The 57,671-nt window shown below is 69.5% G+C and carries 50 protein-coding genes and 1 pseudogene (1 of these 51 running past the window's edge); 14 read left to right on the forward strand and 37 right to left on the reverse strand.

Features of this window, described 5'->3' with window-relative positions; translation table 11 throughout:
- Positions 1 to 1,575 (reverse strand): MFS transporter (locus ON34_RS15540; RefSeq protein ID WP_040780112.1); only part of this gene is annotated, 1,575 nt, incomplete at its 3' end.
- Between the two features lie 10 nt (positions 1,576 to 1,585).
- Positions 1,586 to 2,530, reverse strand: coding sequence for a DMT family transporter (locus tag ON34_RS15545; protein WP_040779991.1), 945 nt, complete (start codon positions 2,528 to 2,530; stop codon positions 1,586 to 1,588).
- Between the two features lie 413 nt (positions 2,531 to 2,943).
- Between ON34_RS15545 and ON34_RS15550 the strand changes: the two genes are divergently transcribed.
- On the forward strand, positions 2,944 to 3,726 hold the full coding sequence (locus ON34_RS15550) for an META domain-containing protein (protein ID WP_040779993.1): 783 nt from the start codon (positions 2,944 to 2,946) through the stop codon (positions 3,724 to 3,726).
- A gap of 57 nt (positions 3,727 to 3,783) precedes the next feature.
- On the opposite strand, the gene ON34_RS15555 is transcribed toward ON34_RS15550, so the two are convergent.
- From ON34_RS15555 to ON34_RS15600, 10 genes and pseudogenes are all read right to left on the reverse strand, one after another.
- Positions 3,784 to 4,203: a DUF6463 family protein gene (locus tag ON34_RS15555; protein ID WP_051022694.1), complete on the reverse strand. Its 420-nt coding sequence runs from the start codon at positions 4,201 to 4,203 to the stop codon at positions 3,784 to 3,786.
- A gap of 387 nt (positions 4,204 to 4,590) precedes the next feature.
- Entirely contained in the window at positions 4,591 to 5,376 is a 786-nt protein-coding gene (gene tpiA, locus ON34_RS15560; protein ID WP_040779995.1) for a triose-phosphate isomerase, read from the reverse strand.
- A gap of 2 nt (positions 5,377 to 5,378) precedes the next feature.
- Positions 5,379 to 6,593, reverse strand: coding sequence for a phosphoglycerate kinase (locus ON34_RS15565; protein WP_040779997.1), 1,215 nt, complete (start codon positions 6,591 to 6,593; stop codon positions 5,379 to 5,381).
- 5 nt (positions 6,594 to 6,598) lie between these two features.
- Positions 6,599 to 7,618, reverse strand: coding sequence for a type I glyceraldehyde-3-phosphate dehydrogenase (gene gap, locus ON34_RS15570; protein WP_040779999.1), 1,020 nt, complete (start codon positions 7,616 to 7,618; stop codon positions 6,599 to 6,601).
- Positions 7,619 to 7,797: 179 nt separating this feature from the next.
- A complete protein-coding gene (whiA, locus tag ON34_RS15575; protein WP_040780001.1) occupies positions 7,798 to 8,781 on the reverse strand; it encodes a DNA-binding protein WhiA in 984 nt (327 codons plus the stop codon).
- Positions 8,772 to 9,818 (reverse strand): gluconeogenesis factor YvcK family protein, encoded by a 1,047-nt coding sequence (locus tag ON34_RS15580; RefSeq protein ID WP_040780004.1) that lies wholly within the window; start codon positions 9,816 to 9,818, stop codon positions 8,772 to 8,774. The genes whiA and ON34_RS15580 overlap by 10 nt, the downstream gene beginning before the upstream one ends.
- A complete protein-coding gene (rapZ, locus tag ON34_RS15585; RefSeq protein ID WP_083889474.1) occupies positions 9,815 to 10,795 on the reverse strand; it encodes an RNase adapter RapZ in 981 nt (326 codons plus the stop codon). Before rapZ ends, ON34_RS15580 begins: the two co-directional genes overlap by 4 nt.
- A gap of 113 nt (positions 10,796 to 10,908) precedes the next feature.
- Entirely contained in the window at positions 10,909 to 12,918 is a 2,010-nt protein-coding gene (gene uvrC / locus ON34_RS15590) for an excinuclease ABC subunit UvrC (protein ID WP_040780006.1), read from the reverse strand.
- Between the two features lie 44 nt (positions 12,919 to 12,962).
- Complete coding sequence (locus ON34_RS15595; protein ID WP_040780008.1) at positions 12,963 to 13,382, reverse strand: hypothetical protein; 420 nt, start codon at positions 13,380 to 13,382, stop codon at positions 12,963 to 12,965.
- A 131-nt stretch (positions 13,383 to 13,513) separates the two neighbouring features.
- Positions 13,514 to 14,202 (reverse strand): annotated as a pseudogene (locus ON34_RS15600) (HAD family hydrolase).
- A 139-nt stretch (positions 14,203 to 14,341) separates the two neighbouring features.
- Here ON34_RS15600 and ON34_RS15605 point away from each other — a divergent pair.
- Positions 14,342 to 16,300, forward strand: coding sequence for a gamma-glutamyltransferase family protein (locus ON34_RS15605; protein ID WP_040780011.1), 1,959 nt, complete (start codon positions 14,342 to 14,344; stop codon positions 16,298 to 16,300).
- A gap of 83 nt (positions 16,301 to 16,383) precedes the next feature.
- Here the strand turns inward: ON34_RS15605 and ON34_RS15610 are convergent, their stop codons facing one another.
- From ON34_RS15610 to ON34_RS15630, 5 genes are all read right to left on the reverse strand, one after another.
- Positions 16,384 to 16,923, reverse strand: coding sequence for a GNAT family N-acetyltransferase (locus ON34_RS15610; RefSeq protein WP_040780013.1), 540 nt, complete (start codon positions 16,921 to 16,923; stop codon positions 16,384 to 16,386).
- 84 nt (positions 16,924 to 17,007) lie between these two features.
- Positions 17,008 to 17,508 carry a PH domain-containing protein gene (locus ON34_RS15615; protein ID WP_051022696.1) on the reverse strand — a complete coding sequence of 167 codons (501 nt, stop codon included), beginning with the start codon at positions 17,506 to 17,508 and terminating at the stop codon, positions 17,008 to 17,010.
- 2 nt (positions 17,509 to 17,510) lie between these two features.
- On the reverse strand, positions 17,511 to 17,990 hold the full coding sequence (gene ribH / locus ON34_RS15620) for a 6,7-dimethyl-8-ribityllumazine synthase (RefSeq protein ID WP_040780015.1): 480 nt from the start codon (positions 17,988 to 17,990) through the stop codon (positions 17,511 to 17,513).
- A 30-nt stretch (positions 17,991 to 18,020) separates the two neighbouring features.
- Positions 18,021 to 19,265: a bifunctional 3,4-dihydroxy-2-butanone-4-phosphate synthase/GTP cyclohydrolase II gene (locus ON34_RS15625; RefSeq protein WP_040780017.1), complete on the reverse strand. Its 1,245-nt coding sequence runs from the start codon at positions 19,263 to 19,265 to the stop codon at positions 18,021 to 18,023.
- A 466-nt stretch (positions 19,266 to 19,731) separates the two neighbouring features.
- Positions 19,732 to 20,355, reverse strand: a complete 624-nt coding sequence (locus ON34_RS15630; RefSeq protein ID WP_040780019.1) for a riboflavin synthase — start codon at positions 20,353 to 20,355, stop codon at positions 19,732 to 19,734.
- A 633-nt stretch (positions 20,356 to 20,988) separates the two neighbouring features.
- Here ON34_RS15630 and ON34_RS15635 point away from each other — a divergent pair.
- Positions 20,989 to 21,459 (forward strand): hypothetical protein, encoded by a 471-nt coding sequence (locus tag ON34_RS15635; protein WP_040780021.1) that lies wholly within the window; start codon positions 20,989 to 20,991, stop codon positions 21,457 to 21,459.
- Between the two features lie 6 nt (positions 21,460 to 21,465).
- Here the strand turns inward: ON34_RS15635 and rpe are convergent, their stop codons facing one another.
- Complete coding sequence (rpe, locus tag ON34_RS15640) at positions 21,466 to 22,122, reverse strand: ribulose-phosphate 3-epimerase (protein WP_040780023.1); 657 nt, start codon at positions 22,120 to 22,122, stop codon at positions 21,466 to 21,468.
- Between the two features lie 96 nt (positions 22,123 to 22,218).
- On the opposite strand from rpe, the gene ON34_RS15645 reads away from it, so the two are divergent.
- Together ON34_RS15645 and ON34_RS15650 are read left to right on the forward strand one after the other, a co-directional pair.
- Positions 22,219 to 22,641, forward strand: coding sequence for an ATP-binding protein (locus tag ON34_RS15645; protein WP_040780025.1), 423 nt, complete (start codon positions 22,219 to 22,221; stop codon positions 22,639 to 22,641).
- Positions 22,641 to 23,504 carry an RNA polymerase sigma factor SigF gene (locus ON34_RS15650; RefSeq protein WP_040780026.1) on the forward strand — a complete coding sequence of 288 codons (864 nt, stop codon included), beginning with the start codon at positions 22,641 to 22,643 and terminating at the stop codon, positions 23,502 to 23,504. Before ON34_RS15645 ends, ON34_RS15650 begins: the two co-directional genes overlap by 1 nt.
- Before the next feature lie 234 nt (positions 23,505 to 23,738).
- Here the strand turns inward: ON34_RS15650 and ON34_RS15655 are convergent, their stop codons facing one another.
- The 3 genes from ON34_RS15655 to def all read right to left on the reverse strand — a co-directional run bounded on the left by ON34_RS15655 (position 23,739) and on the right by def (position 26,913).
- A complete protein-coding gene (locus ON34_RS15655) occupies positions 23,739 to 25,067 on the reverse strand; it encodes an RsmB/NOP family class I SAM-dependent RNA methyltransferase (protein WP_040780116.1) in 1,329 nt (442 codons plus the stop codon).
- Between the two features lie 356 nt (positions 25,068 to 25,423).
- A complete protein-coding gene (gene fmt / locus ON34_RS15660; protein ID WP_040780027.1) occupies positions 25,424 to 26,347 on the reverse strand; it encodes a methionyl-tRNA formyltransferase in 924 nt (307 codons plus the stop codon).
- A complete protein-coding gene (def, locus tag ON34_RS15665; RefSeq protein ID WP_040780028.1) occupies positions 26,347 to 26,913 on the reverse strand; it encodes a peptide deformylase in 567 nt (188 codons plus the stop codon). The genes fmt and def overlap by 1 nt, the downstream gene beginning before the upstream one ends.
- Positions 26,914 to 27,267: 354 nt before the next feature.
- Between def and ON34_RS33605 the strand changes: the two genes are divergently transcribed.
- From ON34_RS33605 to ON34_RS15690, 5 genes are all read left to right on the forward strand, one after another.
- The gene (locus ON34_RS33605) at positions 27,268 to 28,323 is read left to right on the forward strand and encodes an alpha/beta fold hydrolase (protein WP_083889475.1); all 1,056 of its coding nucleotides are present in this window, start codon (positions 27,268 to 27,270) and stop codon (positions 28,321 to 28,323) included.
- A gap of 1,057 nt (positions 28,324 to 29,380) precedes the next feature.
- On the forward strand, positions 29,381 to 30,802 hold the full coding sequence (locus tag ON34_RS15675; protein ID WP_040780029.1) for a cytochrome ubiquinol oxidase subunit I: 1,422 nt from the start codon (positions 29,381 to 29,383) through the stop codon (positions 30,800 to 30,802).
- Positions 30,803 to 30,805: 3 nt separating this feature from the next.
- A complete protein-coding gene (locus tag ON34_RS15680) occupies positions 30,806 to 31,795 on the forward strand; it encodes a cytochrome d ubiquinol oxidase subunit II (protein ID WP_040780030.1) in 990 nt (329 codons plus the stop codon).
- Between the two features lie 83 nt (positions 31,796 to 31,878).
- Complete coding sequence (locus tag ON34_RS15685; protein WP_040780031.1) at positions 31,879 to 32,358, forward strand: hypothetical protein; 480 nt, start codon at positions 31,879 to 31,881, stop codon at positions 32,356 to 32,358.
- Between the two features lie 396 nt (positions 32,359 to 32,754).
- A complete protein-coding gene (locus tag ON34_RS15690; protein ID WP_040780032.1) occupies positions 32,755 to 33,225 on the forward strand; it encodes a DUF1360 domain-containing protein in 471 nt (156 codons plus the stop codon).
- 25 nt (positions 33,226 to 33,250) lie between these two features.
- Here ON34_RS15690 and ON34_RS15695 read toward each other — a convergent pair whose 3' ends face one another.
- On the reverse strand, positions 33,251 to 33,784 hold the full coding sequence (locus ON34_RS15695) for a DUF6098 family protein (protein ID WP_245548050.1): 534 nt from the start codon (positions 33,782 to 33,784) through the stop codon (positions 33,251 to 33,253).
- Positions 33,785 to 33,932: 148 nt separating this feature from the next.
- Here ON34_RS15695 and ON34_RS15700 point away from each other — a divergent pair, with 148 nt between their 5' ends.
- Positions 33,933 to 35,015, forward strand: a complete 1,083-nt coding sequence (locus ON34_RS15700; protein ID WP_245548051.1) for an NAD-dependent epimerase/dehydratase family protein — start codon at positions 33,933 to 33,935, stop codon at positions 35,013 to 35,015.
- Positions 35,016 to 35,042: 27 nt separating this feature from the next.
- Here ON34_RS15700 and ON34_RS15705 read toward each other — a convergent pair whose 3' ends face one another.
- On the reverse strand, positions 35,043 to 35,990 hold the full coding sequence (locus ON34_RS15705) for an NAD-dependent epimerase/dehydratase family protein (protein WP_040780034.1): 948 nt from the start codon (positions 35,988 to 35,990) through the stop codon (positions 35,043 to 35,045).
- 210 nt (positions 35,991 to 36,200) lie between these two features.
- Between ON34_RS15705 and ON34_RS15710 the strand changes: the two genes are divergently transcribed.
- Together ON34_RS15710 and ON34_RS15715 are read left to right on the forward strand one after the other, a co-directional pair.
- Complete coding sequence (locus ON34_RS15710) at positions 36,201 to 36,623, forward strand: hypothetical protein (RefSeq protein WP_157172314.1); 423 nt, start codon at positions 36,201 to 36,203, stop codon at positions 36,621 to 36,623.
- 27 nt (positions 36,624 to 36,650) lie between these two features.
- A complete protein-coding gene (locus ON34_RS15715; RefSeq protein WP_051022699.1) occupies positions 36,651 to 40,922 on the forward strand; it encodes a cation-translocating P-type ATPase in 4,272 nt (1,423 codons plus the stop codon).
- On the opposite strand, the gene ON34_RS15720 is transcribed toward ON34_RS15715, so the two are convergent.
- From ON34_RS15720 to ON34_RS15730, 3 genes are all read right to left on the reverse strand, one after another.
- Positions 40,903 to 41,910, reverse strand: coding sequence for an esterase/lipase family protein (locus ON34_RS15720; protein WP_051022701.1), 1,008 nt, complete (start codon positions 41,908 to 41,910; stop codon positions 40,903 to 40,905). The genes ON34_RS15715 and ON34_RS15720 overlap by 20 nt on opposite strands.
- A 60-nt stretch (positions 41,911 to 41,970) precedes the next feature.
- Entirely contained in the window at positions 41,971 to 42,624 is a 654-nt protein-coding gene (locus ON34_RS15725; RefSeq protein WP_040780036.1) for a PadR family transcriptional regulator, read from the reverse strand.
- A 231-nt stretch (positions 42,625 to 42,855) separates the two neighbouring features.
- Positions 42,856 to 43,437, reverse strand: a complete 582-nt coding sequence (locus tag ON34_RS15730; RefSeq protein WP_040780038.1) for a TetR/AcrR family transcriptional regulator — start codon at positions 43,435 to 43,437, stop codon at positions 42,856 to 42,858.
- A gap of 75 nt (positions 43,438 to 43,512) precedes the next feature.
- Between ON34_RS15730 and ON34_RS15735 the strand changes: the two genes are divergently transcribed.
- A complete protein-coding gene (locus tag ON34_RS15735) occupies positions 43,513 to 44,358 on the forward strand; it encodes an SDR family oxidoreductase (protein ID WP_040780039.1) in 846 nt (281 codons plus the stop codon).
- Positions 44,359 to 44,528: 170 nt separating this feature from the next.
- Here the strand turns inward: ON34_RS15735 and ON34_RS37605 are convergent, their stop codons facing one another.
- The 11 genes from ON34_RS37605 to ON34_RS15790 all read right to left on the reverse strand — a co-directional run.
- Positions 44,529 to 47,003: a primosomal protein N' gene (locus ON34_RS37605; protein WP_505848264.1), complete on the reverse strand. Its 2,475-nt coding sequence runs from the start codon at positions 47,001 to 47,003 to the stop codon at positions 44,529 to 44,531.
- Between the two features lie 15 nt (positions 47,004 to 47,018).
- The gene (gene metK, locus ON34_RS15745) at positions 47,019 to 48,230 is read right to left on the reverse strand and encodes a methionine adenosyltransferase (protein ID WP_040780040.1); all 1,212 of its coding nucleotides are present in this window, start codon (positions 48,228 to 48,230) and stop codon (positions 47,019 to 47,021) included.
- A gap of 232 nt (positions 48,231 to 48,462) precedes the next feature.
- Positions 48,463 to 49,686 (reverse strand): bifunctional phosphopantothenoylcysteine decarboxylase/phosphopantothenate--cysteine ligase CoaBC, encoded by a 1,224-nt coding sequence (gene coaBC, locus ON34_RS15750; protein WP_040780042.1) that lies wholly within the window; start codon positions 49,684 to 49,686, stop codon positions 48,463 to 48,465.
- A gap of 148 nt (positions 49,687 to 49,834) precedes the next feature.
- Positions 49,835 to 50,116 carry a DNA-directed RNA polymerase subunit omega gene (rpoZ, locus tag ON34_RS15755; protein WP_040780043.1) on the reverse strand — a complete coding sequence of 94 codons (282 nt, stop codon included), beginning with the start codon at positions 50,114 to 50,116 and terminating at the stop codon, positions 49,835 to 49,837.
- 105 nt (positions 50,117 to 50,221) lie between these two features.
- Positions 50,222 to 50,806 (reverse strand): guanylate kinase, encoded by a 585-nt coding sequence (gene gmk / locus ON34_RS15760; RefSeq protein WP_040780045.1) that lies wholly within the window; start codon positions 50,804 to 50,806, stop codon positions 50,222 to 50,224.
- 8 nt (positions 50,807 to 50,814) lie between these two features.
- Positions 50,815 to 51,135, reverse strand: a complete 321-nt coding sequence (gene mihF, locus ON34_RS15765; protein WP_028476708.1) for an integration host factor, actinobacterial type — start codon at positions 51,133 to 51,135, stop codon at positions 50,815 to 50,817.
- A gap of 568 nt (positions 51,136 to 51,703) precedes the next feature.
- Positions 51,704 to 52,528: an orotidine-5'-phosphate decarboxylase gene (gene pyrF, locus ON34_RS15770; protein ID WP_040780122.1), complete on the reverse strand. Its 825-nt coding sequence runs from the start codon at positions 52,526 to 52,528 to the stop codon at positions 51,704 to 51,706.
- 22 nt (positions 52,529 to 52,550) lie between these two features.
- Positions 52,551 to 55,859 carry a carbamoyl-phosphate synthase large subunit gene (gene carB / locus ON34_RS15775; protein WP_040780050.1) on the reverse strand — a complete coding sequence of 1,103 codons (3,309 nt, stop codon included), beginning with the start codon at positions 55,857 to 55,859 and terminating at the stop codon, positions 52,551 to 52,553.
- The gene (gene carA / locus ON34_RS15780) at positions 55,859 to 56,971 is read right to left on the reverse strand and encodes a glutamine-hydrolyzing carbamoyl-phosphate synthase small subunit (RefSeq protein ID WP_040780052.1); all 1,113 of its coding nucleotides are present in this window, start codon (positions 56,969 to 56,971) and stop codon (positions 55,859 to 55,861) included. Before carA ends, carB begins: the two co-directional genes overlap by 1 nt.
- The gene (locus tag ON34_RS15785; protein ID WP_040780054.1) at positions 56,968 to 57,489 is read right to left on the reverse strand and encodes a PH-like domain-containing protein; all 522 of its coding nucleotides are present in this window, start codon (positions 57,487 to 57,489) and stop codon (positions 56,968 to 56,970) included. The genes carA and ON34_RS15785 overlap by 4 nt, the downstream gene beginning before the upstream one ends.
- A gap of 116 nt (positions 57,490 to 57,605) precedes the next feature.
- A protein-coding gene (locus tag ON34_RS15790) for a dihydroorotase (protein WP_040780057.1) crosses the window boundary here: on the reverse strand, positions 57,606 to 57,671 show its 3' end. It continues 1,257 nt past the right edge of the window; the window shows 66 of its 1,323 coding nt (coding positions 1,258-1,323); the start codon falls outside the window, past its right edge — the gene reads right to left on this strand; its stop codon occupies positions 57,606 to 57,608.

A 57,671-nucleotide genomic window follows, 5' to 3' on the forward strand; every position in this document is an offset into this window, starting at 1 on the left:
ATGGGTGACCCGGTCGCCGTCGGCGGTGGTGAACTTCGCGACGGCCTGCTCGCGCAGCTGGTCCTGGGCGGTGAGGCGAACCTGGTGCTGGTGCATGTGCTCGGCCCAGGACCGCACGACGAATGCCTCGACGTAGCGGTCGATCACCCCGACATCGCGGTACAGCCGCCATTCCATGGCGCCGGTGCGCTGCCGGGACCGGCCGACGAAGGCCATGGCGGCGAGGAATTCCTCGACGTTCTCCAGTGGCACGTCGTAGTCGCGCAGGATCAGTACCGGGCCGTCGTCGGGATCGGGTTCGACCACCAGCTGGGGCTCGGGCCAGAACGCCGACGGAGTCAGGTCGATCTGTTCGGCGTCGTGCCGGATCGGCAGCCACAAGGTGCTCACCGCGCAGAACCCGAGCAGCACCGCCGCCCACAGCAGCGCGGGCACCGACCCGATGGCGTCGGCGACCAGACCCCAGACCAGCGAGCCGATCGCCTGGCCGCCCATGAACACCAGCAGGTACACCGACAGCCCGCGCGCCCGCACCCAGGCCGGTAGCAGCAGCTGCATGGTCGAGTTCATCGTGGACATCGCCAGCAGCCAGGCCAGGCCCGCGAAAACCAGGAGGGCAAGTATCACGGGCACGACGCGCAACAGCGCGGTGCCGACGGTCGCGAGTCCGAACAGGATCGCGGCCGTGCTCAGTCGCTGGGTAGGGTTCAGCAGTTGCCGCAGGCGCGACAACGCGGCGGCGCCGACCACGGCGCCGAGACCGAGTGCGCCGAGCATCAGACCGTATCCGGTGGACGACAGCCCGAGCCGATCGCGTGCGATCACCGGCAGCAACGCCCACAACGCGCTGGCGGGCGTGATGAACAAGATCGAGCGCAGCAGCACGCGACGGATCGCCGGTGCGGCCCGGATGAACCGAGTGCCCGCCTGCAACGCCGCCAGCGGACGCTCGGTGGGCAGCCGCCGGTCCATCGCCGGCCGACGCCACACCGTCAGCACCGTGACGATTCCGCCGAAGGACACCGCGTTCAGCGCGAACACCAACGTCGGCCCGGACAGCGAGACGAGCACACCCGCCAGCGCCGGACCGACCGCACGACCGACATTGATGTTCATGCTGCCCAACGCCGCGGCGGCGGGGATCTGCTCGCGCGAGACCAACTCCGGCTGAATGGCCTGCCAGGCGGGCGCGGTCAGCGCCTGCCCGCAGCCGAGCAGGAACAGCAGTGTCAACAGCACCGGAGGCGTAGTGTGCCCGGTCGCGGTCGACACGGCGAGAATCGCCGCGAGCACCGCCATGGTCGACTGCGCGCCGAGCAGCAGCCTGCGCCGATCCACCAGGTCGGCGAGCACGCCGGACGGAATGGCCAGCAGCATCACCGGCAACGTGATCGCGGTCTGCACGAACGAGACCAGAGCCGCGGCGTTGGGCAAGTCGACCAGAAGCCATTGCGCCCCGACGGTCTGCATCCAGGTGCCCAGATTGGACACGAGCTGCGCCACCCAGAGTGCGCGGTATATCGGGGAACGCAGCGGCGCCCACGTGGAGCCAGGGGTCGTCGCGGCAGCGGTCACGCGCCGAAGCTTAGTCCCGCGAACGGCAGCCGCCGGTCGTCATGTCCCGCCCTTCGACCCGGGAACGCTCGGGTGTCGCCGCGAGCAACAACGCCACAAGGAGCAACGCGGCGCCCAGCAGCCCGTGGGCGGTGAGGCGTTCCCCGAGCACTGCCGCGGCCAGCACCGCCCCGGTGAGCGGCTCGAGGAGCGCGAGTACCGCGGCGATCCCGGGACCGACATCGGAGAGCCCGCGAAAGTACAGGGTGTAGGCGACCGCGGTCGGCACCAGCCCGAGCAGCAGGACCAATGCGAGGCTGCCCACGGTCGGGTCGAACGCGAGACCGCTGGTGGCCGCTACCGGAACCAGCAGCAGGGCGCCGCCGGTGAACCCGAGGCCTGTGGTGGTCATCGCGTCCAGGCCGGGCACCGGCGCCGCGTTGATCACGGTGAGCGTCGCGAATGCCGCGGCGGCCGCCGACGCGAGCACCGCACCCGCCAGCAATCCGCCCGCGCTCGCATCGCCGGACGGTATTCCGACCAGCAGCGCCAGCCCGCACAGGGCGATGCCGATCGTCGCCGCCCGCCGCCGGTCCACCGAACGTCGTCCGGTGACGTGCTCCAGCACGGCGACGACCACCGGTGACATGCCGATGGTGATCAAGGTCGCGAGACTGACCGACGCGGCCGCGACGGCGCCGAAGTAGGCCGCCTGGAAGGTCGCCGCGAGCACGGCGACCGCGCCGATTCGGCGCCACGCCAAAGGATTTCGCGGCCAGGGTTGCCGTCTGGTGGCGAGCAGGGCCACCAGCAGCAGCCCACCGACGGCGAGCCGGCAGGTGGCAACCGAAACAGGGGGAAGACCCGTGGCTCGGTGCAGCAGCGTGCCGAGCAGACCGCCGGTGCCCCAAAGGAATCCGGCGCCGACGAGATAGGCCAGCCCAGAACGGCCGGCCGTGGACACAGACGTGGACATAGAAGATCGCGCTCCTGCGACTGAAAGGGATGGGGTCGCGGAAGCGAGGTGCACGGTGATGCCGAAAATGGCGCGCACACCGGTCGGTGGCACGCTGAATACCTACACCTCGCTCAGGAGGCGGGCGGCGGAGTGACGGGGAAGCATCGGTGCACGGCACAGATAGTAACGCACACCGAAGGAGTCATCCCATGTATCCAGATTCTCCGCTCGACCGGAATTCTTGTCGTGTTTGTCGGCGGTAGACCAGCACGGCAGGCGAGTCGGACATCCGGGCATGCCGACCGGGTGGTGGCTGCCCTGGAGGGTTCCCCACACGCTCGACGTCCAGGAAGAATCGCACCGCGAGCCCGGCAGGCCGTCACAACCCGCGAAATCCGGGCCGCCGAGCGCCTCGTCGGTAGCATCGCCGCATGGCGGCACACTTCGCGCGACTAGCCCTCGCTGTCCTGATCGCTCCCTGCGCGATCGCGGCGTGCTCCAGCAACCGTCCGGAGCAGACCTCGGACGGGCCGAGCCCGGTGGGCCGCACCTTCCTCTCGACCGGCGTCGAGGGAACGCCGATTCCCGGCGGCGGGCCGCTGACGGTCAGCTTCCCCGACGGCCGTATCACCGCGGACGCGGGATGCAACAAGTTCACCGGCACGGTCACCCTGGACGACCACGTCGTGCGCGTCTCCGGTCTGTCCACGACCCTGATGGCCTGCCCGGACGATCGCAGCGGCGCCGATGAATGGCTCAGCGGACTGCTGAACTCCGAGCCCAGCTGGCGACTCGATGACACGCGACTCACGCTGCACAGCGACAACCGGACCGTGACCCTGCTCGACAAGGAGGTCGCTCAGCCGGACCGCCCCATCAAGGGCACCTCGTGGCTGGTCACCGCCCTCATCGCCGATGATGCCCAGATCCGTTCCCGCGCACTGGAGGAGACGAACCCGACGCTCACCATCGCCGAGGACGGCGCCGTCTCGGGCAGCGCCGGGTGCAATCGCCTGACCGGCAGCGCCGACGTATCGGGAGCGGAGATCACCTTCCGGATCGCCACCACGAAAATGGCGTGCTCCCCCGAGGTGATGGAGGTAGAGCAGGCGGTCCTGAAAGCCTTGGACGGCAAGACCGCCGCCACTGTGGACGCCGATGCGCTGACCCTCCGCAACGACAACGGCGCCGGCTTGATCCTGCACGCGCAGTGATCGCGGCGTGACTGCGTCCGTCCGAGCTGGCGCACCATCGTTGCCACGGCGACGGGTTCATCTCGTCGGGACGAATGCTCCTGCGGCAGTTCCGGGATCGTCGCGGCGGGCGGCGCGTCTGGAGCCGACCAGCAGCAGGGCGGCGGCGATCAGGAGGACCAGCAGGGGTGAGGGGCCGCCGACCGCGACGGTAACCACGGTCCAACCGGCCGTAATCCACGCGAGGAACGATGGTGGCGTGATGCCGCGGCGGTCCAGCCACAGCACCATCAAGCCGATCAGGAGGAATGGCACGCCGAAGCTGAACACGGTGTACCACAATGTGGCCTCGGCGTAGTTCATCGCAGTGGCATCGGCCTCCCACCCTTCTCCGCTGAACCACGCCTCGGAGTAGCGCGGGGCCGTCTGCACAAGAGCACCCAGCGTGTGCCCGACTCCCGGAAACAACACAATGAGCCAGCCCGCCCACTTGATCATGTCAACTCCCCATTTCCGTACGCGGAGCCATGGGGCTCCATCAGGTTGTCTCCGCGGCCGCTTTCCTGTGATACGCGTTCACTTCGCCGCGCAGACCGCCACCGTTGAGTTCTTATATACGGTGGCGTATAAGATGAGGCTAGCCCTTATATACGGCCCCGTATAGATGGGGAGGCATGAAAGGACTCACACCTTGGCGTCAGCTCGCACTCCACGCCAAGAGCAGGGATTGCAGAGGCTGGCCGCGAGCGGTGTGGAAACCCTTGCCGGGCCGGTGAATCGGGGCTCCGCCAGCAGGCCACCGGTCGCAGAGCAGCGGCGAAAACCGCAACAGCCCGGTATCGCTCGTCGCGATGCCGGGCTGTTGGACGCAGTCCCTGGACCGGGTCAGGGCAAGGGGCCGCCGGCCGCGATCGCCGAGAGGGTGGCGAACTCATCACCCTTGAGCGACGCGCCGCCGACCAGAGCGCCGTCGATGTCGGTCTGGGCGACCAACTCGCCGACGTTCTTGGCGTTCACCGAACCGCCGTAGAGCACGCGGACCTCCGCGGCGACCTCTGGCGAGGCCAGCAGCGCCAGCTCACCGCGAATCGCGCCACAGACCTCCTGCGCGTCGGCGGGCGTGGCGACCCTGCCGGTGCCGATCGCCCACACCGGCTCGTAGGCGATGACGATCTTCGAGATCTCCTCCGCCGTCAGACCTTTCAGCGATCCGCGCAGCTGCTCGAGGTTGTACTCGACGTGCGTGCCCGCCTCGCGGATGTTCAGGCCCTCACCGATGCACACGATCGGGGTGATCCCGTGCTTCAGCGCCTGCTTGGCCTTGGCCAGCACGGTGGCGTCGTCCTCGTTGTGATACTGGCGCCGTTCCGAGTGCCCCACCACGACGAAGGTGCAGCCCAGCTTGGTGAGCATGCTTCCACTGATCTCGCCGGTGTAAGCGCCCGACTCGTGCACCGAGACGTCCTGCCCGCCATAGGTGAGCAGGAGTTTGTCGCCTTCGATCAGCGTCTGCACGCTGCGGATGTCGGTGAACGGCGGGAGCACCGCCACGTCGACCTTGTCGAAGTACTTCTCCGGCAGGGCGAACGCGATCTTCTGCACCAGGGCGATGGCCTCGAGGTGGTTGAGGTTCATCTTCCAGTTGCCCGCGATGAGCGGTTTGCGTGCCATGCTCAGTCCTCCAACACCGCGATGCCGGGGAGCTGTTTGCCCTCGAGGTACTCCAGCGAGGCGCCGCCGCCGGTGGAGATGTGCGAGAAGCCGTCCTCCGGCAGGTTCAGCGCGCGCACGGCCGCGGCCGAGTCGCCACCGCCGACGACGGTGAACGCGCCCTTGCCGGTGGCGGTCACGATCGCCTCGGCGACCCCGCGGGTGCCCGCGGCGAACTTCTCGAACTCGAACACGCCCATCGGGCCGTTCCAGAACACCGTCCGTGCCTCGGTCAGCAGTGCCGCGAAACGGTCCACCGACTCCGGACCCACGTCCAAGCCCAGCCAGCCGTCCGGGATCTCGTGCGCGGGCACCACCCGCGACTCGGCGTCGGCGGCGAACTTGTCGGCCACCACGATGTCGCGCGGCAGGTGGATGACGTCGGCGTACCGCTCGAGCAGGCCCTTGCAGGTGTCCACCATCTCCTCCTGCAGCAGCGAGGCGCCCACCGAGAGACCCTGCGCGGCAAGGAAGGTGAAGCACATGCCGCCGCCGATCACCAGCGTGTCCACCTTCGGCGCGAGCGCCTCGATGACCGCCAGCTTGTCGGAGACCTTGGAACCGCCGAGCACGACCGCGTAGGGCCGGTCCGGGTTCTCGGTCAGCTTCGCCAGCACCTCGACCTCGGCCGCGACCAGCGTGCCCGCGTAGTGCGGCAGCAGCTTCGCCACGTCGTACACCGACGCCTGCTTGCGGTGCACCACGCCGAATCCGTCGGAGACGAACGCGCCGTCGTCGCCGACCAGCTCGACCAGCGCCGCGGCCAGCTTGCCGCGGTCGGCGTCGTCCTTGCTGGTCTCGCGCGGATCGAACCGGACGTTCTCCAGCAGCAGCACGTCACCGTCGGTGAGGCCCTCCGACCGCGCGAGCGCGTCCTGGCCCACCACGTCACCGGCGAGCTGGACGTTGCGGCCCAGTTCCTCGGCGAGCCTGGCGGCCACCGGCGCCAGCGAGAACTTCGGGTCCGGCTCGCCCTTCGGCCTGCCCAGGTGCGCGGTCACGATGACCTTGGCGCCCGCCTCGGCCAGCGCCTTGATGGTCGGGGCCGAGGCGATGATCCGGCCGGGATCGGTGATCTGTCCATTGTCGTCGAGGGGGACGTTCAGGTCGGAGCGCACGAGCACGCCCCGACCCTCGACACCCTCGCCGAGCAGCTCCGCGAGTGTCTTGACAGCCATACGCGTCAGAGCGACTTGCCGACGAGGCCGATGAGATCGGCGAGACGGTTGGAGTAGCCCCACTCGTTGTCGTACCAGGAGACCACCTTGACCTGGTCGTCGATCACCTTGGTCAGCGGCGCGTCGTAGATCGACGAGGCCGGGTCGGTGACGATGTCGCTGGAGACGATCGGGTCGGTGTTGTACTTGAGGATGCCCTTCAGCGGGCCCTCGGCGGCGGCCTTGTACGCGGCGTTGATCTCCTCGATCGTGGCCGGCTTGCGCAGCGTGGCGGTCAGGTCGGTGACCGAACCCGTCGGCACCGGCACGCGCAGCGCGTAGCCGTCCAGCTTGCCCTGCAGCTCGGGCAGCACCAGGCCGATGGCCTTCGCGGCGCCGGTGCCGGTCGGCACGATGTTCAGCGCGGCGGCGCGGGCGCGGCGCAGGTCGCCGTGCGGGCCGTCCTGCAGGTTCTGGTCCTGGGTGTAGGCGTGGATGGTGGTCATCAGGCCGCGCTCGATGCCGAACTCGTCGTTGAGCACCTTGGCCAGCGGGCCCAGGCAGTTGGTGGTGCACGAGGCGTTCGAGATGATGTTCTGGCTGCCGTCGTACTTGTCGTCGTTGACGCCCATCACGATGGTGATGTCCTCACCCTTGGCGGGGGCGGAGATGACGACCTTCTTGGCGCCCGCGGCGAGGTGGCCCTTGGCCTTGGTGGCATCGGTGAAGATGCCGGTGGACTCGACGACCACGTCGACGCCCAGGTCGCCCCAGGGCAGCGCCGACGGGCCCTCCTTGATGGCCAGCGCCTTGATCCGCTGGTCGCCCACCACGATGGTGTCGTCGCCGTCGAGCGAGACGTCCTGCGGCAGCCGGCCGAGGATCGAGTCGTACTTGAGCAGGGTCGCGAGGGTCGCGTTGTCGGTGAGGTCGTTGACCGCGACGATCTCGATGTCGGTGGTGCCGAGCGCCTTCTGCGCCTCCACCGCCCGGAAGAAGTTACGTCCGATACGGCCGAAGCCGTTGATGCCTACCCGGACAGTCACGTTATCGCTCCTCAGCTTTCCGCGGGTCATTCCGATGCCCTACTCACACTATCGCCCTGCCGTGACCTCGCCGACACGCACCTGGCATTCGCGAGGACGGCATGCCTGGTCAGACGCCTGACCAAGAAAAGTTCCGAAATCGAACACGCCCGGATTCCGCGGCCGGACGGGGTCGCGCCTCAGGCTTCGTCGAGCAGCTCGGCCGTGACGGCGGATTCGGTGTCGGGCACGCCGAGCTCCTTGGCGCGCCGGTCGGCCATCGACAGCAGCCGCCGGATCCGGCCCGCGACAGCGTCTTTGGTCATCGGCGGATCGGCGAGCTGGCCGAGTTCCTCCAGCGACGCCTGCCGGTGCTGCACACGCAGCCTGCCCGCGGCGGCGAGATGGTCGGGCACGTCGTCGCTGAGGATCTCCAGCGCGCGTTCCACCCTGGCCGCCGCGGCGACCGCGGCCCGCGCCGAGCGGCGCAGGTTGGCGTCGTCGAAGTTGGCCAGCCGATTGGCGGTCGCGCGGACCTCGCGGCGCAGCCTGCGCTCCTCCCAGACCATCCTGGTGCCGTGCGCGCCCATCCTGGTCAGCAACGCGCCGATCGCCTCGCCGTCGCGGACCACCACGCGGTCGGTGCCGCGCACCTCGCGCGCCTTGGCCGTGATCCCGAGCCGCCGGGCCGCGCCGACCAGCGCCAGCGCCGCCTCCGGACCGGGGCAACTGACCTCCAGCGCGGAGGAACGTCCCGGCTCGGTGAGCGAGCCGTGCGCGAGAAACGCTCCGCGCCAAGCCGCTTCGGCGTCGGCGATGCTGCCGCCGACCACCTGCGCGGGCAGGCCGCGCACCGGACGACCGCGGACGTCGAGCAGACCCGTCTGCCGGGCCAGCGCCTCGCCCTCCTTGGACACGCGCACCACGTACCGGGAGGTCTTGCGCAGCCCACCCGCGCCGAGCACGTGCACGTCGGAGCCGTAGCCGTAGAGCTCGAAGATCTCCCGGCGCAGTCTGCGCGCGATGGACCCCATGTCCACCTCGGCCTCGACGATCACCCGGCCGCCGACGATGTGCAGGCCGCCCGCGAAACGCAGCAGAGCGGACAGTTCCGCCTTGCGGGAACTCACCTGTGCGACGGTGAGCCTGCTCAGCTCGTCTTTCACATCGGCTGTCATCGCCACGAGACGCGCTCCTTTCCACCCAACCCGGAACGCACATCCTGACCCATGTGCCGTCCCTCGACTCGAAGCCCTGCCATTTGCGGCCGAGGTTGCCGGATCACTTGATCCAGTGCGGCGGCAAGCTTTCCGGGGTGATGCCGGTCCGTTCCCGCTTCGGCGACATCGGAGAAGGTTACTCGCGCCCGCAACTGTTCGGCAGCCCTGGCCACATGTTCCCGCTCGCGGCCCTCCGGCACCGAGCCGGAGTCCACCAGCACCTCGTCGACCACGAATTCCGGTGCGTGCTGGGACAATACATGCAAATGCCGCTCCGCGGAGAACCCGGCGGTCTCCCCCGGCTCGGCGGCGAGGTTGAGCACGAGCACTTTGCGCGCCCTGGTGTACACCAGCGCCTCGCGCAGTTCGGGGACGAGCACGTGCGGAATCACGCTGGTGAACCACGATCCCGGACCCAGGACGACGACATCGGCGTGCTCGATCGCCGACGTGGCCTCGGCACTGGCCGGCGGGTCGGACGGAATCAGCCGCACCCGCCGCACCTTACCCGGCGTCGTGGCGATGGCAACTTGGCCGCGAATGCAGCGGCTCACCCGCGGATCCGCTTCCAGCCCAGACACATCGGCTTCGATATCCAGCGCGATCGGCGACATGGGCAGCACCCGCCCGGTGATACGCAACATCCTGGCGACCTCGTCCAGCGCGGCGACCGGGTCGCCGAGCACTTCGGTGAGCCCGGCCAGGATCAAGTTGCCGACGGAGTGCCCGGCCAGTGCGCCGGTGCCGCCGAAGCGATGCTGGACGGTGCGCGTCCAGACGCCGTCGGCGTCGGCGGCCAAGGCGGCCAGCGCCATGCGAAGATCCCCCGGCGGCAGCACCCCCAGTTCGGCGCGTAGCCGGCCCGAGGACCCGCCGTCGTCGGCGACGGTGACCACCGCGCAGATCTTTCTGGTCAGCCGCCGTACAGCGGTCAGCGTCGCGTACAAGCCGTGGCCACCACCCAGCGCGACGATGCTGGGATTGGATTCCCAGCCGGTCATTCGCGCCCCAGATCTCGATGCACCACACGGACCACGTCGGCGGATTCCTCCGGGCCGCCGGTGACCTCACTCATCAATTCGCCCAGTGCTTCGGCTATCGCGACGCTTCGGTGCTTGCCTCCGGTGCAGCCCACTGCGACCGTCATGTATCGCTTCCCCTCTTGGCGGTAGCCGTTCGTCGTCAACTCGACCAGGTGGTGGCAGGTGCGCAGATAATCGTCCGCACCGGGGCGCGACAGCACGTACTCGCTGACCACCGCCTCTTGGCCTGTATGTTCCCGCAACTCCGGTATCCAATGTGGGTTGGGTAGAAAACGCACATCCAACACCATGTCGGCATCGAGCGGAACCCCGTACTTGAAGCCGAAGGACTGCACGGTGAGCTGCAGCGCGGTGGGCGCTCCGCCGCCGTAGGCCTCCTCCAGCTTCCGGTGCAACTGGTGAATGGACAGCTCGGTGGTGTCGATCACCAGGTCCGCGGCGGTCTTCACGGCCGAAAGGCGGACCCGCTCGGCGGCGATGCCCGCCGACAGGGTGCCGTCCTTGCTCTCGCTCTGCAGCGGATGCCTGCGCCGGGCGAAGCCGAAGCGGCGGATCAGCACGTCGTCGGAGGCCTCCAGGAACAGCACCCTGGTGCGCACGCCGAGCGACCGCAACTGTTCGGTGACCACCGAGAGATCACCGGTGAAGAACCGGCTGCGCACGTCCATGACCAGGGCCAGACGCCGGATCGGTGGCTTCGCCGACGCGCCGAGTTCGACCATCCGCCCGAACAGCTCGGGCGGTAGGTTGTCGGCCACATACCAGCCGAGGTCCTCGAGCACCCGGGCGGCGGTGCCGCGGCCCGCGCCCGAGAGCCCGGTCACGATGACCACCTCGACCTGCGGGTTCACCCCGGCGAGGGTGCCGGACGAGCCCGCTCGTCCCGCGCTCGTCGGTGCGGAGCCCGCGCTGCTGTTCGATTCGACGCGTGTCATGTCCTACCGGATCCGTCTCTCGGGTGCCTTCCGATCATCGCGCACCTGTCTCGGTATCGGGCGCAGACACACAACGTACGCGAAACCGAAACTTCCGGTGCACTGTCGACTGACTATTCGGACCGAAGCGCCGCAAGGACCGCTTTCGCGGTAGCCACCCCGATGCCGGGAACCTCGGTGATCTGCTCGACCGTGGCCTGCTTCAGTTTCGTCACCGAGCCGAAGTGGGTGACCAGCGCGGTCCGGCGCGCCGTGCCGAGTCCGGGCACCGAGTCCAGCGCCGAGGCGATCATCCTGCGCGAACGTTTGCTGCGATGGAAGGTGATGGCGAAGCGATGCGCCTCGTCGCGGACGCGCTGCAGCAGATACAGCGCCTCGCTGTTGCGCGGCAGGATCACCGGATCGGGCTCGCCCGGCACCCACACCTCTTCGAGCCGTTTGGCGAGGCCGATCACGGCGACGTCGGTGATGCCGAGTTCGTCGAGCACCTCGGCGGCCGCCGTGACCTGTGGTGCGCCGCCGTCGACCACGTACAGGTTGGGCGGGTAGGCGAACTTGCGCGGGCGTCCGGTGCGGGGATCGATACCGGGCCGCGAAGTGAGGTCGAGCGCGTCACCGTCGTCTTCGGTGGCGGCGAGGTCTTCGTGCTCGACCATGTCCCGTTCGCGGCGCAGCTTGAGGAAGCGGCGGCGGGTCACCTCGGCGATGCTGCCGACGTCGTCGGAGCGGCCTTCGCCCGCCGCCTCCTTGATCGTGTAGTGGCGATACTCGGATTTGCGAGCCAGGCCGTCTTCGAAGACCACCAGCGAGGCGACCACGTCCGTGCCCTGCACGTGACTGACGTCGACGCATTCGATGCGCAGCGGCGCGGTGTCGAGTTCCAGCGCGTCCTGAATATCTTGCAGCGCTTGCGATCTCGACGTGAGGTCGCCGGCTCGCTTGAGCTTGTGCTGGGCCAGGGCCTCCGTCGCGTTGCGCTGCACGGTCTCGGCGAGCGCCTTCTTGTCCCCGCGCTGCGGCACCCGAACCTTGACCGCCGAGCCACGCAGGCCCGACAGCCACTGCTGGACCTGCTCCACGTCGGCGGGCAGCTCCGGCACGAGCACCTCGCGCGGCACCACGGTGGCGGGCTGCTCCTCGGCGCCCTGCTCGGCCACGGCGACCTGTTCGCCGTAGAACTGCGTGAGGAACTGTTCGACCAGCGCGGCGAGTTCACCGCCCGCCCCCGGGACGTCGACGGCGTCGCCCGACTTGTCGACCACCCAGCCGCGCTGACCGCGCACCCGGCCGTCGCGCACGTGGAACACCTGCACGGCCACCTCGAGCTCGTCGGTGGCGAAGGCGATCACGTCGGCATCGGTGCCGGTGCCGAGCACAACCGCCTGCTTCTCCAGCGCGCGGCGCAGCGCTTGCACGTCGTCGCGGAACCGGGCGGCGGCTTCGAAGTCCAGACCTTCGGCGGCGTCGTGCATGCGCCGTTCCAGCTCGCGGACCAAGCGGTCGGTGCGGCCGGCGAGGAAGTCGCAGAAGTCGTCCACGATCCCGCGGTGCTCCTCGGCGCTCACCCGGCCGATGCACGGCGCCGAGCACTTGTCGATGTAGCCGAGCAGGCAGGGCCGCCCGATCTGGGTGTGCCGCTGAAAGACTCCGTTGGAGCAGGTGCGTGCGGGAAACACCCGCAGCAGCAGGTCGAGAGTCTCGCGGATCGCCCAGGCATGCGCGTACGGACCGAAGTACCTGACGCCTTTGCGCCGCGCGCCGCGGTAGACGAACAACCGCGGGTACTGCTCGTTCAAGGTGACCGCGAGCACCGGGTAGGACTTGTCGTCGCGGTAGCGGACGTTGAAGCGCGGATCGAATTCCTTGATCCAGTTGTATTCCAACTGGAGCGCCTCGACCTCGGTGGACACGACCGTCCACTCGACACTCGCCGCCGTGGTGACCATCTGCCTGGTGCGCGGGTGCAGGTTCGCCACGTCGGCGAAGTAGGAGTTCAGCCTGCTGCGCAGGCTCTTGGCCTTGCCGACGTAGATGACCTGCCGATGGGCATCCCGGAATTTGTAGACACCGGGTTCGACGGGAATCGTGCCCGGCGCGGGCCGGTACGTCGCTGGATCTGCCACACGATCAGCCTAGTGACCGGGACCGACAGCCCGGCACGGCGGCGTCATGGCTCCCGGACGCCGAACCACGCCTTGGCGTCCGGTTGGCACAGCAGGTGCACGACGGCCGCCGAAGTGCCGAGCGAATAGGCCGCGGCGACGACCCCGATCAGGGGCGGGATGGTCGCGAGGTCGCGGAGCGACCAGCACCCGACGACGGCCTGCAGGATCGCCAGCGCCAGCGCCAGGCTGCGCACCGTGCGCGCGCCCTCGGCGAACCCGAAGACGAGCAAGCCGAGCGCCCACGCGACGCAGAACTGAGTGGACGCCGTGGCCGCCGCGTCACCGCCGCGCGTCAGGTTCATCAGCACCGGATACGCGAGCCCGAAACCCGCCATTCCCGCGACGGCTTCCCGCACGTCCCGAACCGCCTGCGGCATGGCCGTTTCCGCGCCGACGGACGGCTCGTCACCCGAAAACGCCATGCTCACACCCGTACCCCCGTTGGTACCGAACGAACCGACGCACTGCCGAACACGCCGATTCGCACGGTAACACGGTGGCGACCAGGACACTCCGGCTTCGGCAAACGCCAGCGGTGCGCAGTGAGCGCCGGCTACTCCACGAGCCCGTGCCGACGCAGAGCGGTCAGCAGCGCGTCCGGGCGTTCGGCGGTGGGCAGGGCCTCCACTAGGGCGAATCGGCTGCCGAGCGCGGCGGCCCCGCCGTCGGCTTCGGCGCTGTCGCCGATCATCAGGGCCGCGTCGGCGGATACGCCGAGTTCGTCCAGGGCGGAATGGAATATCTCCGGGTCCGGCTTCATGGCGCCGACCTCGTAGGAGAGCGTGAACGCGCCGACCAGGCGGTCCCAGCCCCGCGCCGCGAACGATGGGCGGATGTCGAACGGGATGTTGCTCACCACCGCGACCGGAACATCCTGTGTCGCGAGCAGATTCAAGACGGCCTCGCTGTCGGGATAGGGCGTCCACTCCAGCGGGTCGAGCAGCCGGGCATACAGTCGCTCGGCGTCCTCGTCGGTGGGGACGCCGGACTTGCGCAGCACCTCCATCATGGCGATGCGATGCAGCGCGGGATCGAGATCGCGGTTGTCCCACGCGTACTTGGTCTCGGCGTCGAATTCCACGATCTGGTCCACCGGCGCCGTCATCCTGCGCATGATCTCGGCCTTCTCGTGCACGTCGAACGTCCGCCCGTCGGGCCAGGTCAGATCTGCGTACCAGGATTCGTCGTCCTCCAGGCGGAACAAGGTCCGGAGAAGTCGAACAGCACCGCCTCGATCGTCACTCGACCAGCCTACCGACGGCCCCGGACGACTACGCGTTCGTTGCGGCTGACTTCGCGACACTCACTGCGGCCAGGGCGAATTCGTCCGTGGGAAGAAAAGCTCCGTCGGTGGTCGGTAGCGGGGGATAGAGTCCCCCGCATGGGGCGCAAGCGAGGAACCTGGGTCGCCGCCGCGGCGGCGTTCATGCTCACCGTCGGGATGGCTACGGCCTGTTCGTCCGGCGAGGACCACGCCCAGGGGGTATGCGAGACGGTCCCGAACGGCACACCGGTCACCGCGTCCGCGGCCGGCCCCGCCGGAAGCGGCACCAAGGACATCAGCACCAACCCTGAGATAGCGAGCGGCTATCGCACGAACATGACGCCGGTGCGCACGCACACGTTCGCGGTCTCCACTGCCAACCCGGTGTCCACCAAGGCCGCCTGCGAGGTGCTGCGCGACGGCGGAACGGCGGCGGACGCCCTGATCGCGGCGCAGACGGTGCTGGGGCTGGTGGAGCCGCAGGCGTCGGGTATCGGCGGCGGCGCGTTCCTGCTCTACTACGACGCGAACACCAAGACCGTGGACGCCTACGACGGCCGCGAAGTGGCTCCGGCGGCCGCGACCGAGAACTATCTGCGCTGGATCAGCGACACCGATCGCACCGAACCCAAGCCGAACGCGCGCGCCAGCGGGCGCTCCATCGGGGTGCCCGGCGTGCTGCGCATGCTGGAGCTGGCACACCGAGACCACGGCAAGACCGCGTGGCGCGAGCTGTTCGACCCCGCCATCGGGCTGGCCGACCGGGGGTTCCCGATCAGTCCCCGCCTCGCCGCTCAGATCGCGGAGTCGGCGAAGGACCTCATCGCGGACGAGGGCGCCAAGGCGTACTTCCTCGAGCCGGACGGCAGCCCGAAGGCCGCCGCGACCGTACTCACCAATCCGGCGATGGCGAAGACGCTCGGCGCCGTCGCCTCCGAGGGCGCGCAGGCCTTCTATACCGGTGCCATCGCCCGCGACATCGTCGAGGCCACCAGCCGATCGTCCGGCGGGCGCACGCCGGGGCTGATCACGACCGAGGACCTGGCCGGCTACCAGGCGAAGAAGCGCACGGCACTGTGCACCGGGTACCGCGGACACGAGATCTGCGGCATGCCCAGTCCCTCCTCCGGCGGCATCGCCGTCGCCGCGACCTTGGGCATCCTGGAGAACTTCGACCTGGCCACCCTGCGGCCGGAGAACATCGATCGCGACGGCGGACGGCCGAACGCCGAAGCCGTGCACCTCATCGCGGAGGCCGAACGTCTCGCCTACGCCGACCGCAACAAGTACGTGGCCGACACGGATTTCATTCCGCTCCCCGGCAACTCGGCCCAGACCCTGCTGAACAAGGATTATCTGCGGCAACGTGCCGGGCTGATCGATCCGAACCGCAGCATGGGCACCGCCCAACCCGGCGACTTCGGCCCGGTTCCGCTGGGCGTCGGCCCGCAGCCCCCGGAGCACGGCACCAGCCACATCTCGGTGGTCGACCGATACGGCAACGCGGCGGCCATGACCACCACCGTCGAGTCCGCGTTCGGTTCCTTCCACCTGGTCGACGGCTTCGTGCTGAACAACCAGCTCACGGACTTCAACGCCGACCCGGTGGGCGCCGACGGCGTGCCGATGGCCAACCGCGTCCAGCCGGGCAAGCGCCCGCGCAGCTCGATGAGTCCCACGCTGGTGTTCGACAAGGGCCCCGACAGCGCACGCGGCGAGCTCACCCATGTCGCTGGTTCCCCAGGTGGTTCGGTGATCATCCAGTACGTGGTGAAAACCCTGGTCAACATGTTCGATTGGGGTCTCGACCCGCAGCAAGCGGTCTCCGCGGTGGCCTTCGGCGCCGGGAACAGCCCGTCCACCGGCGTCGGTGGCGAGCATCCGGCGATCAACGCCGCCGACAACGGCGACCACGACCCGCTCGTGCTCCGGCTGCGCCAACTCGGTCACCAGGTGTCGGTCGCGCCGCAGACCAGCGGCCTCAGCGCCCTGAAACGCAACGGCGCGGACGGGTGGATCGGCGGCGCCGACCCGCGCCGCGAGGGCGCGGTGCTCGGCGACACCCACCCCCATTGAGCCGACCGACACCGCACAGTCACGTCCGCCTGCGGATCCCCGTTCCGAGGGCAGCAGGCGAACGGCTTCGGTCTCCGAAAAACTCAGTTCGTCCGCAGCATCGGGTACACGACGAGACCGTGGCCGATCGCCAGCTCACCTTGTTGGTGAAACCCGAAGCGCTGATAGAACGGCACGGTCCCGTGGCTGTTGGAGACCAGGAAGCACGGCTGCTCGGCAGCTGACAGCCTCCGCTCCAGCAGCGACGTCGCCAGTCCTCTTCCCCGCGCGCCGGGCAGCGTGCCGATGGCGGCAAGATACAGGTGCGGCGTCGTGGGTCGCGCCTGGTCCATCTGCCGCGCGGCGGCCACCGCACGCGCGGTACTCCGCCCCAAGGCTCGCAGCAATATGAGCGGCTTCGCCATCGGCGACACCACACCGGCGGGTTCCCACAGCGCCACGCAGACGAGGTTTCCCTCCGCGTCGTGGGCGAGGTCGACCAGGCCGTTCTTCCTGCGCGACGCGATGCGCGACTCCCAGAACAGCGGCAAGGCTTTGTGCCGTCGCGCTGAACGCGGCCAGAAGTAGGTCATCAGCGGGTCGTCGGCGAAAGCCGCCGCGAGAACGAACGCACCCGGCTCCATACCGGCGAGGCTAGACCAGCGCCGCGACCCGCGCGAGACGGACGAACCGGGGCCGCACGCCTCGTCTCGACGCGCCCTGGGCGATCACTTGCCCTCGGAGTACTTCGCGCCGAGCTCGCGCAGCCGATCCATCGCCCGGGCCGCGTGCTCTTTGTCGTTCGAGCGGATCGCCAGCATGGGGACGTAGTCGTCGCCGACCAATTCCAGACGCGCCCAGGCTTTCCGATCCGGGAACGACACGCCTCGGATGTACTCCCACGGGAAATCGTTGTCGCCCAGGATGTTCCGCACGGACACACCGCGCGGGCCCACCCGCACCCTCGGGCGGGTCAGCAACAGCACCGCCGCGGCGCCGAGCAAGCCGATCCCGATCATCGCGATCTGGTCGGCCACCCGGAAGTTGACGCCGGTCGACCCGCTGCGCAGCCAGATGCCGCCCGCGGTGAACGCGGCGGCGATCAGCACCGCGACGACCCAGGCCGTCCGCACCGCGCGCCGCGGGCGCACCTCGAAGTCCCACTCGGCCGCAGCGCCGGGCGCCGCGACCGAGCCCGCGTTCCTCCGGAAGATACGGACGACCGGCATCGCTACGCGGACTGCCGTAGGGCGCGCAGCGTCAGCGCGGCGTCCAACGCCGCGGCCGCCGCCTGCTCGCCCTTGTTCTCATGCGAATCCGGCAGGCCCGCCCGATCCAGCGCCTGCCGCTCGTTGTTCGTGGTGAGCACCCCATTCGCGACCGGCGTGCCCTCGTCCAGCGAAACCCGGGTGAGCCCGGCCGTCACCGCGTCGCAGACGTACTCGAAATGCGGTGTGTCGCCGCGGATCACCACGCCGAGCGCGACCACCGCGTCGTGCGACCTGGCCAGCTCCTGGGCGACCACCGGCAGCTCCATGGCGCCCGCGCAGCGCACCACCGTGATGTGTTGCACTCCGGCGTCCTTGGCCACCCGCTCCGCATTCGCGACCAGCGTGTCGCAGATCTGGGTGTGCCAGCGCGACGCGACGATGCCCAAAGTGAGGTCCTTGGCATCCTCCAACGCGAAAGTCGGTACCCCGGTACCGCTCATCGATATCCGCCTTTCCGGTCTGTTCGCAGTTCAGTGGGCGGTCTCGCCGAGATCGAGCTCGTCCAGCCCGATCAGGTCGTGCCCCATCCGGTCCCGCTTGGTACGCAGGTAACGCAGGTTTTCCGCGTTGGCGCGCAATGGCATCGGCACCCGCTCGGTGATCCGCAGACCGTAGCCGTCCAAGCCGACCCGCTTGGCCGGGTTGTTGGTGAGCAACCGCATCGAGCGGATGCCGAGATCCACCAGGATCTGCGCGCCGGTGCCGTAATCACGGGCATCCGCGGGCAGCCCCAGCTCCAGATTCGCGTCGACCGTGTCGTGTCCGGAATCCTGCAGCTGGTAGGCCTGCAACTTGTGCATCAGGCCGATGCCGCGCCCTTCGTGGCCACGCATGTACAGCACCACACCGCGGCCCTCGGCCGCGACCATCTCCAGCGCGGCGTCCAGCTGCGGACCGCAATCGCAGCGCAGCGACCCGAACACGTCACCGGTCAGGCACTCCGAGTGCACCCGGACCAGGATGTCCTCGCCGTCGCTGATATCGCCGCGCACCAGCGCGACATGCTCCACCTCGTCGTAGATGCTCTGATAGCCGACGGCCTTGAACTCGCCGTGCGCGGTGGGGATGCGCGCCTCGGCCACCCGCACCACATGCTTCTCGTGCTTGCGCCGCCAGGCGATCATGTCCGCGATGGAGATCAGCGCCAGTTCGTGCTCGTCGGCGAAGACCCGCAGCTCCTCGGTGCGAGCCATGTGGCCCTCGTCCTTCTGGCTGACGATCTCGCAGATCACGCCCGCGGGCCGCAGACCGGCCATGCGCGCCAGGTCGACGGCCGCCTCGGTGTGCCCGGGACGGCGCAGCACCCCACCGTCCTTGGCACGCAACGGCACCACGTGACCGGGGCGGGTGAAGTCGTCGGCCTTCGCGTTGGCGTCGGCCAGCAGCCGCATGGTGGTGGCGCGGTCGGCGCCGGAGATGCCGGTGGTGATGCCCTCGCGCGCGTCCACCGAGACGGTGTAGGCGGTGCCGTGCTTGTCCTGGTTCATCGCGTACATCGGCGGCAGGCCGAGCCGGTCGCAATCGTCACCGGTGAGCGGCACACAGATGTAACCGGAGGTGTAGCGGATCATGAAAGCGACCAGCTCCGGGGTGGCCTTCTCCGCGGCGAAGATGAGGTCGCCCTCGTTCTCGCGGTCCTCGTCGTCGACGACGACGACCGCCTTACCGGCGGCGATATCGGCGACTGCGCGCTCGATGCTGTCGAACCTGGTCACGTCTGCTGTGCTCCATCTCGAAATAGGTGCCTCACCACAGTACTGTGTTCGATTTGCAGCGCCTGCGGCGCTGCGTGTTCGCGGCCCTCTTGTGGCTCGCGTCCGAGCGACCGCCGCTGGCGACTTCGTCGCTTGCGCGTCGGCCGCTCGGACGCGAGCCGGGCCGCGAACGGAGCATGCTCGGTCTCGCTTCGCTCGAAAAATGGGAGACGGGCCGATGCTGTTGCGTTCCGACGGTAAGCGCGGGACCTCGATGTTCGCTGTCTGCCGGTACACGGCGGCCACATGGGTGCCGCTGGCGATCTTCTTGCTGACAGGGCACCCGCTTCTGAATGGCCTCCCGACCGACAGCATCGGTGGTCCATCGATCGCGCGACCTGGGCCGTGCACCGGCCGGGCGGGGCACTCGCGGCATTGCGCCTTCTTATTCGGCTCGGGCAGGCTGGACCGAGCGGATGGGACACCGCTAGCCGCGCTGTTGGAGGCGTTCGACGTACTTGGCGATCACGTCGACCTCCAGGTTCACGGTGGTGCCGACGGTGGCGGAGCCGAGGTTGGTCAGCGCGAGCGTGGTGGGGATCAGGGAGACCTCGAACCAGTCCCTGGCGCCGGTCTCGGTGGGCTCGTCGGAGACCCCGAGTCCGGAGACGGTGAGCGAGATGCCGTCGACGGTGATCGAACCCTTCTCCACGACGTAGCGGGCGAGGTTCTCGGGCAGGGAGATCCGCACCACGTCCCAGTTCTCCGACGGGGTTCGGGAGAGCACGGTGCCGGTGCCGTCGACGTGGCCCTGCACCAGGTGGCCGCCGAGCCTGCTGTTCAGCGCGGCGGCGCGCTCCAGATTCACCTTCGCGCCGACGTCCAGCGCGCCGATGCTGGACCGGTTGAGCGTTTCCGCCATGACGTCCACGGTGAACGAGTCGCCGACGACGACGTCGACGACGGTCAGGCACACGCCGTTCACGGCGATCGAATCGCCATGTCCGGCATCGGAGGTCACCAGCTTGCCCTTGATCGTCAGCCGCGCGGCGTCGGCCAGCTGCTCGCTGGCGACGATCTCGCCGAGCTCCTCGACGATGCCTGTGAACATGTGCCCTGACTCCCTATCGCGTCGTTGTCGTCCGGTTGCGCCAACAGCGCGGGCACCGGCCGCTATTCCCGCGCCTCCTCAGCCTAATGGGCGCTGTCGGACGTAGTCCCTCCTCAGCCCGAGGGCCGGAGCGAAGGCGGAGGTACGCCTGAGGACGCCGGGTCGCAGGAGACAGCGCGCGGTTCGGGGCACGGGAGTGAACCCGACCGCAGCCGACGCGACCCCGAACCAGACCGCGGCCATGCCCATCGCGTCGGGAACAAGCGCACGCCAGGAAAGTGGAACAAAATATGTCCAGACACCCGGAAATTCTCGACGACACCGACGCGCGACAATTGTTCGGCCGAATTTCGGATACCGCACGACGCCATTCGTCCGGCGTCGTGGACGCGATCCATGATCGGTACCCCATCGCGACACGGTTATAAACGAGAATTTGCGCGCGAACGACCGGAAAGCGATATCGTTACCCGGCTGTCTTCTCCCGTTCAACTTCTCGCACGAATAGCTCGAACCGACGGATCGGCCAGGGCGCACGTCCTACGCCCCGGAAGCTCGACACATGACCTCACTACTCGAGGAAGCCGGAAAAACAGTGCGACAAATCGAGTTCGACACGGTTGGGGGCGCGATGTGACCACATTTCTCGATTCGACGCCGGAAGTACGCTGCGTGCGGTATCGCCGCGAATTCCAGCTGCCCGCATCGGTGGATCCGGGCTCGCGCCGCATTCTGCTGCACATCGGCATCGATTACGGGGCCGTCGGCATGCCCGCCGAACTCGGCGAACAGGTGCTGCGACGACTCGGCCAGGACGGAATCGCCGGGCCGGTGGTCGACCACCCACGCGCCCGGCGCTGGACCTTCCTCACCGGGCCTGCCCAGCCCGACACGCTCAGCACCGCCGTGTCGGCCGAACTGTTCCGGCTGTACGCGACGGTGGCCGGTGCGGGCAGCCAGGTCGTGCTGCCCTCGCCGGAGGACGAGCGCACCGGCTACCGCATCTGGATCCGGCCGCCCGAGGCGGCGGCGCACCGGCCGCCGCTGGCGGCGGTCATCGCGGCGCTTCGGGATGTCGCCGCGGGGAGACTCCGTGCCAGATAGGGCTTTTCAGCGCGCCCGAACTGCGGCGGCCTGCTGACGCAGGGCCTGCACGGTGGCCGCGGGATCGGCGGTGTTGTAGACCGCGGACCCGGCGACGAAGCAGTCGACGCCCGCCACCGCGGCCGCCTCGATGGTGTCGGCGTTGATGCCGCCGTCGATCTCGACCAGCAGCCGGAGTTCACCGGAATCGACCAGGTTGCGCACGATGCGCGCCTTCTCCAGCACCTCCGGAATGAAGGACTGCCCGCCGAAACCCGGCTCCACGCTCATCACCAGCAGCGTGTCGAACTCGCGCAGGATCTCCAGGTAGGGCTCGATCGGTGTGTTGGGCTTCACCGAGAGACCCGCCTTGGCGCCCGCGGCGCGGATGTCGCGCGCGACCGCGATCGGATCGTCGGTCGCCTCCGCGTGGAAGGTCACGTTGTGCGCGCCCGCCTCCGCGTACGGCGGCGCCCAACGGCCCGGATCCTCGATCATCAGGTGGCAGTCCAGCGGGATGTCGGTGGCCTTGAGCAGGCTCTCGACCACGGGCAGGCCGAGTGTGAGGTTCGGCACGAAGTGCGCGTCCATCACGTCGACGTGCAGCCAGTCGGCACCGGCGACGGCCTGCGCCTCGTCCGCGAGGTGCGCGAAGTCGGCGGACAGGATGGAAGGGGCGATCATCGGCGCGGCCGGCCGCGGGTAACTCGGGTTGGACACAACGCCGCAGTCTAATGGCCGCGAGGGTTGCCCAGCGCGGGAGTGGGTAGCCTGCATAGGGTGATCAATTTTTCGGCGGAACAGGGGCTCTACAGCACCCCGGTGGAGATTCGGGTGGCCGCGTCGGTGACACAACTGCCCATTGTGCGTGGGCTCGCCGAAACCCTCGTGCTACTCAGCGATTTCACGCTGGACGAGGTGGCCGACGTCCGACTGGCCGTCGACGAGGTCTGCTCGACCCTGATCGCGGTCGCCGCCCCGGAAACGAGCCTGAACTGCCGGTTCACCGTCGGCGACACCGAACTGCTCGTCCGGGTCGACGGCATCGCGGAGAAGCCGGGACTACCGGACCAGCGCAGCTTCGGCTGGCACGTCCTGCGCACGCTCACCGACGCGGTGGAGGCGACACAGGATCCATTCGACGCGACGGTCTCCGGATATCCGACAACGGTGGAGTTCCGTCGGGTCCGGGGGAAGGCGTAGTGGCGGACGAAGAAACCGTGTTCGACTCCCAGCACGACGACGACACCGACACGCTGACCACGGAAGACGCCGTCGAGGAGAGCGAAACCCTCGAAGCCGCGGACACCGTCCCGGGATACGACGATGTCGGTCTGCTTTTCGAGCAGCTTTCGGCGAGCGAGCCCGGAACGGCTCGGCACACCGCGCTGCGCGCGGAGCTGATCAGCCGCTGCATCCCCCTCGCCGATCACATCGCGCGCAAGTTCAGCGGCCGTGGTGAGCCGTTCGACGACCTGACCCAGGTGGCCCGCGTCGGTCTGGTGCACGCGGTGGACCGCTTCGACGTCGAGCGCGGTTCGAACTTCCTGTCTTTCGCGGTGCCGACCATCATGGGCGAGGTCCGCCGGTACTTCCGGGACAACACCTGGGCGATGCGAGTCCCCCGGCGGGTCAAGGAGACTCACCTACGCATCGGCGCGGCGATCGACTCCCTCTCCCAGACTCTCGGCCGCTCGCCCACCGCGAAGGAGATCGCGGCGGAGTTGGACGTGGACCCCGACGAGGTGACCCAGGCCGTCATCGCGGGCAACGCCTACCAGCCGAGTTCGATCGACGCGGCCACGCTCGGCCGCGACACCGACGCCTCCCTGCTCGACACCCTCGGCGAGGAGGAGTCCCAGTTCGACCGGGTCGAGGAGTACGTCGCGATCCGGCCGCTGCTGGCCGGGCTCCCCGAGCGGGAGCGGCGCATCCTCACCATGCGGTTCTTCGAATCGATGACCCAGACCCAGATCGCCCAGCAGATGGGCATCTCCCAGATGCACGTGTCGCGCATCCTCGCGAAAACCCTTGCCCGCCTGCGTGAGCAGTCCAGCCGGGAATGATCGCGCTCACCGGGCTTCGCGGTCGCGCAGTCCGCGCACCTTCGCCGCAGCGGTGAGCCACCAGGCGTCGTAGAGCAACTCGCGCAGCTGATCGGGCGCTACGCCGGACCGCGCAACCAGGTCGATTCCGCGACCGCCGGGAGTTGCGTCCCGAACGCCACCACATCCTGCCAGGTCATCGTCATGATCCGAGTGTGCCGAACGGTACAGGCACCGGCTTGGACGAATGGAATGTCAACGCGGTTTGCGCAGTGCGGCCAGGAACATGGCGTCGGTGCCGTGCCGGTGCGGCCACAGCTGCGCGCCCGGTCCGTCCCCGACGTCGGTGACGCCGGGCAGCAGCTCGCGGGTGTCCAATTGTTCGGCGCCGAGGCGTCGCACGGCGTCGGCGACGATCGACACCGTCTCCGGCAGATGCGGCGAACAGGTCGAGTACAGCACGACACCGCCGGGACGCAACAGATCCCATGCGGCAGTGAGCAATTCGCGCTGCAACACGACCAGCTCGCGAACGTCCGCCGGGGTGCGCCGCCAGCGCGCCTCGGGCCTGCGGCGCAGCGCGCCGAGGCCGGTGCATGGGGCGTCCACCAGAATGCGGTCGTAGCCCGGGGGCAATCCGCTGGCGCGACCGTCGGCGACGTGCACGTCCACCGGAAGGTCGTGCACGGCCTTGCGCACCAGTTCGGCGCGATGCGCGGCGGGCTCGACCGCATCGACCCGGAAACCGTCGATCGCGGCGATCGCTCCCAGCAGCGCGGCCTTGCCACCCGGCCCCGCGCACAGGTCGAGCCAGCGGCCGTTGTCCGGACCGTCGAGCGCGGCCCGGGTCAGCGCGAGCGCGACCAGCTGGCTGCCTTCGTCCTGCACGGCCGCCATGCCCTCGCGCACCGGTTCGAGCTTGCCGGGATCGCCGCCGTCCAGGTACACCGCGTACGGCGACCATCGGCCCTCCTCGCCACCGGTCACCAGCGCGAGTTCCTCCGCGGTGATGTCGCCGGGCCTGGCCACCAAGTGCACCAGCGGGCGGGCGTCGTCGGCGGCGAGCACGTCGCGCAGTTCTCCCGCTCGCGCGCCGAGCGCGTCGGCGAACGCCTGCGCGATCCAGGCCGGATGCGCGTACTCGAAAGCCAGTCGCCCCACGGGATCGGCGGGTGCGAGAGCCTCGACCCACTGCTCCGTGGTCTTCTCTCCGGCCCGCCGTAGCACGGCGTTCACGAAACCGGCCTTGCCCGCGCCGAACTCCGCGCGCGCGAGGGCCACCGAGGTGTCCACCGCCGCGTGCGCGCCGATCCTGGTCCGCAACAACTGGTAGACGCCGAGCCGGAGCACGTCCAGCAGGGGGCCGTCGATCTCTTCGATCGCCCTGCCCGCCCCCTCGGCGATCACCGCGTCGAGCAGACCCAGCGATCGGCACGCACCGTAGGCGAGTTCGGTCGCCAACGCCGCGTCGCGTCCGGACAACCCGCGTTCCCGCAGCAGCGTCGGCAGCACCAGATTGGCGTAGGCGTCGCGCTCGCGGACCGCTCGCAAGACATCCCTCGCGACCGACCGTGGCGGATCGATCCCTTCCCGACGGGACGGCCGGCCTCCTTGGCGCGCAACATTTTTCGCAGCGGTACGCGCAGGACGCCGTTCGGCGGTGCGATCGGTTCGTCCACCGGCCGAGCGCTGTCCCGCCGAGGCGCGTCGTTCGTCGCGATTACGCCCGCCTGCTTCGCCGCTACCGGCGCGTGAACGACCGGTGCCATTCCGGTCCCGCGTTGCGTTTTCCTGCGGCCGACCACTCTCGGTCGAGCCTCGCTGCCGTGCGGCACGCGGCCGCCCATCCCGCGACCGGTCGGTCTCGCCGGATCGTTTCACGGCATCCCGTTTTTCCCGGCGCTCGCCGCGCCCGTCGTCGTGCCCACCTCCGCGCGAGCTCACTCGACCACCACACCGGGCCGTAGCCGGGCGCCCCGCGCCCAGTCGAGCGCGGCCATCATCCGCTTGCCTTGCGGATGAACCTGATCGAGCCGCACGGCGGTGGTGGCGGTGCCGACGAAGACGCCGGACTTGCGGACCTCGATCGCCCGCTCCGGCAGCACCTCCTCGACCAGTTCCACCGGGCCGAGCTTCAGGCGGGTGCCGTCGACCTCGGTCCACGCCCCCGGCGCGGGAGTCACCGCGCGAATACGCCTACTGATGGCCAGGGCGGGCTGATCCCACCGAATATGCCCGGCCTCGACCCCGACCTTGGGCGCGTACGACACGCCCTCGGTGGACTGCGGGACCGCCTGCAACGTGCCGTCCTCCACGCCGTCCAGCGTCGCTTCCAGCAGCCGGGAGCCGCTTTCGGCCAGCCGCTGCAACAGCGTGCCCGCGGTGTCGGTGACGGAGATCTTCTCGGTCACCATGCCGAACACCGGCCCGGTGTCCAGCCCGGCCTCGATCTGGAAGGTCGACGCGCCGGTGATCTCGTCACCCGCGTCGATCGCCGCCTGCACCGGCGCCGCGCCGCGCCACGCGGGCAGCAGCGAGAAATGGAGGTTGATCCAGCCGAAGCGCGGAATGCCGAGCACCTGCTGGGGCAGCAGCGCGCCGTAGGCCACGACGGGGCAGCAGTCCGGCGCCAGTTCGGTGAGTAGCGCGATGAACTCCGGTTCCGACGGCCGCGCGGGGGTGAGCACCGGGATGCCGTGCTCGTCGGCCAGCCTGCCGACCGGCGACCTGGTCACCTTCCTTCCGCGCCCCGCCACCGCGTCCGGCCTGGTCAGCACGGCGATCACCTCGTGGCGCGGCGAATCGAGCAGACGCCGCAGCGACGGCACAGCCGGTTCCGGGGTCCCCGCGAAGACGACGCGCATCAGCCACCCAGCCCGAACGGGTTGGGCCGGCCCGCGCCGCTCATCGACCGGGCCGGGCGCACCGTCACGCCCGCGGCGAACCAGTCGGATTCGCGGATCACCCGCATCGCCTCCTTACGCTGGGCCGGATCGAGACGATCGATGAACAGCACACCGTCGAGATGATCGGTTTCGTGCTGCACGCAGCGCGCCAGAAGGCCCTCGGCCTCGAACGCGACCGGCTCGCCGTCGAAGTCCACTCCGGACGCGCGCACGCGCAATGCCCGCCGCGTGTCGTAGCGCAGGCCCGGGATCGACAAGCACCCCTCCGGGCCGACCTGTTCTTCGTCGCCGACGACTTCCCACTGCGGGTTCACCAGATGACCCGCGGCGTCGCCGGTGTCGTAGACGAACACACGCAGCCCTACCCCGATCTGCGGCGCGGCCATGCCGACCCCGCCGTCGTCGTGCATGGTCTCGGTCAGGTCGGTCACCAGCTGCCGCAGATCGCGGTCGAAGGCGGTCACCTCCGCGGCACGGGCACGCAGAATGGGATCACCGAACAGGCGAACGGGCTGAATGGTCACGGCTGGCTCCCGGGAGCGGACGAACAGGTCGATTCATTCTAGTGAGGCGACCGCAAATCCCCGATTCACCAGCCAGAAGCTGGTAGAACTCCTATGCGGTCCGGGCGGGGTGTCGATCCCTCCGCCCGGCCGCCCGGAAACGACCTGGTCAGCGAGCCGCTTGCGACGGCCGACCGGCTTCTCACCTGCAGGTTCCCACCATGTCGCCGCATTTCACGACAGAACGTGACGGGATCGTGGTGACGGCGTCAGCCAAAGCCGCTGTGAATCCTTTCGGGCCGCCGGCATCTCTTCTTGCTGCACTCACGCATAACGGCCTCGACCCTGTCCATACCGCAACCACAAGGAGCCCGCATGTCCGCTCTCCGCCCGCCGCAGCCAACTCCGGCAACGCCCGACAGCGGGCAGATGCCTCGCCGTGGCCTGCGCGTCCCGCGACGCCCGGCGCCCGCCTCGGCCGTCGTGGCGGCACTGGCCGCCAGCATGCTGCTGATCGCGCCCACCGCCGCTGACGCCGCCCCTACGGCCCGTCAGCCTGTCCACACCGACATCGAATGGACAACGGCCGATCACTTCGACCAGTCGCCGTCGCTGACAGCAACCACCCACGTCGTCACAGTCGCGGGGCTGCCCATCGCCTACCGCAGCTTCGGACACGGACCGACCCTGCTGCTGACCCCGTGTCTCGGATTCAGCATGGACGACTGGGATCCGGCACTGCTCGACCGCCTAGCCGCGACCAATCGCGTCGTCATCTTCGACTCCGACGGCGTGGGACGGACGCCAGCCAGCTCGTCGGCCATCTTGACCGTCCCACAACTCTCCGATCAGGCTTCAGGCCTGATCCAGGCTCTGCACCTGGGCCGCCCCACCGTGGTGGGCTACTCCCTCGGAGGATTCGTCGCGCAACGCATGGCCGTGGACCATACCGATGACGTCGGCGCCCTGGTCCTGATGGGTACCGGCCCCGGCGGATCACAGCAGGTGCTGCCCGATTTGCCCAGTCTGGTCCGGGGCATGCCGGCGTTCGACCCGCTTGCGCCTGCCGACCAGGTCATTCCGCTCTACTTCAGCGGCCACCCCGACGCTCTGGCTGCGTGGCGCCAACGAACAGCTCTGCGCGCCACAAGGGTCGGGGCCGACCTCACCGGCCTCAACCGTCAACGCGCCGCGATGACCGACTGGCTCCTCAACCCCACCACCAACGTCGTCAGCAGCCTCCCGGCCCTGCGGCTGCCCACTCTCATCTTGGGCGCCGAGAACGACGAGCAAGAACCCGCTGCCAACTCCACCGTGCTACATCACTACATCAGCGGTTCGGAATTGCTGATCTACCCCGGGCTCGGTCACGCGTTCCCCTTCGAAGCACCAGAGCGCGTTGCCGAAGACATCGCTCGGTTCGCTGGGTAGCACGACGGCGAGATCCAGCGGATGATCTGCGCCATCAACGCGATCAAGTCGCGACAACAGGCCCCGGCCGCAGCCAGGAGAAGGCCCGAACCCGGATCCGACGAGGGTGGCGATCGCCCACCATCCAACTCATGGTGAGACCTGATGGTGAAGTAGCACGTGTGCAGGCAGATGGTGTCACCACGGTACTGGTTGAAGGTGCGGTTGATCGGTGCGATCGCCGTCCAGACATCGACACGGACGGCCCTTTGTCGGCGCGTAGAGCTGTACGTTGGCGACGGATGGAATCTCCGATCCGGGACCGTCGACCGCAGCGGAAAGGTCGAGAAGCAAAGTTGTGCCCGTCTCCTCGACCCTTCCCCTGCCACGAATACCGGGCCGTCGAAATCACTGATGGTCTGGTGTATTTCGAACCGATGTAGTTAACACGTGATGCCGTTGCCAGTGCGTCGAACCCATCGACAACTACGTAAAAGGTTAGTACTGCATCTGGTAGGAGGAACTGAGAAGTCTCTGAGAAACGGAATCGGCGATCAAGCGCGGCACAGTGCCGAGCGGTCGGATGGGACTATGGCACCGCGGTGAATGCGCCCAATGTGGCGACCGCGCACCGGATCTCGACGACAGTGTCCCTGGCGCGGCATCACATCGATGCCGCCGGTCGGCACGTCGGCTTCCTGCACGCCGAGAAGTAGGCGCGGCGGCGGCAACGGGATTCGATGGCGCATTGTTCAAACCGCCTGTGCGCGCCTACCTGGCAGTGACGTCACTGCGCAGGAAACCGGGCAAATTCTTCGCCCTCGCGCCGTGTTCGAGCGGGCGTACGCCTCCATTGGTTCCGGTGCCACGCGGCCGATGACCGCGCGCGGGATTCCGTGGGATGCCACCGGACGGCTCGGCGAGATGCCCTGGGCAGGTCCTTCGTCGTGCGGGATGCGCCGCGACAGGGTTCGCGGCCCGTAACGGGGGTATGCCGCGAGGGCGTCGACCGGGACTCGCATCGCGAACCAGCCGGACGGGACCTCCGGTCCGCGCCGGGACCGCGGAAAGGAACGCCATGGTGTCGAGCACGCTCGCCGCGCTCTGTTCGGTGTCGGCCGAGGCGCCGCCAGGGCTGCTGCCCGCTCGTCAGCAGATGGCCTTCTCCCTGGCGTGGCACATCGTGCTGGCCTGCTTCGGGGTCGCGTTCCCGGCGATGATCTACGTCGTGCACCGGCGCGGCATCACCCGCGACGACCCGGTCGCGCTGCGGCTGGCCAAGCGATGGGCAACGGTGTCGGCGATCCTGTTCGCTGTCGGCGCCGTGTCGGGGACGGTGCTCAGCTTCGAGATGGGCCTGCTGTGGCCGGGTCTGATGGGCCGCTTCGGTGACGTGCTCGGTCTGCCGTTCGCGTTCGAGGGGCTGTCGTTCTTCGTCGAGGCCATCTTCCTCGGCATCTACCTGTACGGGTGGGGCCGCATGCCGCCGCGGCGTCATCTCGCGATGCTCGTACCGATGGGTGTTGCCGGTGTGGTCGGCACCTTCTGCGTGGTGAGCGTGAACGCGTGGATGAACAACCCCACCGGTTTCCGGCTCGTCGACGGCGAGGTCACCGATGTCGCCCCGTGGCGGGCGATGTTCAACGACGGGGTGTACCTGCAGTTCGCGCACATGTGGGTGGCCGCGTTCATGGTGGTGGGGTTCGTGGTGTCCGGGGTCTACGCCGCCGGTCTGCTGCGCGGGCGCCGCGACGCCCACCATCGGCTCGGGTTCACCGTGCCGTTCGTCTTCGCCACCGTCGCCGCGCTGGCGCAACCGGTCATCGGGCATGTGCTGGGGATGCGGGTGCACGATACGCAACCGTCGAAGCTGGCCGCGTTCGAGCTGGCGGCCACCACCGAGGGCCCGGCCCCGCTGCGTCTGGGCGGTGTTCTGGTCGACGGTGAGGTCAGGGGCGCGCTCGATATCCCCAGGCTGGGCTCGATCATCGCCCGCAATTCGCTGACCGCGCCCGTCCCCGGACTGGACTCGGTGCCCGCCGGGGACCGTCCGCCGGTGAACATCACCCACCTCGCGTTCCAGACGATGATCGGTATCGGCACGCTTCTCGTCGCCGTGGTGGTGGTGTTCTGGCTGCTGCGGTGGCGGCGGCGCGATCTGCTGGGCAACCGCTTGTTCCTGCGGATGGCGGTCGCCGCCGGGCCGCTGGCGGTGCTCGCGGTGGAATGCGGCTGGATCGCCACCGAGGTGGGCCGCCAGCCGTGGGCGGTGTGGCAGGTGCTGCGCACGACCGATGCGGCGAGTACCAGCACCGGCCTGTGGTGGAGCTTTACCGGGGTGCTGCTGGTCTATCTCGGGATGACGGTGGGCGTGGTCGTGGTGCTGCGTTCCATGGCCCGTCGCTGGCGGGCCGGCGCGGAGACCATCGCGGCCCCATACGGCCCCGGTGACGCGCCCGTCGACGAGGTTCAGCGCGTACGCGCCGCCGGGAAGCGGTGACCGATGGAACTGTCGGACGCGGTCGCTACGGCGATGTTCACCGGAGTGGTGCTGTACGCGCTGTTCGGTGGCGCCGACTTCGGGTCCGGGTTCTGGGATCTCACCGCGGGCGGAGCAACACGCGGCGGACGTCTTCGGGTGCTGATCGACCACAGCATCGGCCCGGTGTGGGAAGCCAACCACGTGTGGCTGATCTACATCCTGGTGTTCCTGTGGACCGCCTATCCCACGGTGTTCGCCGCCGTGATGACCACGCTGTTCATCCCGCTCAGCCTGGCGCTGCTCGGCATAGTGCTGCGCGGCGCCAACTTCGCCTTCCGCAAGTACTCCGCGACCATGGCCCAGGCACGGCTGTTCGGCGCTCTGTTCGCCGGAGCGTCGCTGATCACGCCGTTCTTCTTCGGAACGGTCGCGGGCGCGATCGCCTCGGGGCGGGTGCCACCCGACGGATACGGCGACCGGGTCGGGTCGTGGCTGAACCCGACCTCGCTGCTCGGCGGCACCCTGGCGGTGGGCACCTGCGCTTTCCTGGCGGGGGTGTTCCTCACCGCGGACGCCGCACGGTCGGGTGATCACGCGCTCGCCGAGTATCTGCGCACCCGCGCCTTGCTGGTCGGCGCCCTGACCGGCGTGTTCGCGATCGCGGCGATAGTGCCGATCCGACGCGACGCACCCACCCTGGGAGCTGGCCTCCTCGGACAGGCCTTGCCCCTGATCGTCGTGTCCGCCGCCGCCGGCGTGCTGACGCTGATCCTGTTGTTCGGCCGCCGGTTCGGGTGGGCACGCGTCTCGGCGGTGATCGCCGTCGCGGCGATCGTCATCGGATGGGCCTTCGCGCAGACCCCGTGGATTCTGACCGATCGGGTACTCATCGCCGACGCGGCCGGAGCACGACCGACCCTGGTCGCGCTGCTGGTCGTGGTCGGGCTCGCCACGGTCACGGTGCTGCCCGCGCTGACCTACCTGTTCTGGCTCACCCAGACCGACGGCTGACCCCCGGCAGCTCGAGGCGGCGTCGGCATAGGTGTTCCCGCACCGGGTATTCCGCGGCGGAAACCACAGAAGGAGGTGTCTCGATGACTACTCGGCTTACGCGCTGCGCTGTAACCGCGGCTATGGCCGGGGCGGCAGCGCTTGCGGCCACCGGGCTGGCGGCGGCAGCGCCGGCCAACGTGTCGATCAACGGCAACATGCAGGTGATGGGCATGAGCATCCTGCACGTCGAGGCGCAGGGACAGGGAGACGGTCCCGCGACCGGCACCTATACCGCCACCGGCCGGTTCGGCAACAACCCGCTGCCTCTGAAGGTCACCGGCCCCGTCACCTGCCTGAGGGTCAACGGCAACACCGTGTCACTGGTCTATCCGATCACCACTACCGAACCGGTCATGCTGTTCGCACCCGACTCGATGGCGATCCAGGTCACCGTCACCAAAGGTCAGAACGGTGCGCCGAACATGATCGGCTACGGCGTCCCCATGCCGACGAGCATGTTCCGAGACTGCCAGCCGGGGCCGACACCGATGGTGTTCGACGGGACGATCGACATCAGCTAGCCCGAATGGCCTCGGACTCCGGACGTGTCCGCAGCGGCAGACAGCTCGCGGTTCGACCGCCCCGAGGCCATTCCACGGCTCCCGCGGTCCTTGACCCGATCGCGCCGACGCGGCTTGTTCCGGCGCGGGATGGCACATGGACGTGGCCGCCGCCCGCGACGCACTCCGCGGTCGGGGCCGATGCATTGGCGCGGAACCGGGCCGGGCGCGGCGTGAGACCGGCGCTCCCGGGTATGCCCGCTGCATGACCGAAACCCGAACGCGTGCACCACGCCCTGGACGAGCCGTCCCCGAACGTGAGACGGATCCGGACGCCCAACTGCCGAAGGGCTCCCCGGCTGCCCGCCGATCGAGGCGTCCGCGACAAGGCCGACGCGACCAGGTCGACAACTGCCGATGACCGAGCACAACCGCTCCATCAGCGGCTACCTGGCGACGATGGCGTTCTTCGCCAGCACCGTGGCCGCGGTCGCGCTGCTCGGCAGGCTGACCCACCGCGAACTGCCACGGGCCATGAGCGTACAAGACCTCGTCGTCACGGCCTTCGCCGCGCACAAGCTGTCCCGTACGGTGACCAAGGACGCGATCACCACACCCCTGCGCGCCCCGTTCACCAGCCCTACCGGCGACGGCGGCCCCGGCGAGATCATGGAGCGACCCAAGGCCGCCGACGGCATACAGCACAGCATCGGCGAGTTGCTCACCTGCCCTTTCTGCTTCGACGTCTGGGCGATCACCGGGCTCACCGTCGGCCACGTGTTCGCGCCGCGAGCCACCCGCATGATCGCCGACGCGCTGGCCGCGTTGACCGGCGCGGACTTCCTGCACCTCGCCTACGCCACCGCGCAACAGCTCGCACAGGGTTAGCGCGGCGACCGACCGGGACTATCGCTCAGCTGTTTCGCTCGGTGGAGTCGCGGCCGACGCGGAATCGCCGTCGGTAGAGCCGGGCGGCTTCGGTGAGGATCTCGGAATCGAGCCGGGCCAGAGGTCGGATGTCGGTGAGGAGGGGCTCGTGATCGGGCCCGAACCCGGCGATCCGACCGGTCAGCAGCCACGGATAGCGGTTCTGCTCGGCGCCGAGTTCGGCGTACTGGCGGATCCTGCGCGCAATCCATTCCTCGGCTGGACGCGGCCACCAGTCCTCGGGGGCGACGGTACTGACCGACAGGCCGGGCATATCGATGTCTGCCTCGTAGTCGCGGCTGCGGCCACGCTCGACGTCTCGCTCGGGACCATGCGAGTAGCGCAGATACACCGTCTCGCCGCTGCCCGCGATCAGGTCGGCCACGTCGGACAACCGCCGCAATACCGGCAGCTGATCCCCGCTGCTCGGAGAAGACGGAACACCCGCGGCGCCGGAGACAGGTCGCGTTCGACGCGGTGGTCTCGCTTCCGCCGTTTCCGTGTCGTCGGCATCTGCCACGCCCATGAAGGTCGTATGCCCGGGCGTTGCTGTTGTATTCGCACCGCGCCTTCGCAGGAAACAGCGGTGTGATCAGTCACGGAACACTCTTCCGGCGCGACTTCGTCAGCTGCGTGCGAAGAGTCTGCTCGGGTATTCGGATCCCGTAATGAGTCCACGGCAAATGAAGGTCGTCGTCACCGGTGCCAGCGGAAACGTGGGGACGGCGCTGTTGCGGGCGCTGAGCGGGGATCGCTGCGACATCGTCGGAATCGCCCGCCGCATACCGGAGATCGCATGTGAGCCGTATGCGGCTGCGCGGTGGGTGCGCTGTGATGTCGGTGCCGCCGACGCGGTCGAGATCCTTCGCGCCGCTTTCGCGGGCGCCGACGTGCTCGTGCACCTCGCGTGGGCGATTCATCCGCGCCGCGACGACCCCCCGATGCGCAGGACAAACCTGGACGGCAGCACGAACGTCTTGCGTGCCGCGGCGCAGACGGGAGTGCCGCACATCATCGCCGCTTCCTCGGTCGCGGCCTACACCCCGGCCGGGCGGTGGGATCGGGTCTCGGAGGAATGGACGCTGTCCGGAGTGCCCGGCAGCGCATACAGCCTCGGCAAAGTGGAATTGGAGAAGCAACTGGATTCGTTCGCGGTGAGTCGGCCTTCGGTCCGAGTGGCACGGGTGCGTCCATGCGGCATAGTCCAAGCCGAGGCATCCGCCGAGCTCGCGGACTGGATTCTGCCGCCCTGGCTGCCGCGGGGGATTCTCGGCCGAAGTCTGCTGCCGGTGCCGGTGTGGCCCGGTTTTCGTCTGCAGGTGATCCACAGCGCCGATGTGGCCGCCGCTATCCGGCTCATCATGCGGCATCAGGCGGCGGGCGCGTTCAACCTGGCCGCCGAACCACTTCTGCGCGCCGACACGATCGCGGACACATTCGGGGGACCGGGCTTGCCGATGCCGCGCCGAGCACTCGGCGCCGCGGCGTGGTTCGGGTGGCGTACCGGCATCCAGCCTCTGCATCCGGCTTGGCTCGTCCTCGCCGACCGGGCCTGCTTGGTCGACACGGCCAATGCGCGGCGCGACCTGGGCTGGACTCCTCGATTGCGTGCGGATGAAGTCTGCGCCGACCTGGTGGAAGCTCTGCGCGCTGGGAAGGCCGGACACAGCCCACCTCTGGCACCCGCACGGTCGCGGATACGTGTCGGGCGTCCCTCACACCAAAGTCAATGTCCCGCTCCCCAGGTGTGACCCGCGACGACGGCTCTGGCGTTCAGCTCACCGCCGGACGGCCGGTTCGACCGTTCCGATTTCTATGCCGGTGTCGGTAGGGAGGTCGGCGAGTGTCAGCACGTTCTGGAGGTGGTGCACACCTGGCGCCAGGCCGGTCGCGGCACGAACGGCGGCGGCGGCCACCAGCGCGGTGGCCCGGGACTGGCTGCGACCACGCGCCCAGCGCGTCAGCCCGGATTGCGTCCGTGCCAGCACCGTCCACTCGTCGCTTCCCGGAAGATGGAGCCCGCGCGGCAACCCGGCCGCGCCGGGGATCCATGTGGCGAGGCCCAGCCCGATCGTCGCGATGCGGGAATCGAGGGCAAAGTAGGTGCGCACAGGAACAGCCAGGTCGCGGGCCAGGACGTGCTGATCGGAGAAGTCGGCCCGGAACAGTCGGCGCCGTCGGTGGCCGGGGACCTCGAAGGCTTGCGGCCGGGTGTAGTTGCGAATGCACTCGTTGCCGACCCGAAACTTCCGGCCGAGCAGGCGATAGGACCATTCGGTCGCGGCCGCCCCGTGCCGCTCGCCCGCACCGAGCAGCACGGCGATGTCGACGGGTCCTGGGGACTGCGCATGCACGGCGGCGGCCAGCAGATTGGTCAGCCCGGGGGCCAGGCCGACACTGAGAATCACCGGACCGCCCGGCGTCGTCCGCTCCAGCAGAGCAACGTATTCGGTGGACGCGGTGACGTCCACGAACGCCGATCCCTGCTCGGCCGCCTGCTGGGCCAAGCGCGGATCCTCGGAACCAGAAGTGTTGACGACCACATCGATCCCGTCGAGCGCTTCTCGGTAGGACCGCAATCCTGGTTCGCGAAGGTCGATGCCGACATCCGCGCGGGCCGGGTCCCGTCCGGCCACCACGACGATGTCACCGGCTCGCCGCAGTTCGTCGACCAGATGGCGGCCGACCGCGCCGTATCCGCCCAGAACGAGAACGCTTTTCGTCATGCGGCACAGCCTACTTGACTAGACCGTCACTCTAGTGAGTTTTGCCGTGTGACTGTCTCGACTACGGCGCCCGGCTGAGGATGCCGGTGCCCGCCTAGGTGACCAAAGTCCATTCACCCCACCGCCAAGGGATGTAGCGGCTGGAGGCCGCCCCGGCTTGGCTGGATCACATACCCAGCGAGGAGGCCCAGGACGAAGGAAGGGATGGTCATGTCCGAGAAGACAACGGCCAAGAAGGCTCGGGAATCCGGTACCGAGGCGGACGCTTCGGTGGCCGAAACCGAGGCACAACCGTCGGCAACCAGATCGGAAACGGCTACCACCGAGCACGATGGATTACGTGTCCCGATCCCGACGCTCGGGGTACGGATGACGAAAGTCCCGCTGCTGCCCGGGCCGCGAACGGTGGCCAGCGGTGTTTCGTCCGCGACGACGGCGGTGCTGCATCGGGTGCCGGATCGGGAGTCGCTGCTGTACTACGGCGGGCTCGGTACGGCGGCCGCCACCGGGCTGGTGTCGTGGCCCGTGGCAACGGCGATCGGTCTCGGCGTCTGGGTGGCGGAGCACGCCCGCCGCGAAGTGCCCGCAAGCCACGAAGCGTCCCCCGGCCGCGAAGCCCCCGCCAGCCGGTAGAGCCGCGTCGAACCACGGAATCCTGACATGTTCGGCATCGGCAGAGCCGTGCGATTCGTGTCCGCGCTGGCCGTGGACACGGTGCGCGCGACAACCAACGAGGCGGTGGGACGGCAGACCTGGGCCCGCCCCGGTCGCGCGCACATCGAGACCCGAGGCGTCCATCTCACCGACGCTCCCCCGGGCTATCTGGCCGACCTGCGGCAGGCAGTAGGCGACGCGACCGGTGTGCGCTGGGTGGCCGTGAACGGCATTCTCGGCGACGTGGTCGTCGATTTCGACCCCGAACGCATCGATGTGGCGACGCTGCGCGAGATCATCGCCGAGGTCGAACGCACACACGGAATGGCGGATCTGCCCCGCAACCGGCCCATGCATCCGGGTGGATTCGAGCCGGTGTTCGACGAATTGCTCACGCTCAGCGGTGACCTGCTGGGTGCGGCCGCCGGTCTGGTCGGACGGATGCTCCCGCTGCCGACACTGCCGCCGGAAAGCATCGCGCTGATTCCCGCCATCGACCTGATACCCGGCTTGCGCCACCGCCTCGACGTCCGATTCGGCGCGCTGCGCGTGGAAACCGCGGTCGCCTTGACGAGTTCGGTCATCGGCGCGGCCGCGCATACGCCACTGTCGGCCGTGGCCGATGCCGGACTGCGGGCGGTGCAATTGCCCGCGGCACTGGCGCGTCGGCATACGTGGGAATCGCAGGAGCCAGAACTCGCCGCGAATTCCTATGTCGCGGCCGCACCCGCCCAACCGCCACCCCAGGCGCGCCCGGTCCCGCTGCCACCCGGACCGGTCGAGCGCTACGCGCTGCAGGCCGGTGTCGCCACCGCTGCCATCGCCACGGCGCTGCTGCCCACCGGAGGCGTCACCAAGGCCGCCAGAGCCATCGCACTCGGCGCACCACGGGCGGCCCGGATGGGCGCGCAGGCCCACGCCGCCGTGCTCGGCCGGATCCTGTCCAGTCGCGGCGTGCTGGTCCGGGATCCGGACGCGCTGGACCACTTGGACCGCATCGACACCGTTGTCATCGACGCGAGGGTCCTCACCCAGCACGGCACCGACGACCTGGAGCCGCTCACCGAGGCCATTCTCGCGGCCGCGCACGCGGTGGGCCGCGTCATGATCGCGCCGACCGGCTCCGGCATGGCCGAACGGGTCGGCGCGGACGGCGGCATCGATGGCGGTGCGCACCTGGCCGACTCGGTGCACGAGTTGCAGGCGGAGGGACATGCCGTGCTGCTGATCGCCGACCGCAACGGCACCGGATTGGCCGCGGCCGACTGCGCTGTCGGGATCGTCTCCCCCGACCGCGCTCCGCCCTGGGCGGCCGACATCCTCTGCGGTCCGGGGCTGTCCGACGCCTGGCTCGTCTTGCGTGCCTGCGTGGCGGCGCGGCTGTCCAGCCAACGGAGTGTGCGGCTGGCCCTGCTCGGATCCGCGTGCGGCGCGCTGCTCGGCCTGCTCGGGCCCCAGCGCGGCGCCTTCCAGCGCGGCGCCCTCCCGGTCGGGGTGTCCGCACTGATCGCCCTTGGAGCCGGTGTCTGGTCCGCGGGAAGTCTGGCGCGAATGCCTTTGCCGGCGACCGCCGACAACACGCCCTGGCACGCCATGCCCGTGGCGGAGGCGCTGGCGGCCCTGCAGACAGGTCGGCTCGGATTGTCCCCCGAACAGGCCGCCCGCCGCCGCACCGACGCCTCCGATGCCGACGAGCGAACCGAGCGGCTGTGGCGGGCGGCCATCGCCGAACTGGACACCCCGTTGACCGCCCCGCTGGCCGCTGGCGCCGGCGCCTCCGCCGCGAGCGGCTCAGCGCTCGACGCCGGTCTGGTCAGCCTGGTGATGGTCGGCAACGCCGTCCTGGGCGCGATCCAGCGGATCGCGGCGAACCGGGCGGTGCGCCGGCTCGCCGACATGGGCGCGCTGCGGGCCAGGCTGCTGCGTCACGCTCACGAAACCTTCGCGCCGGCGACCGAACTCGTCTCCGGTGACATCGTCCTGCTGCGGGCCGGTGACGCCGTGCCGGCCGACTGCCGGTTGATCGAGGCCGACCACCTGGAAGTCGACGAGTCCAGCCTGACCGGTGAATCCATGCCGGTGCCGAAGGACCCCGCGCCGGTCCAGACCGACGCGGTGGCCGAGCGAGCCAGCATGCTGTACGCCGGAACCACCGTCGTCGCGGGAAGCGGCACCGCGGTTGTGGTCGCCCTCGGCCGCGCCACCGAAGTGGGACGCAGCGGCGCGCTGGCCGCCGGGGAGGAGGCCCCGGGCGGAGTCGAGGCGCAGCTGCGTGCGCTGACCCTGATTTCGATGCGCGTCGCCGTGGGTGCCGCGGCGTCCGTGCTCGGGCTGGGACTGCTGCGCGGACGGCTGGGCGCCAGCGTCGCATCCGCCGTCGCGCTGGCCGTGGCCGCCGTGCCCGAGGGACTGCCGTTCGCCGCGACGGTCGCGCAGCTGGCCGCCGCCCGGCGCCTGTCCCGGCGCAATGTCCTGGTCCGCACACCGCGGACGCTGGAGGCACTGGGCCGGGTGACCACCGTTTGTTTCGACAAGACCGGCACACTCACCGCAGGACATATCGAGCTGCGCCGGGTCAGCGACGGCCGCCGTCATGAACCGCTGGACGCGCTCGGCGGCGGCCGTCGCGCGGTACTGGCCGCCGCGTTGCGCGCCACGCCGCTCGATCCGGAAGGGCGGCCGCTGCCACACCCCACCGATCGGGCCGTGGCAGAGGGAGCCGACGCAGCGGGGACCACCCGCGACGACGGCGAGCCCGGCTGGACCATGGTGCAGGAATTGCCGTTCGAGCCCGGACGGGGGTTCCACGCGGTGCTCGGACGCACCGACGGCCGTCATCTGATCAGTGTCAAGGGCGCGCCGGAAATCGTGCTGCCGCGCTGCGTCGCCCGCCGACGTGACGGCGACACCCATCCGTTCACCACGACCGATGCCGCCGAACTGCGCGAGACCGTGGAAACCCTGGCCGAACAGGGCTTTCGAGTCCTGGTCGTCGCCGAGCGTGGGGCCTCGCAACGCGGCGAACTCGGCACCGACCGCGTCGAGCGGCTGGAGTTCATCGGGCTGCTGTGCTTCGCCGATCCGGTGCGGCCGACCGCCGCGGCGGCGGTGCGCGACCTGCGCGCCGCCGGTGTCGACGCGGTCATGCTCACCGGCGACCACCCCCATACGGCCGCGGCGATCGCCGCCGAACTCGGCCTGCGCACCTCGGGCCGGGTGATCACCGGCGCGGAAGTCGAGACGTGCGGGGAGGCGGAGTTGGCGGCGCTGGTCGCGGAGACGGCGGTCTTCGCCCGGGTCACCCCGGCGCACAAAGCGGCGATCGTGCGGGCGCTGCGCAACGCGGGCCAGACGGTCGCGGTCACCGGCGACGGCGCCAACGACGCACCCGCGATCCGGCTCGCGGATGTCGGGATCGCGTTGGGCCCGAGGAGTACCCCCGCCGCGAAACAGGCCGCGGACATCGTCGTCACCGATGAGCGCATCGAAACCATCGTCGATGCCGTGATCGAGAGCCGCGCCCTCTGGCGCTCGGTCCGCGACAGTGTGTCACTGCTGGTCGGCGGCAATTTCGGGGAGATCATCTTCACCCTGGTCTCGTCGCTGCTTTCGGCGCGTCCCGCGCTCAACGCGCGACAGCTGCTCGCGGTCAATCTGCTCACCGATCTGCTGCCCGCGCTGATCGTCGCCGCCCGGCCACCTCGCGGGGTCACCCCGGAGACACTGCTGACCGAGGGGCCCGACACCGCGGTCGGCGCGGCGCTGAACCGGGACGTCACCACGCGCGCGCTGGCCACCACGCTGTCCGCGTCGGGCGGATGGCTCGCGGCGCGCCTGCTGTGCCCGCGGCGACAGACCGGGACCGTCGGATTCGCCGCCCTGGTCGGCGGCCAGCTCGCCCAAACGATCGCGGCCGCACACGGTGACCCGCTGGTACTGGCGGCCGGAATAGGATCAGCCGCACTGCTGTTCGCCCTGGTCCAGTTCCCTCCGACGAGCTATTTCTTCGGTTGCCGCCCGCTGGGGCCGCTCGGGTGGATCATCGCGGTCGCCGCGAGCGCCGCCGCGCCGGTGACCGCTCACCGTGCGGGAGAGGTACTCGATACCGGGGGACAGAACCTTCGACCGGCCGCTGGATCTCCGTCTCGACGAGCTGACGACCGTCCCGATCCCGGGGACGGCGTCCACAAGCCCACCGGCCGGGAGCCAGAGGACCGTTTCGGAGCACGCGCCCCATCGGGATCGACGACGGTGGGGGTCACGAATTCCCGGCGATGATCACTTCGGGGATGCCGGTGCCGAGCGGAACCGGCCTGCACACCGGGGCGGGACTGCTCGGCTCCAGCACGGTGAGCAACAACTCTTGCACGAACGGGTCGTACACCATGTGGAAGTGCCCGGTGAGGTCGGACGGACACAGATCCTGCAGGGCGATGTTCCGAGCACCCGGCCCGCGCAGCGCGATGTTGTCGAACGGCTGGATCATCTCGTCCACCCGGCTGCCGACGGTGACGTACCGCACCCCCGGCACGGTGTCGCCGCCCGCGTTGAGGTCGAGCATGATCGGCGAGCCCTCGGCCTGCTGCACGGCGGCCAGCGACGTCACCCGGGCGAAGGCGTCCAGGGCGCCGGGGATCGACTGGGCGATCGGGACCAGCCCGTACATCACGCCGCCGTACGTGGGCGAGGCGAGCCCCACCCACTGCCCGACCTTGGGCGCGCCGCCGAGCTTGTTGACGTAGTAGCGGGTCACATTGGCGCCCTGCGAGAACCCGACCAGATCGACCTTGTTCGCGCCGGTCGCCGCGAGCACCTGATCGACGAACGCGCCGACCTGGTAGGCGCTCAGCACCAGATCTTCGGTACCGTAGCTCTCCGCGCCGGGGCTGCCTCCGTAGTTCAGCGCGAACACGCAGAATCCGGCCCCCGCCAGGCGGGGCGCGATGGCCGACCAGTCGGAGTAGGCCGTGGAGTCGGTTCCGTGCGCGAGCACGATCGGCCGGGGATGCGCCGCGCTCGGTACGCAGCCGAAATCGTTGGTGCCCATCGGGGTGACGTTCGGATGGCTCTTCTGGTACCACGCGGCGGCCAGATGGTCGGGCTGCGGCGGCGCGGGCTGTGTCGGCACGTCGGCGGGGCGGAATCCGACCGGCTCGGCCGACGCCACGCCGGGACCGAGAGCCGCGGCTGCGGCGAGGGCGAAGGCCAGCACGGCCCCGCGCAAATGTGAATAACCCCAAGTTCCCAAACCGATCGGCTGTCGCATATCACAATGATCTCTCCGATCGGCTCGAAATGCCCGTTGTATCGGGGTGTTTCGCCTCCCCTACTTCTCGGGGGTCTCGTCTTCGGCGAGAATCCGGTAAAGGGACTTCCGGGCCTCGGTGAGCAATTCCGCCGCACGGGCCGCCTGCTGCGGCGTGCCGACCGCGGCCACCTGCGCGACCGCACCCATCAACTGTCCGACGAGCGCGCGCAGGTCCATCGCCTGTGCGCCGACGTCCTGCTTGACCTCCGCCCACGGATCGCCCAGTTCGTCCCGATGGGCCGTGACGTACTCGACGCCCGTCTCGGTCAGCTTCGCCGTCTTGCGCCCGGCGACCTTCTCGATGAGGACGAGACCCTCGTCTTCCAACTGCGCCAGCGCGGGGTAGATCGATCCCGGGCTGGGCCGCCAGACGTCGTCGCTGCGCTCACGGATCTGCTGAATGAGTTCATAGCCGTGCATCGGCCGCTCGGTGAGCAGCAGCAATACGGCGGCGCGCACGTCGCCGCGCCTGCCCCGGCCGCCGCGACCGCGACCGCGGCCGAAATGCGGGCCGAATCCGGGCCCGAAATCCGGGCCGAAGCCCGGCCCGAACTCGGGTCCGAATCCATGCCTTCCACCGCGGCGGAATCGCCGCCCGTGCTCGAAACCTTCCTGGCCCGGCAGCGGCCTGCGGCCCCGCCGTCCGAATTCTCGATGTTCCCTGTGTTCCATGTCGGCCTCCCAAGGCTCTCGTGTTTTTTTCACGTTATCGACGATATATCGCCAATGCATCGAGCGCAAGGGTGTCAGCCCAGTTGGATGCAACGCGCACGGACATGGCCGCCTATGCCAGGCATCACGAGAAAGCGTTGAGGAACCGCGCTAGGCCAGTCGCGAGAACCCACCGCAGCTGCCCGCGAGCGATGGACGCGCCCCGACCGAGCGGTGAACAGACCCCGGGGCTCAGGAAACGAGCGAGTCGATCCAGCGCTCCAGCCGACGCCCCTCGGCAGCCATGAGCCCGGGTTCGTGAAAGGTATTGGTCAGCAAGGAGATGCCCTGATACGACGCGATCAATGCCACCGCGAGCTCGTCGGCGTCCTCGCGGTTCATGGCCGCGAATTGCCGCTCGACCCAGTCGATCAGTTCCCGCAGGCCGACCGCCACCTCGCGGTCGAGCCCGTCGGCCCGCTTGCCCAGTTCCGCCGCCAATGTCCCCGTGGGACACCCGAACCGGGCGGCCATGTCGCGCTGGTCGACCCAGCTGCGCACCAATGCCTTGAGCCGGTCTTGCGGCGCGTCGTGCTGTTCCAACACGGCGATCAGGTCGCGCAGAGCGTGCCTTTGCGCGCCGATCGCCGCTTCCACCAGCTGATCCTTCGTTTTGAAGTAGTAGTACACATTGCCCACCGGAACGTCGGCGGACCGGGCGATGTCGGCGATCGTGGTCTTCTCGACGCCCTGTTCGTGGAAGACCCGAGCCGCGGCGGCGGCCAACCGCTCCCGCTTGCCCGCCTTCGATGCCGCTTCAGCCGAGTTAGTCACACAACTAACTATAGACACGACCGCTTCGACCGGCTAGGTTGGTGTTAGTCAGTCAACTAACTCAAGGAGTCGAAGATGATCGTTGTCACCGGAGCGACCGGAAACATCGGCGCGCCCCTCGTGCGCCTGCTCGCCGACGCTGGCGAAGAGGTGACCGCCGTTTCGCGCCGGGGCACGGACCAACCGCTGCCCGACCGGGTCCGCGCGGTGCGCGCCGATCTCAGCGATCCGGACAGCCTCTCCCCCGCGGTGACCGGGGCCGAAACACTGTTCCTCTTGATCAGCGGCGAGCAGCTGGTCGCGGGTCCGGAGCCCGAGCAGGTGCTGAAAGTCATCGCGGCGGGCGGCGTGCGGCGGATCGTCTTCGTGTCCTCGCAAGGGGTGGCGACCCGGCCCGACGCCGAGGGGTACGCCCGGCTGATCGCCTACGAGGAGGCGATCCGGGATTCGGGGTTGGAATGGACCTTCCTGCGCCCGGCGGGTTTCTTCTCCAACAGCTACGCGTGGGCGGAATCGGTGCGCGCGGAACGACTGGTCGCGGCGCCGTTCGGCGATATCGGATTGCCCTCGGTCGATCCGGCCGATATCGCCGCGGTCGCGGCGGCCGCGTTGCGCGACGACCGGCATGCCGGTCAGGTCTACACTTTGACCGGCCCCGAGCTCGCCACGCCGCGGGCTCAGGCCGAGGCGCTCGGCGAGGCACTCGGGGAGCCGCTGCGATTCGTCGAATTGACCAGGGAGCAAGCGCATTCGGCGATGCTGCGGTTCATGCCGGAGCCGGTGGTCGAGCACACGCTGACCATCCTCGGTGAGCCGACACCCGCCGAACAGCGAATCAGCGCCGACATCCCGCGCGTACTCGGGCGGCCCGCCACGAACTACGCCGCTTGGGCCGCACGCAATCGAGCGGCATTCGCCTGAGCGATAACAGCATCGTTTCGCAGCGGATTCGAGGCGGCACGCTTCTGATCCCATGTCGGCCGCGCCTGCCACGGCTGGGGTGAAGGCACCGGTTTCGACGGTGGGCGACACCGCCGGATCTGATGCGACGCGATTCCCCGCGACCGAGCGTCGACCACGGTGGCGCCCGGTCAGCCGATGTCGATCGGATCAATCTGGACGCGCAGCGGGGCGTCGGAGCGGTGTGTGCTGCGGACCGCCTGCGCCGCCCGCAGCGCCCTCGCCAGGGCCGCGCCGTGGCCACGTTCCACGCGCAGCAGCATCCGCTCGACCTCGGCAGGGGAATCGCCGGAGGAGAAAGGTTTGCGAGCGCCGTCCGGGAGCGGCACCGGGCCGAGCCGGTCGACAGTGGCGGGAAGGTCTGCCGCGGCCAGCAGTTCGGCGATGCTGTCGGCGGTGCCGTCGATCGCGGCGAGGCGAACCGCTGGGGGGAAGCCGACCTCGGCGCGGGCGGCGACCTCGGCGCGGGCGGCGCCCACCGGGTCCCAGCGGACCAGCGCCTGCACGGTGGGGATGGAGGGTTCGGCCATCACGATGACCTGGCCGTGCGGGCGGACCAGCGCGGCGGCGCACATCCAGCGGCGCAGTGCGTCCTCGGCGGCCCGCAGATCGGCGCGACTGAGCAAGGCCCACCCGTCCAGCAGCAGCGCGACGCCGTAACCGCCGGGAACCACGGGTTCGGCGCCCATCGTCGCCACAACGACCTGTGGTCCCGGCTCCACGGTGTCGAGCACCGCGCCGCCGCCGGAACCGCGGATGGGCACTCCGGGGAACGCGCGGCCGAGTTCTTCCGCAGTGCGGGCCGCGCCGATCACCACGGCGCGCAACGCGCGCGATCCGCAGGCGGTGCAGCGGAACGCGGCTTCGGTGATCCCGCACCAGCGGCACACGGGACTCTGGGCGGCCGCGCTGAAGTCTGCCGACGGTCCGCGCCGTCCACGCGCTTCCGGAAGGGCCAGCGGCCCGTTGCAGTGCCTGCACCGGGCAGGCGTACGGCATTTCGCGCAGGCCAGGGCGGGAATGTAGCCGCGACGCGGCACCTGGACCAGCACCGGCGCCCCCTCCTTCAGCGCGGCGCGGGCGGCGGCGAACGCCACGCCGGGAATGCGGACGGCACGCGCGACCGGGTCGCGTTCCAGCGCGACGTCGCTGTCGCCGGGAGCGCTGATCCGCGGCGCGGTCTTGCGCAGGACCGCCCGGTCGGCGACCAGGTCGTGCGCCCAGCCGGAATCGACCACCGCCTGGATTTCCGCGGTCCGCGCGAAACCGGCCGCCACGAACGCCGCCCCGGTCTCGTGCGCCCGCAGCATCGCCACCTCGCGCGCGTGCGGATACGGTGCGCGCGGTTCGGCGTAGGTGTCGTCGCCGTCGTCCCAGAGTGCGATCAAGCCGAGATTGCTCGCCGGTGCGAACACCGCGCTGCGCGTGCCGACCACCACGCGCGCCGAACCGCGCAGCACCGCGAGCCAGCGCCGGTACCTGGCCGCGGGACCGAGACCCGCCGCCAGTCCGACCGCCGCATCCCCCACCAGCCGGGCACATTCGGTCAGCACCCGGTCGAGATCGCGTTGATCGGGCACCATGAGGATCGCGCTGCGCCCCTGCCCGGCCACCACGGCGGCGAGTTCGGCCAACCGCCGCGGCCAGTTCTCGCCGGGAAGCGCTTGCCAGGCGGCGCGCGCCCCCTTTCCCTGCGCGAGCGCGGCGACGAACGCCGCGCCGTGGACATACCGCTCCCATGGCGCGATATCCACGTCGATTTCCGACAGTGCTCGTGGCCGCGACGACGGATCGTCGACGACGGCGTCCCGCTGCTGGCCGCTAACGGCAGCGACCGGGCGCGGCCCATCCGATGACCCGTCGACACCCGACGAGTCGACCGGGTGGGGCTGGTCAGCGGCACCCGAGTTGGGGGAAGGAGGCTCACCCGGTTCGGCTGCCTCCGATTCGACGTCCGGCTGGCCTGAGGCATTCCCCACGTCGGCCGAGTCGCCTTGCGGCTCAGACCAATCCGGAGACGGTGTGGTGGGCTTCGTTGCGATCGCACGGCCGCGCTGCGCCGAAAATGTTGTGGCGCTGCCAGTTCCAGCGGATTCACTGTCGACCTCGTCTCCGACCGGGTCGGCGGCGGTGGGGTCTCCGTCGGAGATCGGAACAGGTTGTGCAGCAGGGGAATCGGCGGACTTCTTCGTCCCCCCGGATTCGGTGCGAGCATGGCGCGGCGGGATGGCCAAGCGCAGGACGTCGGCGCGGGTGCCCGCATAGCGCGCGGCCACCGCGGTGGCCAATTCCAGGATTTCCGGCGTCAGCACGCGCTCGCCGGAGACGACGCGTTCCAGTTCGACCAGCTTGCCTTCATGGTCGCTGCGGGCCAGCCGCGCGAGCAGATAACCGTCGACGAGGCGGCCCGCGAAACGGACGCGCACCCGGACCCCCGGCTGGGCGAGCTCGTCCAGCTCGGGGGGCACCAGGTAGTCGAAGTCGCGGTCCAGGTGTGCCGGTGTCAGCAGCGGAAGCACTCGGGCAATCGGCCGCGACACGGCCGCGTTGCCCGCGGCCGGACGGTCCGCCGAGGTGGCGGGGGCGTCCGCCGCGGGTTCGTTCACTCCTACCCGGTCGGGTCAGAGGCCGATGGCGGCACGCAGCTTGTCCGCGCGATCGGTGTGCTCCCACGGCAGGTCGACGTCGGTGCGGCCGAAGTGGCCGTACGCGGCGGTGGGCGCATAGATCGGGCGCAGCAGGTCCAGGTCCCGGATGATCGCGCCGGGACGCAAGTCGAACACCTCGGTGATCGCGGTGGCGATGCGCGCCGGATCGACCTTCTCGGTGCCGAAAGTCTCGACGAACAGCCCGACCGGGGCGGCCTTGCCGATCGCGTAGGCCACCTGGACCTCGACGCGGTCGGCCAGGTCGGCCGCGACCACGTTCTTGGCGACCCAGCGCATGGCGTACGCGGCCGAACGGTCCACCTTCGACGGGTCCTTGCCGGAGAAGGCGCCACCGCCGTGGCGGGCCATGCCGCCGTAGGTGTCGACGATGATCTTGCGGCCGGTCAGGCCCGCGTCGCCCATCGGACCGCCGAGCACGAACTTGCCGGTCGGGTTGACCAGCAGCCGGATGTCCGAGGTGTCCAGGGTGGGCACTTCCAGTTCGGCGAGCACCGCGTCGACGACCTTCTCGCGGATGTCGGGCGCGAGCAGGTTGTCCAGGTCGATGTCGGCGGCGTGCTGGGTGGAGATGACCACCGTGTCGAGCCGGACCGGGCGGTCGCCGTCGTATTCGATGGTGACCTGGGTCTTGCCGTCCGGGCGCAGGTAGGGCAGCACGCCGGACTTGCGCACCTCGGTCAGCCGGCGCGACAGGCGGTGCGCGAGCGCGATCGGCAGCGGCATCAGTTCGGGGGTGTCCTTGGTGGCGTAACCGAACATCAGGCCCTGGTCGCCCGCGCCCTGCCGCTCGATCTCGTCGTCGGAGCCGCCGACACGCGCCTCGTGCGAGGTGTCCACACCCTGCGCGATATCCGGAGACTGCGCGCCGATCGCGATATTGACGCCGCAAGAATTCCCGTCGAATCCCTTTGCCGAAGAGTCGTATCCGATTTCCAGGACCTTTTCCCGGACAATTCGCGGAATATCGGCGTACGCCGACGTGGTGACCTCACCCGCGACATGGACCTGACCGGTGGTGACGAGAGTTTCCACCGCGACCCGGCTACGCGGGTCTTCCGCGAGCAATGCGTCGAGGATGGAATCGCTGATGGCATCACAGATTTTGTCCGGATGACCTTCGGTCACGGACTCACTGGTGAAAAGCCGACTGCCGGACGTGCGCACAGTTCTTCCCTCTCCCTCAACGGGTTACTCGTATCGGCTTGCGACAGTAACGCGGTGTCGCTCCTGCGCAACCCTTATATCTCAGACTATTCCAAACCACCGACGCGGCGGACCCCGACGCGCAGCCATCCCAGACAGCTGAACTCCCGGTGTCGCGGCGGTGCCGACGACCTGACGGCGCCGCGAACAATCCGCCGATCAGCTGGCAATCCTGGCAGGCGCGCGGCCGAACTCAGCGCAACAACACACTCAGCGCGTCGAGGACCCGGCTCGCGAGCAACGCCTTCGAGCCGTGATCGAGCGCCTGCTCGGTGCCGTCCGCCCCGAGCAGCCAGCCGTCGTTGGTGTCCACCTCGAACGCCTTGCCCTCGCCGACCGCGTTGACCACCAGCAGGTCGCAGCCCTTGCGGGCGAGCTTGGCCCGCGCGTGGGTGAGGACGTCGCCGTGCTCGTCACCGGTCTCGGCGGCGAAGCCGACGATCGCCGTGCCGGGCAGCTGACCGTCCCGCCGCGCCTGCACCAAACCTGCCAGGATGTCGTCGTTCTTGGTCAGCGGAATGACGTCGGGTTCGCCAGCGCCCTTCTTGATCTTGGCCGCGGCCACGTTGGTGGGCCGGAAATCGGCGACGGCCGCGGCCATGATCACCGCGTCGGCGCCGACGGCGTGCTTGTCGACGGCGGTCTTCAGCTGGTCGGCAGTGGTGATGTGCACCAGGTCGACGGCGGCGGGTGCGGCCATCTCGATCGTGTTGCCCGCGATCAGCGTGACATGGGCGCCGCGCTGGGCCGCGACACGCGCGAGCGCGTAGCCCTGCTTTCCGGAGCTGCGATTGCCGAGGAAACGCACCGGATCCAGCGGTTCCCTGGTGCCGCCCGCCGTGATGACGACTCGGCGACCGACCAGATCGCGCGGGACCGCGTCGGCACGCTCCAGCAGCAGCGACGCGAGGCCGAAGATCTCCTCGGGCTCGGGCAGCCGTCCCGGACCGGTGTCGGTACCGGTGAGCCGCCCCGACGCGGGCTCCATGACGATCGCACCGCGGGCGCGCAGCGTCGCGACATTCGCGACGGTCGCCGGATGCTCCCACATCTCGGTGTGCATCGCGGGCGCGAACAGGATCGGACATCGGGCCGTGAGCAACGTGGCGGTGAGCAGGTCGTCGGCGCGGCCGGTCGCGGCGCGCGCCATGAGGTCGGCGGTCGCCGGGGCGATGACCACCAGGTCCGCCTCCTGGCCCAGCCGAACGTGCGGGACCTCGGGCACGTCGGCGAACACGCCGGTGTGCACCGGGTTCCCGGAGAGTGCTTCGAAGGTCGCCTTGCCGACGAACTGCAGCGCCGACTCGGTGGGAATCACCCGGACCTCATGTCCGGTTTCGGTGAATCGCCGGACCAGAGAGCACGCCTTGTAGGCGGCGATGCCTCCACTCACGCCGACGATGATCCGTGTGGTCACTACGCCTCCGGCCGGCTGATCCCCGCGGGCGCGGGGAGAACGACGACGATCCGTGTGGTCACTACGCCTCCGGGGGTGTGGGTGGATCATCCCCGCCCGCGCGGGGAATTCGATACTGCGGGCTCATGCGCCGAGCACCGGGCGGCGATCACTCGCCTTCGGAGTGCTCGAGCAGGTCGGCGTGGATCTCGCGCAGCGCGACCGACAGCGGCTTCTCCTGCAGACCCGGCTCGACCAGCGGGCCGACGTACTCGAGGATGCCGTCGCCGAGCTGGTTGTAGTAGTCGTTGATCTGACGGGCCCGCTTGGCCGCGTAGATCACCAGGGCGTACTTGGACGAGGTGCGCTCGAGCAACTCGTCGATCGGCGGGTTGGTGAGGCCGACCGGCGTGTCGTAGGCGGGCGCGGTCTTGGTGTCCGTACTGCTCACTAGGGGGACTCCTGCTGTCGTGGATGTCGCATGAGCGAGGGGCCCGGCGTGGTTTCGCACGCTACCTTCCGGCGGGCCCTGATCACTGATGCGCAGGTTCGGGGGTTACGAACTCGAATTCGTGCTAACGAACAACGATACCAACTGCTCACAGGCGCTGGTGACGTCGTCGTTCACGATGACGATGTCGAACTCGTCACACGCCGCGAGCTCGATCCTGGCGGTTTCCAAGCGGCGTTCGATCACCTCGGGCGATTCGGTGCCGCGCGAGGTCAGCCGCGCCACCAATTCCTCCCAGCTCGGCGGGGCCAGGAACACCAGGATCGCGTCCGGGATCGCCCGGCGCACCGACCGCGCGCCTTCCAGATCCACTTCGACGAGTACGGGAAGGCCCTCCGCCAACGCGGCGCGGACCGGCCCGGCGGGGGTGCCCGAACGCTGCAACCCGCCGTGGATGTCCGCCCACTCGAGCAGTTCGCCCGCCTCGATCATCGCGTCGAACTCCGCGCGGGAGACGAAGCGATAGTCGAGGCCGTCGACCTCCCCGGGCCGCGGGGCCCGGGTCGTTGCCGACACGCTGAAGACCAGTTCGGGCAGTCGCTCGCGGACGCAGCGGACCACGGTGGACTTGCCCACGGCCGAGGGGCCGACCAGTACGACCAGTCGACCCTTCCGCGTGTGTTCGATCACCCTCGTCGTCAGGCGTCGAAGTCGAACCGGGCCAGCAGCGCCTTGCGCTGCCGATCGCCGAGTCCGCGCAGGCGCCGGGTGGGGGCGATCTCCAGCTCGCTCATGATTTCCGCCGCCTTGACCTTGCCCACCTTCGGCAGGGCCTCCAGCAGTGCCGACACCTTCATCTTGCCGAGGATCTCGTCGGTCTCGGCGTCGGTGAGGACCTGCTTCAGGTTGGTGCCGCCACGCTTCAAGCGCTCCTTGAGCTCCGCCCGAGCGCGGCGAGCGGCAGCCGCCTTCTCCAAAGCAGCGGCGCGCTGCTCGTCAGTCAGCTGGGGAAGGGCCACGGTTCCTCCGTCTCATCGTTCATTGCATCAACTCCTGCCAGTAACCCGGCAGTCTCAGCGACCGTACCCACGACGTCCGCCGATTGCGAACCCACCCCCCAGGTCAGCGCATGATTCCGGATGCGGTGCAGGCGCCGGGGCCGCATCGGGCGGCACGCCGGCGCCACCATGCGAATCGTACCGCCGAATCCGCGAAATAGGCCGCCAGCAGGGGTTTTTCGACAGACCAAACGGTTTGCGGAAGGGTTGCGAGACGAGGCGGCACCGATCCAGCAACCCCTCACCCGCCCTACCAGGAACTTTCTGGAAATTTCCCGCGTGTCGCGGGTTCTTTGCGCGTGTCGGGCGTCACACTCCCCCGGCGCGGGCCGCGGAAACGGCATTCGGTGCCCCACACGGAGGGCCCTACGTCGCGCCAGGCAGTCGGCCCACTACGCGGTCACCGACCAGCCCCGAAACCGACGCAGAAGCGCGCACAGACCCCGCTACGGGCCACCTCTGCGCGTGCACCTGCACGCACAGGCCCGGAAACGACGTAGACCGGCGCGCGGTGCGCCGGTCTACGTGGTCATTTCTGCAGGAACGCGAACGCGTCCTGGAGCGCGTGCACTCTGGCACGCAGTGCCGGGACGGTGGGCCCGTCGCGCAGCACCTCGCGGGAGACATTCGGGACGACGGCTCCCAGCATCGTCTCGGGGACCAGGTCACGAATCGTTTCCGGGCCGCCGCCCTGGGCCCCGACACCGGGCATGAGGATCGGGCCGTTGAGCGCGGACAGATCCGGCGCCTCGGTCAGCGTGGCGCCGACCACCACGCCCACCGACCCGAACTCGCTGCCCGCGTTACGGGCCGCGGCCTCGTCGACCATCGTCTGCGCGACCGTACGCGCGTCCGCCGCGACCGCCCGCTGCACCTGCGCCCCTTCCGGGTTCGACGTGGCCGCCAGCACGAAGACGCCGCGCTGGTTGGCCTCGGCGAGAGTCAACGCCGGTGTCAGCGAGCCGAATCCGAGATACGGCGAGACCGTGACGGCGTCCGACCCGAGGGGACCGTCGGCCAGCCAGGTGCGGGCATAGGCGTCCATGGTCGAGCCGATATCGCCGCGTTTGGCGTCGGCGAGCACCAGGGTCCCCGAGGCACGCAGCACCTCGATGGTCCGCTCCAGCACGGCGATCCCACCGGAACCGTAGGCCTCGAAGAACGCGACCTGCGGCTTGATCAGCGCGACCAGGCCGTCGAAGGCCTCCACGCAGATCTCGGCGAACTGCTCGAGGCCGTCGACATCATCGGTGAGGCCCCAGGACCGCAGCAGTTCCGGATGCGGGTCGATGCCGACGCACACGGGGCCGAACCGGCGCATCGCGTGCCGCAGGCGGCCGCCGAAGGTCTTCATGTCGCCCGATCCGTCCAGCGACTCAGCCACGCAGCACCGAGTGCAGTTCCTGCAGGGAGCGCACGCCGATCCCGCCGTTGATGCTGGCTTCGATGCCCTGCACGGCGGCCGCCGCGCCCTGCACGGTGGTGATGCACGGGATGTTCACCCCGACCGCCGCGCTGCGGATCTCGTAGCCGTCCACGCGGGGACCGGAGTTGCCGTACGGGGTGTTGAACACCATGTCGATCTCGCCGTCGCGGATCTGCTCCACGATGGTCGGCTCGTCGGCCGGGCCCTCTTCGGAGTGCTTGCGCACCCGCTCGCACGGAATGCCATTGCGCCGCAGCATTTCCGCCGTTCCCTCGGTGGCGAGGATGCGGAAGCCGAGGTCGTTGAGGCGCTTCACCGGGAAGACCATCGCGCGCTTGTCCCGGTTGGCGATAGAGACGAACACGGTGCCCTCGGTGGGCAGCGAGCCGTAGGCGGCGGTCTGGCTCTTGGCGAAGGCGGTGCCGAAATCGGCATCGATACCCATCACCTCGCCGGTGGACTTCATCTCCGGCGAGAGCAGCGAATCCACCCCGCTGCCGTCGGCGCGCCGGAACCGGTGGAACGGCAGCACGGCCTCCTTGACCGCGACCGGCGCGTCCAGCGCGACGTGGCCGCCGTCGCCCTCGCTCGGCAGTATGCCCTCCTTGCGCAGCTCGGCGATGGTGGCGCCGAGCATGATCCGCGCAGCGGCCTTGGCCAGCGGCACCGCGGTCGCCTTGGACACGAACGGAACCGTCCGGCTGGCCCGCGGATTGGCCTCCAGCACGTACAGCACGTCGTCCTTGAGCGCGTACTGCACGTTCAGCAGGCCCTTGACGCCGATGCCTTTGGCCAGCGCGACGGTGGAGCGGCGCACCGCCTCGATGTCGCTGCGGCCCAGCGTGATCGGGGGCAGGGCGCAGGCCGAGTCGCCCGAGTGGATGCCCGCCTCCTCGATGTGCTCCATCACACCGCCGAGGTAGACCTCCTCGCCGTCGCACAGCGCGTCGACGTCGATCTCGATCGCGTCCTCCAGGAACCGGTCCACCAGCACCGGATGCTCCGGGCTGAGCTCGGTGGCGCGCGAGATGTAGCCCTCCAGGGACTTCTCGTCGTAGACGATCTCCATGCCGCGCCCGCCGAGCACGTAGGACGGGCGCACCAGCACCGGGTAGCCGATGTCCGCGGCGATCTTCTTGGCCTGGGCGAACGTGGTCGCCGTGCCGTACTTCGGCGCGGGCAGCCCGGCCGCGACCAGCACGTCGCCGAACTCGCCGCGGTCCTCGGCCAGGTCGATGGCGGCCGCGCTGGTGCCGACCACCGGCACGCCCGCCTCGGTGAGCCGCTGCGCGAGACCGAGCGGGGTCTGCCCGCCCAGCTGCACGATGACGCCCGCGACGGTGCCGGACTCGCGTTCGGCGTGGTAGACCTCGAGCACGTCCTCGAAGGTCAGCGGCTCGAAGTAGAGGCGGTCGGCGGTGTCGTAGTCGGTCGAGACGGTCTCGGGGTTGCAGTTGACCATCACCGTCTCGTACCCGGCCTGCGACAGCGTCTGCGCCGCGTGCACGCACGAGTAGTCGAACTCGATGCCCTGGCCGATCCGGTTCGGACCGGACCCGAGGATGATCACCTTCTCGCGTTCGCGCTGCGGCGCCACTTCGGATTCGGCGGCGGGGTCGAGTTCGTAGGCCGAGTAGTGGTAGGGCGTCTTGGCCTCGAACTCGGCGGCGCAGGTGTCGACGGTCTTGAAGACCGGCCGGATGCCCAGCCGGTGCCGCAGCGCGCGCACACCGCTCTCCCCGGCCAGCTCCGGACGCAGCGCGGCCAGCTGCCGATCGGACAGTCCGTAGTGCTTGGCCCGGCGCAGCAGCGGCTCGTCCAGCACGGGAGCGTCGAGAATCTCCTGGCGCAGCTCGACCAGACCGGCGACTTCCGCGACGAACCACGGGTCGATGCCGGAGGCGGCGGCGACGTCCTCGATGCTCGCGCCCAGGCGCAGCGCCCGCTCGACCTGGTAGATCCGGCCCTCGGTCGGGGTGCGCAGGTCCTCCAGGATCGCCTCGACGTCGGTCCACTCGCCGTCGTCCTGGGTCCAGAAACCGGCGGCCTTGGTCTCCAGCGAACGCAGCACCTTGCCCAGCGCCTCGGCGAAATTGCGGCCGAGCGACATCGCCTCGCCCACCGACTTCATGGTGGTGGTCAGCGTGCCGTCCGCGCCGGGGAACTTCTCGAACGCGAACCGCGGCGCCTTCACGACGACGTAGTCCAGGGTCGGCTCGAAGCAAGCCGGGGTTTCCTTGGTGATGTCGTTGACGATCTCGTCGAGCGTGTAGCCGATGGCGAGCTTGGCGGCGATCTTCGCGATCGGGAAGCCGGTCGCCTTGGACGCCAGCGCGGACGAACGCGAGACGCGCGGGTTCATCTCGATGACGATCAGGCGGCCGTCACGCGGGTTCACCGCGAACTGGATGTTGCAGCCGCCGGTGTCGACGCCGACCTCGCGCAGGATGGCGATGCCGAGGTCGCGCAGCTTCTGGTATTCGCGGTCGGTGAGCGTCATGGCCGGGGCGACGGTGACCGAGTCGCCGGTGTGCACGCCCATCGGGTCGACGTTCTCGATCGAGCACACCACCACGACGTTGTCGCGGCCGTCGCGCATCAGCTCGAGCTCGTATTCCTTCCAGCCGAGGATGGACTCCTCGATGAGAACGTTCGCCGTGGGCGAGGCGGCCAGGCCGCCGCCCGCGATGCGGTCGAGGTCCTCGTGGTTGTAGGCCATGCCGGAGCCGAGACCGCCCATGGTGAACGACGGGCGCACCACCACCGGGAAGCCGAGTTCGGCGACCGTCTCGCGGACCTCCTCCATCGTGAAGCAGACGCGCGAGCGCGCACTCTCCCCGCCCACCTTGGCCACGATGTCCTTGAACTTCTGCCGGTCCTCGCCGCGCTGGATGGCGTCGAAGTCGGCGCCGATCAGCTCCACGCCGTACTTCTCCAGCACGCCCCGCTCATGCAGCGCGACCGCGGTGTTCAGCGCGGTCTGCCCGCCGAGGGTGGCCAGGATGGCGTCGGGACGCTCCTTGGCGATCACCTTCTCCACGAACTCCGGCGTGATCGGCTCGACGTAGGTCGAGTCGGCGAACTCCGGGTCGGTCATGATCGTCGCCGGGTTCGAGTTGACCAGCGACACGCGCAGGCCCTCGGCCCGCAGCACCCGGCACGCCTGGGTGCCGGAGTAGTCGAATTCGCACGCCTGGCCGATGACGATCGGACCAGAACCGATCACCAGGATGTGCTCGAGATCCTCGCGGCGAGGCATCAGGCTCCTTCCATGAGACCGGCGAAACGGTCGAACAGATATGCGGCGTCGTGGGGCCCGGCGGCGGCCTCCGGGTGGTACTGCACGGAGAAGGCGCGGCCGTCGACCAGCCGGACGCCCTCGACCGTGCCGTCGTTGGCGCAGACGTGACTCACTTCGGCCGTGCCGAAGGGGGTGTCGAACCGCTCGCCCCGCTCGCCCTCCAGCGCGAACCCATGGTTCTGCGCGGTGATCGAGATCCGGCCGGTCTCGTGCTCGACCACGGGGATGTTGATCCCGCGGTGCCCGAACTTCATCTTGTAGGTGTCCCGGCCGAGCGCGCGGCCGAGGATCTGGTTGCCGAAGCAGATGCCGAACAGCGGCAGGCCCTTGCCGAGCACGCCGCGGGTCAGCTCGACCGCCGCGTCGGCGGTGGCCGGGTCGCCGGGGCCGTTGGACAGGAAGACCCCGTCGGGCTTCAGTTCGAGGATCTGCTCCAGCGTCGTCGACGACGACACCACGTGCACCCGCATGCCGCGCTGAGCGAACATGCGCGGGGTGTTGGTCTTGATGCCGAGGTCGACCGCGACGACCGTGCACCGGTGCTCGCCGCCCGGCTCGATCGTGTAGAGCGCGTCGGTGCTCACCTCGCCAGCGAGGTCGGCGCCAAGCATGGACGGCTGGCCGTTCACCCGGCTCACCAGCTCGTCGACGTCGGCGAGCGCGTCACCGGAGAAGATGCCCGCCTTCATCGAGCCGCGGGTGCGCAGGTGGCGCACCAGCGCGCGGGTGTCGATACCCGCGATGCCGACGATCCGCTGGCGTTCGAGCTCGTCGGGCAGGGTCGTCGTCGCACGCCAGTTGGACGCCCGCCGCGCGGGGTCGCGCACCGCGTACCCGGCGACCCAGATCTTGGCGGACTCGTCGTCCTCGTCGTTCCAGCCGGTGTTGCCGATCTGCGGCGCGGCGGCCACCACGATCTGGCGGTGGTAGGACGGGTCGGTGAGGGTCTCCTGGTACCCGGTCATCGCGGTGCAGAACACCGCCTCACCGAGCGTCTGGCCCACGGCGCCGTAGGCCTGGCCGCGGAACACCCGGCCGTCCTCCAGCACGAGTGCTGCTTCTGGTGTCATCCCTCGTCATCTCCCGTCATCGTGCCGCTCTGATCCGCCGTCGAAAGCTGCCGCCACGCCGGGTAGACCGACTTGTCGTCGCCGCGGAAACCGGTATCGATCTCGGTTCCGGTCGGCAGCTTCCAGCGAATGACCAGCACACCATCTTCCGTCATCACTTTGCCCGCGTGGCCGCGTTCGGTGCGCACCGCGGTGATGGATTCCTGGGGAATCCAGATCACCGTCGCGCCGTCGCGTTCGAGCAGAATCCCCCGTTCGAACCGGGTCAGTTCCGCCGTGGCCCGGAATCCCAGGTCACCCACCGTGATCCGGTCCTGCCAGCTGGGTGCGATGGTGCTGCCCAGATAGAGGCCGGTGGTCGGTTCCAGGACCTGCGCACCGAGTTCGGCGGGCAGGGCGGGCAGGGCGCCGATGCGCTCGGCCTGCCGTGCCGCACGGTTGCGCCAGCCTCGGTACATCAGCCACAGGCACAGCGCGAACAGGACGAGCAGCCCGAGCACCCAGAGCGTTCTTTCCACTACGGACCTCCTGTGTCGGACTGGCGGAGTTCCCGCAGTCCTGCGTCATTGCGCGCCGAAGCGACCTCCGGGCTCGCCGTTCGCGCCGGGGTGCTCGATCCGCGGGTCCGGCTCATCTACGCCTCCGCATGGCCGCGCACCGCCTTGCCGTCGCGGGCGGTGACCCGGCCGCGCAGCAGAGT

The sequence above is a fragment of the Nocardia pneumoniae NBRC 100136 genome (assembly GCF_000308755.1).
GTDB lineage: Bacteria > Actinomycetota > Actinomycetes > Mycobacteriales > Mycobacteriaceae > Nocardia > Nocardia pneumoniae.

Coding starts and splice junctions, on each gene's coding strand:
- ON34_RS15555 (WP_051022694.1), bottom strand. CDS start 4,203: ATGATCAAGTGGGCGGGCTGGCTCATTGTGTTGTTTCCGGGAGTCGGG.
- ON34_RS15735 (WP_040780039.1), top strand. CDS start 43,513: ATGATCGTTGTCACCGGAGCGACCGGAAACATCGGCGCGCCCCTCGTG.
- ribH (WP_040780015.1), bottom strand. CDS start 17,990: ATGAGCGGTACCGGGGTACCGACTTTCGCGTTGGAGGATGCCAAGGAC.
- ON34_RS15690 (WP_040780032.1), top strand. CDS start 32,755: ATGACCGAGCACAACCGCTCCATCAGCGGCTACCTGGCGACGATGGCG.
- ON34_RS15720 (WP_051022701.1), bottom strand. CDS start 41,910: ATGCGACAGCCGATCGGTTTGGGAACTTGGGGTTATTCACATTTGCGC.
- ON34_RS15710 (WP_157172314.1), top strand. CDS start 36,201: ATGTCCGAGAAGACAACGGCCAAGAAGGCTCGGGAATCCGGTACCGAG.
- ON34_RS15685 (WP_040780031.1), top strand. CDS start 31,879: ATGACTACTCGGCTTACGCGCTGCGCTGTAACCGCGGCTATGGCCGGG.
- ON34_RS15545 (WP_040779991.1), bottom strand. CDS start 2,530: ATGTCCACGTCTGTGTCCACGGCCGGCCGTTCTGGGCTGGCCTATCTC.
- carB (WP_040780050.1), bottom strand. CDS start 55,859: ATGCCTCGCCGCGAGGATCTCGAGCACATCCTGGTGATCGGTTCTGGT.
- ON34_RS15605 (WP_040780011.1), top strand. CDS start 14,342: ATGGGGCGCAAGCGAGGAACCTGGGTCGCCGCCGCGGCGGCGTTCATG.
- ON34_RS15680 (WP_040780030.1), top strand. CDS start 30,806: ATGGAACTGTCGGACGCGGTCGCTACGGCGATGTTCACCGGAGTGGTG.
- fmt (WP_040780027.1), bottom strand. CDS start 26,347: ATGCGCGTCGTCTTCGCGGGGACCCCGGAACCGGCTGTGCCGTCGCTG.
- ON34_RS33605 (WP_083889475.1), top strand. CDS start 27,268: ATGTCCGCTCTCCGCCCGCCGCAGCCAACTCCGGCAACGCCCGACAGC.
- tpiA (WP_040779995.1), bottom strand. CDS start 5,376: ATGGCACGCAAACCGCTCATCGCGGGCAACTGGAAGATGAACCTCAAC.
- ON34_RS15630 (WP_040780019.1), bottom strand. CDS start 20,355: ATGTTCACAGGCATCGTCGAGGAGCTCGGCGAGATCGTCGCCAGCGAG.
- ON34_RS15610 (WP_040780013.1), bottom strand. CDS start 16,923: ATGGAGCCGGGTGCGTTCGTTCTCGCGGCGGCTTTCGCCGACGACCCG.
- pyrF (WP_040780122.1), bottom strand. CDS start 52,528: ATGAAGACCTTCGGCGGCCGCCTGCGGCACGCGATGCGCCGGTTCGGC.
- ON34_RS15700 (WP_245548051.1), top strand. CDS start 33,933: ATGAGTCCACGGCAAATGAAGGTCGTCGTCACCGGTGCCAGCGGAAAC.
- ON34_RS15705 (WP_040780034.1), bottom strand. CDS start 35,990: ATGACGAAAAGCGTTCTCGTTCTGGGCGGATACGGCGCGGTCGGCCGC.
- rapZ (WP_083889474.1), bottom strand. CDS start 10,795: ATGACACGCGTCGAATCGAACAGCAGCGCGGGCTCCGCACCGACGAGC.
- ON34_RS15715 (WP_051022699.1), top strand. CDS start 36,651: ATGTTCGGCATCGGCAGAGCCGTGCGATTCGTGTCCGCGCTGGCCGTG.
- ON34_RS15615 (WP_051022696.1), bottom strand. CDS start 17,508: ATGCCGGTCGTCCGTATCTTCCGGAGGAACGCGGGCTCGGTCGCGGCG.
- ON34_RS15580 (WP_040780004.1), bottom strand. CDS start 9,818: ATGACCGGCTGGGAATCCAATCCCAGCATCGTCGCGCTGGGTGGTGGC.
- carA (WP_040780052.1), bottom strand. CDS start 56,971: ATGACACCAGAAGCAGCACTCGTGCTGGAGGACGGCCGGGTGTTCCGC.
- ON34_RS15725 (WP_040780036.1), bottom strand. CDS start 42,624: ATGGAACACAGGGAACATCGAGAATTCGGACGGCGGGGCCGCAGGCCG.
- rpe (WP_040780023.1), bottom strand. CDS start 22,122: ATGATCGCCCCTTCCATCCTGTCCGCCGACTTCGCGCACCTCGCGGAC.
- ON34_RS15675 (WP_040780029.1), top strand. CDS start 29,381: ATGGTGTCGAGCACGCTCGCCGCGCTCTGTTCGGTGTCGGCCGAGGCG.
- ON34_RS15550 (WP_040779993.1), top strand. CDS start 2,944: ATGGCGGCACACTTCGCGCGACTAGCCCTCGCTGTCCTGATCGCTCCC.
- ON34_RS15565 (WP_040779997.1), bottom strand. CDS start 6,593: ATGGCTGTCAAGACACTCGCGGAGCTGCTCGGCGAGGGTGTCGAGGGT.
- ON34_RS15595 (WP_040780008.1), bottom strand. CDS start 13,382: ATGGCGTTTTCGGGTGACGAGCCGTCCGTCGGCGCGGAAACGGCCATG.